Annotated in this window: 44 protein-coding genes, 1 tRNA gene and 1 pseudogene (1 of these 46 only partly in view); 10 read left to right on the plus strand and 36 right to left on the minus strand. The window is 42.3% G+C overall.

All coding sequences use genetic code 11. The features are described 5' to 3' along the window. Positions 1 to 66: 66 nt before the first annotated feature. The 9 genes from rpsT to DWZ47_RS16090 form a co-directional block, all read right to left on the minus strand. Positions 67 to 321, minus strand: a complete 255-nt coding sequence (gene rpsT, locus DWZ47_RS16040; protein WP_004298235.1) for a 30S ribosomal protein S20 — start codon at positions 319 to 321, stop codon at positions 67 to 69. Between the two features lie 42 nt (positions 322 to 363). Further along, positions 364 to 435 (minus strand) — tRNA-Glu (locus tag DWZ47_RS16045). Positions 436 to 963: 528 nt separating this feature from the next. Continuing rightward, entirely contained in the window at positions 964 to 1,938 is a 975-nt protein-coding gene (locus DWZ47_RS16055) for a FimB/Mfa2 family fimbrial subunit (protein WP_004298233.1), read from the minus strand. A gap of 31 nt (positions 1,939 to 1,969) precedes the next feature. Continuing rightward, on the minus strand, positions 1,970 to 3,463 hold the full coding sequence (locus DWZ47_RS16060; protein ID WP_004307388.1) for an Mfa1 family fimbria major subunit: 1,494 nt from the start codon (positions 3,461 to 3,463) through the stop codon (positions 1,970 to 1,972). Positions 3,464 to 3,487: 24 nt separating this feature from the next. Further along, positions 3,488 to 4,903 (minus strand): DUF3868 domain-containing protein, encoded by a 1,416-nt coding sequence (locus DWZ47_RS16065; RefSeq protein WP_117513790.1) that lies wholly within the window; start codon positions 4,901 to 4,903, stop codon positions 3,488 to 3,490. Positions 4,904 to 5,154: 251 nt separating this feature from the next. Further along, a complete protein-coding gene (locus DWZ47_RS16075) occupies positions 5,155 to 5,724 on the minus strand; it encodes a DUF3575 domain-containing protein (RefSeq protein ID WP_022200138.1) in 570 nt (189 codons plus the stop codon). A 12-nt stretch (positions 5,725 to 5,736) separates the two neighbouring features. After that, entirely contained in the window at positions 5,737 to 6,768 is a 1,032-nt protein-coding gene (locus tag DWZ47_RS16080; protein WP_117513763.1) for a DUF3868 domain-containing protein, read from the minus strand. A 25-nt stretch (positions 6,769 to 6,793) separates the two neighbouring features. Then, on the minus strand, positions 6,794 to 7,465 hold the full coding sequence (locus DWZ47_RS16085; protein ID WP_022200137.1) for a DUF3575 domain-containing protein: 672 nt from the start codon (positions 7,463 to 7,465) through the stop codon (positions 6,794 to 6,796). Positions 7,466 to 7,815: 350 nt separating this feature from the next. Further along, the gene (locus DWZ47_RS16090; protein WP_022200136.1) at positions 7,816 to 8,775 is read right to left on the minus strand and encodes a tyrosine-type DNA invertase cluster 3b; all 960 of its coding nucleotides are present in this window, start codon (positions 8,773 to 8,775) and stop codon (positions 7,816 to 7,818) included. A 141-nt stretch (positions 8,776 to 8,916) separates the two neighbouring features. On the opposite strand from DWZ47_RS16090, the gene recO reads away from it, so the two are divergent. The 3 genes from recO to DWZ47_RS16105 all read left to right on the plus strand — a co-directional run bounded on the left by recO (position 8,917) and on the right by DWZ47_RS16105 (position 12,102). Beyond that, a complete protein-coding gene (gene recO, locus DWZ47_RS16095) occupies positions 8,917 to 9,645 on the plus strand; it encodes a DNA repair protein RecO (RefSeq protein WP_022200135.1) in 729 nt (242 codons plus the stop codon). A gap of 269 nt (positions 9,646 to 9,914) precedes the next feature. Then, positions 9,915 to 10,868: a hypothetical protein gene (locus DWZ47_RS16100; protein ID WP_117513792.1), complete on the plus strand. Its 954-nt coding sequence runs from the start codon at positions 9,915 to 9,917 to the stop codon at positions 10,866 to 10,868. 7 nt (positions 10,869 to 10,875) lie between these two features. Next, entirely contained in the window at positions 10,876 to 12,102 is a 1,227-nt protein-coding gene (locus tag DWZ47_RS16105; protein ID WP_117513765.1) for an acyloxyacyl hydrolase, read from the plus strand. Between the two features lie 44 nt (positions 12,103 to 12,146). On the opposite strand, the gene DWZ47_RS16110 is transcribed toward DWZ47_RS16105, so the two are convergent. The 19 genes and pseudogenes from DWZ47_RS16110 to DWZ47_RS16200 all read right to left on the minus strand — a co-directional run bounded on the left by DWZ47_RS16110 (position 12,147) and on the right by DWZ47_RS16200 (position 34,590). Next, positions 12,147 to 12,902, minus strand: coding sequence for a hypothetical protein (locus tag DWZ47_RS16110; RefSeq protein WP_022200132.1), 756 nt, complete (start codon positions 12,900 to 12,902; stop codon positions 12,147 to 12,149). An 80-nt stretch (positions 12,903 to 12,982) separates the two neighbouring features. Next, positions 12,983 to 13,708: a DUF5036 family protein gene (locus tag DWZ47_RS16115; RefSeq protein ID WP_022200131.1), complete on the minus strand. Its 726-nt coding sequence runs from the start codon at positions 13,706 to 13,708 to the stop codon at positions 12,983 to 12,985. 30 nt (positions 13,709 to 13,738) lie between these two features. Beyond that, positions 13,739 to 14,326, minus strand: coding sequence for a hypothetical protein (locus DWZ47_RS16120; RefSeq protein ID WP_004307363.1), 588 nt, complete (start codon positions 14,324 to 14,326; stop codon positions 13,739 to 13,741). A gap of 376 nt (positions 14,327 to 14,702) precedes the next feature. Further along, positions 14,703 to 16,399: pseudogene (locus DWZ47_RS16125) on the minus strand (tetratricopeptide repeat protein). 750 nt (positions 16,400 to 17,149) lie between these two features. Beyond that, a complete protein-coding gene (locus tag DWZ47_RS16130; RefSeq protein WP_022200130.1) occupies positions 17,150 to 17,599 on the minus strand; it encodes a GatB/YqeY domain-containing protein in 450 nt (149 codons plus the stop codon). Positions 17,600 to 17,684: 85 nt separating this feature from the next. After that, positions 17,685 to 18,995 (minus strand): cell division protein FtsZ, encoded by a 1,311-nt coding sequence (gene ftsZ, locus DWZ47_RS16135; RefSeq protein WP_004307359.1) that lies wholly within the window; start codon positions 18,993 to 18,995, stop codon positions 17,685 to 17,687. 57 nt (positions 18,996 to 19,052) lie between these two features. Then, a complete protein-coding gene (ftsA, locus tag DWZ47_RS16140) occupies positions 19,053 to 20,504 on the minus strand; it encodes a cell division protein FtsA (RefSeq protein ID WP_004307356.1) in 1,452 nt (483 codons plus the stop codon). Positions 20,505 to 20,584: 80 nt separating this feature from the next. Continuing rightward, positions 20,585 to 21,322, minus strand: a complete 738-nt coding sequence (locus tag DWZ47_RS16145) for a cell division protein FtsQ/DivIB (protein WP_004309507.1) — start codon at positions 21,320 to 21,322, stop codon at positions 20,585 to 20,587. Positions 21,323 to 21,392: 70 nt separating this feature from the next. Continuing rightward, on the minus strand, positions 21,393 to 22,769 hold the full coding sequence (gene murC / locus DWZ47_RS16150; protein WP_004307350.1) for a UDP-N-acetylmuramate--L-alanine ligase: 1,377 nt from the start codon (positions 22,767 to 22,769) through the stop codon (positions 21,393 to 21,395). An 88-nt stretch (positions 22,770 to 22,857) separates the two neighbouring features. After that, positions 22,858 to 23,979, minus strand: a complete 1,122-nt coding sequence (gene murG, locus DWZ47_RS16155; RefSeq protein ID WP_004307349.1) for an undecaprenyldiphospho-muramoylpentapeptide beta-N-acetylglucosaminyltransferase — start codon at positions 23,977 to 23,979, stop codon at positions 22,858 to 22,860. Between the two features lie 31 nt (positions 23,980 to 24,010). Further along, positions 24,011 to 25,339, minus strand: coding sequence for an FtsW/RodA/SpoVE family cell cycle protein (locus DWZ47_RS16160; protein ID WP_004309510.1), 1,329 nt, complete (start codon positions 25,337 to 25,339; stop codon positions 24,011 to 24,013). 32 nt (positions 25,340 to 25,371) lie between these two features. Then, positions 25,372 to 26,706: a UDP-N-acetylmuramoyl-L-alanine--D-glutamate ligase gene (murD, locus tag DWZ47_RS16165; protein ID WP_004298208.1), complete on the minus strand. Its 1,335-nt coding sequence runs from the start codon at positions 26,704 to 26,706 to the stop codon at positions 25,372 to 25,374. 141 nt (positions 26,707 to 26,847) lie between these two features. Further along, the gene (locus DWZ47_RS16170; RefSeq protein WP_004298207.1) at positions 26,848 to 28,116 is read right to left on the minus strand and encodes a phospho-N-acetylmuramoyl-pentapeptide-transferase; all 1,269 of its coding nucleotides are present in this window, start codon (positions 28,114 to 28,116) and stop codon (positions 26,848 to 26,850) included. A gap of 90 nt (positions 28,117 to 28,206) precedes the next feature. Continuing rightward, a complete protein-coding gene (locus tag DWZ47_RS16175) occupies positions 28,207 to 29,655 on the minus strand; it encodes a UDP-N-acetylmuramoyl-L-alanyl-D-glutamate--2,6-diaminopimelate ligase (RefSeq protein ID WP_117513767.1) in 1,449 nt (482 codons plus the stop codon). A gap of 29 nt (positions 29,656 to 29,684) precedes the next feature. After that, positions 29,685 to 31,811 (minus strand): penicillin-binding protein, encoded by a 2,127-nt coding sequence (locus DWZ47_RS16180; protein WP_004307341.1) that lies wholly within the window; start codon positions 31,809 to 31,811, stop codon positions 29,685 to 29,687. A 76-nt stretch (positions 31,812 to 31,887) separates the two neighbouring features. After that, entirely contained in the window at positions 31,888 to 32,244 is a 357-nt protein-coding gene (locus DWZ47_RS16185; RefSeq protein ID WP_004298204.1) for an FtsL-like putative cell division protein, read from the minus strand. Positions 32,245 to 32,250: 6 nt separating this feature from the next. Then, the gene (gene rsmH, locus DWZ47_RS16190; protein WP_044919145.1) at positions 32,251 to 33,165 is read right to left on the minus strand and encodes a 16S rRNA (cytosine(1402)-N(4))-methyltransferase RsmH; all 915 of its coding nucleotides are present in this window, start codon (positions 33,163 to 33,165) and stop codon (positions 32,251 to 32,253) included. Next, entirely contained in the window at positions 33,152 to 33,622 is a 471-nt protein-coding gene (gene mraZ, locus DWZ47_RS16195; protein ID WP_004307337.1) for a division/cell wall cluster transcriptional repressor MraZ, read from the minus strand. The genes rsmH and mraZ overlap by 14 nt, the downstream gene beginning before the upstream one ends. Before the next feature lie 464 nt (positions 33,623 to 34,086). Beyond that, positions 34,087 to 34,590 (minus strand): RNA polymerase sigma factor, encoded by a 504-nt coding sequence (locus tag DWZ47_RS16200; RefSeq protein WP_004298201.1) that lies wholly within the window; start codon positions 34,588 to 34,590, stop codon positions 34,087 to 34,089. A 259-nt stretch (positions 34,591 to 34,849) separates the two neighbouring features. Here DWZ47_RS16200 and DWZ47_RS16205 point away from each other — a divergent pair, with 259 nt between their 5' ends. Then, positions 34,850 to 35,668, plus strand: a complete 819-nt coding sequence (locus tag DWZ47_RS16205) for a 1-acyl-sn-glycerol-3-phosphate acyltransferase (RefSeq protein ID WP_008998120.1) — start codon at positions 34,850 to 34,852, stop codon at positions 35,666 to 35,668. A gap of 26 nt (positions 35,669 to 35,694) precedes the next feature. Next, positions 35,695 to 36,711: a GNAT family N-acetyltransferase gene (locus DWZ47_RS16210; protein WP_004324397.1), complete on the plus strand. Its 1,017-nt coding sequence runs from the start codon at positions 35,695 to 35,697 to the stop codon at positions 36,709 to 36,711. Here the strand turns inward: DWZ47_RS16210 and DWZ47_RS16215 are convergent. Then, a complete protein-coding gene (locus tag DWZ47_RS16215; protein WP_004307333.1) occupies positions 36,683 to 38,029 on the minus strand; it encodes a deoxyguanosinetriphosphate triphosphohydrolase in 1,347 nt (448 codons plus the stop codon). The genes DWZ47_RS16210 and DWZ47_RS16215 overlap by 29 nt on opposite strands. A gap of 124 nt (positions 38,030 to 38,153) precedes the next feature. Between DWZ47_RS16215 and dut the strand changes: the two genes are divergently transcribed. Genes dut through DWZ47_RS16240 form a run of 5 tightly spaced genes read left to right on the plus strand, consistent with a single transcriptional unit; the run spans position 38,154 to position 46,292 of the window. Beyond that, on the plus strand, positions 38,154 to 38,585 hold the full coding sequence (gene dut / locus DWZ47_RS16220) for a dUTP diphosphatase (protein ID WP_004307331.1): 432 nt from the start codon (positions 38,154 to 38,156) through the stop codon (positions 38,583 to 38,585). 24 nt (positions 38,586 to 38,609) lie between these two features. Then, complete coding sequence (locus tag DWZ47_RS16225) at positions 38,610 to 40,382, plus strand: tetratricopeptide repeat protein (protein ID WP_117513769.1); 1,773 nt, start codon at positions 38,610 to 38,612, stop codon at positions 40,380 to 40,382. Next, positions 40,379 to 40,957, plus strand: a complete 579-nt coding sequence (locus DWZ47_RS16230; RefSeq protein ID WP_004298193.1) for a DUF4292 domain-containing protein — start codon at positions 40,379 to 40,381, stop codon at positions 40,955 to 40,957. The genes DWZ47_RS16225 and DWZ47_RS16230 overlap by 4 nt, the downstream gene beginning before the upstream one ends. Then, positions 40,954 to 42,255 carry a murein hydrolase activator EnvC family protein gene (locus tag DWZ47_RS16235; RefSeq protein WP_117513770.1) on the plus strand — a complete coding sequence of 434 codons (1,302 nt, stop codon included), beginning with the start codon at positions 40,954 to 40,956 and terminating at the stop codon, positions 42,253 to 42,255. The genes DWZ47_RS16230 and DWZ47_RS16235 overlap by 4 nt, the downstream gene beginning before the upstream one ends. Positions 42,256 to 42,275: 20 nt before the next feature. After that, positions 42,276 to 46,292 carry a two-component regulator propeller domain-containing protein gene (locus DWZ47_RS16240; protein WP_117513772.1) on the plus strand — a complete coding sequence of 1,339 codons (4,017 nt, stop codon included), beginning with the start codon at positions 42,276 to 42,278 and terminating at the stop codon, positions 46,290 to 46,292. 120 nt (positions 46,293 to 46,412) lie between these two features. On the opposite strand, the gene DWZ47_RS16245 is transcribed toward DWZ47_RS16240, so the two are convergent. From DWZ47_RS16245 to DWZ47_RS16275, 7 genes are all read right to left on the minus strand, one after another. Then, positions 46,413 to 48,098: an arylsulfatase gene (locus DWZ47_RS16245; RefSeq protein ID WP_117513774.1), complete on the minus strand. Its 1,686-nt coding sequence runs from the start codon at positions 48,096 to 48,098 to the stop codon at positions 46,413 to 46,415. Positions 48,099 to 48,135: 37 nt separating this feature from the next. Then, complete coding sequence (locus DWZ47_RS16250) at positions 48,136 to 49,488, minus strand: sulfatase-like hydrolase/transferase (RefSeq protein ID WP_117513776.1); 1,353 nt, start codon at positions 49,486 to 49,488, stop codon at positions 48,136 to 48,138. Positions 49,489 to 49,728: 240 nt separating this feature from the next. Next, positions 49,729 to 50,670: a hypothetical protein gene (locus tag DWZ47_RS16255; RefSeq protein WP_117513778.1), complete on the minus strand. Its 942-nt coding sequence runs from the start codon at positions 50,668 to 50,670 to the stop codon at positions 49,729 to 49,731. A gap of 34 nt (positions 50,671 to 50,704) precedes the next feature. Further along, the gene (locus DWZ47_RS16260; RefSeq protein WP_117513780.1) at positions 50,705 to 52,414 is read right to left on the minus strand and encodes a RagB/SusD family nutrient uptake outer membrane protein; all 1,710 of its coding nucleotides are present in this window, start codon (positions 52,412 to 52,414) and stop codon (positions 50,705 to 50,707) included. A gap of 19 nt (positions 52,415 to 52,433) precedes the next feature. After that, positions 52,434 to 55,550, minus strand: a complete 3,117-nt coding sequence (locus DWZ47_RS16265) for a SusC/RagA family TonB-linked outer membrane protein (RefSeq protein WP_117513782.1) — start codon at positions 55,548 to 55,550, stop codon at positions 52,434 to 52,436. 32 nt (positions 55,551 to 55,582) lie between these two features. Next, the gene (locus DWZ47_RS16270) at positions 55,583 to 57,337 is read right to left on the minus strand and encodes a RagB/SusD family nutrient uptake outer membrane protein (protein ID WP_117513784.1); all 1,755 of its coding nucleotides are present in this window, start codon (positions 57,335 to 57,337) and stop codon (positions 55,583 to 55,585) included. A 4-nt stretch (positions 57,338 to 57,341) separates the two neighbouring features. Further along, positions 57,342 to 57,671 carry the 3' end of a SusC/RagA family TonB-linked outer membrane protein gene (locus tag DWZ47_RS16275; protein WP_117513786.1) on the minus strand. It continues 2,478 nt past the right edge of the window, so 330 of the gene's 2,808 nt are visible here — the last part of the coding sequence; the start codon falls outside the window, past its right edge; it ends in the stop codon at positions 57,342 to 57,344.

Genomic DNA, 57,671 nt, shown 5'->3' on the forward strand with positions numbered 1-57,671 from the left:
TAAACAAGAAAGGCCGAACTTAAAAGTTCAGCCTGGATGCTATATAGAATTGTTAAATTCTTATTATTAAGCGAGCTTGTTGATGTAAAGAGCCAACTTAGATTTCAGATTGCTAGCTTTGTTTTTGTGAATGATGTTCACTTTAGCCAACTTATCCAACATCTTTGTAATGCCTGGGTACATTGCAACTGCTTCTGCTTTATCAGTAGTTGCACGAAGCTTTCTAACAGCATTTCTCATGGTTTTGCCATAATATCTGTTGTGAAGTCTTCTTGTCTCTTCTTGTCTGATTCTTTTCAGTGATGATTTATGATTTGCCATCTCGACTAATCTATTTTTTTAGTTCTTTATTCTTTTAACTTGTAGCCCGTGGGGGAATCGAACCCCCCTTTCAAGAATGAAAATCTTGCGTCCTAACCGATAGACGAACGGGCCATCCTTTGTTGCATTTCTGCATTTTGCTTTCTCGAATCTGTGTTTGTTTCTCGATTGCGGATGCAAAGGTAGGAACTTTTTTGAAACTGGCAAATGATTTATAGGAATTTTTTCATTGAATATGTGTTTTTTTTCAAAGTGACCATTCTTTTATGCTGATATTCAATAAAATAGACGGTTTCAGTTTTTATAAAAAAATCTTATCAGTGAAAAAAAACTGGAAGGTGTTCTCTTCCATATACCTTATTATATTATGGTGGAATAAAAAGGCTGCTTATTTTTGTGATTTCTCTTGTAACAAAAAAAGTGCATTCTCTCCTCGCTTGGACAGAATGCACTAAACACAAACAAAACAAACAATTTTAATAAAACGATATTTTCTTTGAAAAACCGTTCTATTAAGACGCTACATGTAGTGGGAAACATTACATGAGCAGAGGGCAAAAGAGCCCACTAGGGTACTTCGCAGTAGCCTTTGTAAATACATCTCACCTAAATATTGTTCACATACTATTTCGTCACACGTTTTTAAGACTCCAGTTCGGAGTTGTTCAGGCGTATAATCCATCCGTTAACTTGCATTCTTGGGCATATATGCGGAATTCCGGTATCTGATGGCTGGATAAAGAACAAAAGCGTATATGAGTCCTGACGGTCGAGATACTCCTGGTCACTCATTTCACCTATATCATTGTAGATTTTGGATAACAACAGATATTGAGTGAGTGGGAGACGAAGAATGTTCTGGCCGCTTGGTATATGTTTGATCGATAAGGTTGTCTGATCTCCTTTCATGATACGTAATGTATTTAATCTCGCATGGATGACCGGAGTTTGCTCGGACATTACAGCCACTTCCTTCTGGTATGGAAGATAGTAGACTGGAGTTGTACCGACCGGTGTGTTTGTGTAGTCTATTATTCCGTTGGCAGATTCCAGAGTAAAGGAAAAGTCCTCTTGGCTTAGAGGGGCATTTGCTTCATCTTGAAGAATGCATGAGAAATAATTAGTATCTTTCACTAAATTGGCGGTAATAACCTGATATTTTTGACTAATAGTAATATTTTCAAGGCTACTGTAAAAGAGTGCATTCAGTTTCTTGTTCGACTGATTCTTATTATCGCATGCCAATGATATATTCAGGGACCTTCGTTCCGTTTGTCCAGCTTTGAGATTAGGGAGCTGGTACATGTGGTTGGATGTCCCTCCCCATATAAGCAAACGATAAGTTCCTTCGGGAAACGGTACTCTTACCATACAGTAGCCTTGATGTAATGTAATGCTGTCTACGTCCACTCGATCCACATATTTATCATCCTTGTCGAAAGCAAGGATGGTAATGTCGCTTACTTGTGTGGAGGCAGCGTCCACATCTAGTATATTATAGGTATACGAGATTTTCAGCCAAGTCCCGGAAGGGCAGTCTGACAAGTCGTCGTTCACCCAGTTGCAGGATGAGAACAAGGCGATGGCACTGATAATATAGAGTAAAAATGGACGCATTTATAATAAATTTAGTTCGGGTGGCCAATACTTATTCAAGTTCTACATCTTGATTACGTACGGCCCACGGAAAAACATTGAAATTGATGTCTAGTTCGGCTTTATATTCATCCGGCTGATCCGGGTCGATGAAAGGTTCGCCGCTACCGAGTCCTGCAATTTTGTTGACTGACAATCTGTATATATTGTTGCGTACGATACCGAATTCCATAACACCCATTTCCGGAGAATTATTATCAAGGTGTTTGATCCAGTAATTGTAATAACAAGAGTAGTTTTCCGTTTTCTTGAAACGTTTGATACTATATCGAGCTAGCTCTTCTGTTGTCGAGTTGTCAGTGACATCGTCCGGCAAATTATTAAGGACTAGTTTACGGATTGCATCTACGCTGGTATAAAAGTTGTAATTGAAGTAGAACATATTAGTCGGCCAGTTGGACTGATTGCTAACTACATCGCCATTTTCATTGAAAACGCGGTCGGGGGCAATATCCATGTTGGCTTTGAACATAACTCCCGTGCTGTATGCATTCAGTTGGGCGTCAAGGAACATACAGTTTTCCAGGCAGTAGATATGTGACCAGCTGTTAGCTTGAGCCATGCCTGCCCAGTTGCCGTCGTTGATATCCAACTGTACTAGAGCTTGTGCAAAGAAACCGTCGGCGTTTGTAAAGTCCCCGGCGTTCTCCACTGTTTTCTTGAAGAAATAAGGATCGATAACATAACCATTGTTGTCGTTGATATCACCGAAGTTTTCATCAGTATATGAGTCTGGTTCCTGAAAACTGTTCAGTACTGCTGTATGGCGGAAAGTATAAAACTGGGTTGCCAAGTTCAACATTCTAAAATTGTTCAGTTTGATTGTACAGTAGGTCTTTCCGGATGGGTCTGTTAGTGGGAAAGTTTCTTGTGTTTGAGTCAGTTCAACTTTGGCAACCACGCGTTCAAGACCGATGGATACACTAGTCACTTTATCGGAGTCTGTAGGTTTTTTCACTTCAACGTTCAGATTGGCAGCTCCACGATTGGTCATAACGAAACCGTTTTCGGGTACGCTTGGAATTTTTCCTGCACTGTAAGTTACGGCATCAACAGCATTCAGAAAAGCCTCTTGTGTGCTGATATTTCCTGTGATTGCTTTTCCGTTAGCTATGGCAAAGATGTTATAAGTTCCCGGATTTACAGTGATTTTGTCGGCGGTGTACTGTATATTTTGACCGCTCGTAACTGTCCGGTTGATGTTCTTCAGTTCCTGCTGATCTTTGAGCGTTTTTGTGGTCGAGTCAAATAGATAAACAGTGAGACTCTTTACCGCATATTCTTCTTTAGAACCTTCGGTGGTAACGCCGGACGATTCGGCACTTCGACTGGTAGCAACGTTTGGAATCTCGAAGAACAAGGCGAGATTGCCATTTGACTCTGAATGAGTATCATCGGCGATGACAACATCTGCATCATTGATGCAACTGTACTGTGTGACTGCTGCGAATAAAAGCAGTGACATTAATTTACTGAATCTTTTCATTTTACATTTGGTTTTAATGAGTGTTTATTTTAGTGCACGGACTAATTGCAGATTATTATCCGCTTGTGATAGTCCTGCTTTTTGAGCTTGTCTGAATAAGTACTCTGCTTCTTCATAGTTGTTTTTAAGAAAGCATAGAACTCCTTTTGCTAATATTGTTTCCGGTACTTTCGGAGCTTTTTCCAAATAAGTGGCAGCTGTTTGGACGTCTCTTTGCATCAAGGCTATGCAGGCGGCATTCAGGTTGGCTGTGGGATTATCGGGAAATAGTTGTACGGCAGTCATGAAAATCTGATTATAAGTTTCGCTTCCAGGTGTACTGGCAAGTGCGAGACGAAACATTTCTTCAAGACTCAGATTTTTAGGGTTTGTAGTAAAGACTTTCCGGGATTCTGCAAGAGTAAACGGGCGTACACGATACTCAATAGTGTAGTCGGAATGTCTAAGTAGAGTAAACCAATGCTTCAGGACAAAATCGTAGAATGCAGGGAAGTGCTTTTTTAGCTTTCTCTCCTTGCTATCGGGGTGAATATCGCTTGTTATGGTTTTTATTATCGCTTCTTTCTCTTGAAAAGTCGTATCACAGAGAAGAGCTTCAAATCCTTCCCAATCTTCAGGAGTATAGTCTGTCTGGATATGCGCTCCGTCGAATGCATATAGCTGATTTACATACTCTTTCACAGATTGAGTACGTTCACGGGCCAACTTCTCATTGAGTCGGTAAGGTCCGTCGGGTGAAGCGTAGCCGTGAATGCTGATGTGTGTGATGGTAACGTTGGTGTCATTTTTAATGGTGTTGATTGTTTCAATAATTTTATTCAGTTCTACTGTATTGTTGCTGTACGTTTCGTATATAGCAGTCACATTGACAGGAAAATCAATAAACGCGCACCCTTTTTCTTCTCTGATTTTCGAGGTTTCCACTTGGGGAGTCAAGAATACGAGTTGTGGAATAGGGGTTGGCTGTGGGTGTAAACGGGCGATACAAGTGAGATTTTCTTCACCCGGAATCCCACAGCCACAGCTTTTCTCAACGAGTGAGAGAGTGGCATGATTCATCCAACTTTCGAAAGGTACAGATTGCAGATAATGCATTGTCTGCCGACTTCCGTTTTTTCTTTGCAATGCTTCGGCTTCTTTTTCCTTCTTGCCGGCTTCGCGCAAAAATATGATGTGTTGTTTTCGGCTGTTGATATAGATAGCTGGTAATTCCAACCGGTGTTCCAAACTGTCACTGACAACAGGTACCAATGTCATTGATTCATTGGGCAGGAAGTCACGGGTGATTTCTATTTCAATAGAAACCAGTAATTCTTTCCCGGCCTTGTGCAGGCTGGAGGAAGTGGCTCGAACAGTGCCATCATCTCCTGCTACAGGTGTCTGTGCCTGAAGAGAAAGAAATAAGACGGCTGCAATGATAAAAGTTCCTCCTGTTTTCATAATTTTATAACTAAATGACTTCTTATCTGTAACAAAAGCAATCATAACTCACCATGGATAAATTCGTGAGATGATTCCTTGCTGTTGCAATGCTTTCAATATCTTTATGTCCTTTATTGATCTGCTGATGCCTCCATGCCCTAGATAATATACTCTCCATGGGGTAGAATGGCATTGACGTGCTATTCGTATGTAGATACTTCTTCTTCTGGAGAACCAGACTTTCCATAAACTTTTCATCCTGTTTTATTTTAAAATAGATAAACTAAACTTATTGAAGCCTTACTAGGCCCTATGTAATGATAATCACCTTTGTCTCGTAATCCGGCGCATTCCTTGACGCAGTTGTACTGCTTGTAGCGGATAAAATCGTATCCTACTCCCAGACTTGTTTCTATATTCCAATGATTATCCAGCATCCAGTGATATCCGGCACTGATACCTCCACCTGCCAGCCATCCTTCATATCTGTATTTTTTCAACCCGGCGAATATACCGAAAGGCAGTTTTTTCCCTCCGATATTGAATTGTGCCCCATTGAGGTAAGCACCCCAGAAAAAGCCGTTAAACTTCTGGCAAGTCCAGTATTTATATTCTGGCTGTATCAGCCAATAGCGGTTCACATATTTCTCTTCCCGTTTCCATGGTCGCAGACTGCCGGTCAGTTCAACTGTACTTTTATTTCCTATGGCATAGGAGACTCCGGCTTCGAAAGCCCCATCTATTGCCGGAAGCGCATTCACGCTGACTGCTACTCTCTGTGAGCGACAGTGGAGCCAACCAACTGATAAGAATAGGAATAAGAGTAAGAAATATTTCATTGTGTCTGTTTGTTAAGGACGTTTATTATTTTCAAAAAATACATTCAGATTGTAAGAAGCTTCTTCGGAACCTTCTGTCTTAGCAGCCTTTAACATGCGAATACCTTCGTATGTGTTTCCAGTCATCAGCTCATATACACCCCGACAATTCTTGTAAGCAAGGCTGTCATGAGGAGCCATCGATAAAAACTTGCTTATTGATTGAGTGTCTCCTTGTTCGATGGCAGCAGCGGCAGCGTTTAGGTTGGCGATGGGGTGTACAGGATACAGTTTGACACTGATGTTAATAATTTGGTAAAACTTAGCTTTGTTATCTGCATACGACAGAGCTACGGTATAGAGTTCGCGGAGCGACAACATTTGTGGATTGACATCAGCCATAATCTTAGCTTCTTCAAGATTAAAATTCAACTCTTTCTGGTTTCGTATATCTACATCATCCGTAGCCGGGGAAACATACGAACCTTTATATTTCATTTTTGTGGTTGTCATATCAGCTGGAGACGTGTTTTCTGCTGTTGACGTAACCTCGTCCGGATTCTTTTGGGAGGATGGGAGTGCAGCAGGTTGAGATGTAATGAGTAAAGTATCTTTCAACGCTTGTTCACCTTCAGGACGGATGATTGTTCTCCGAAGGAGGAGAGTTGCGTGGTTCATCCAATCTTCTGCGGGCAACGAAGTTCGGTAAGCGATGGTGCGGGAATGACTTTCGTCGATACCGGCAACGAGGTAGGTTGCGTTCTCTTCCTTATGCTCGCTTTTTTTTCGTAATATCTGGTTACGCAGATATAATTTTTGTTTTTGTTTGCCGTTTAATAAGATGGAAGGTAGTAAGATTTTTCTTTCCTGTCCGGTTAAGACGGGCGTTAGTCTGACGGCATTTTTAGACTCCATATTTTCTATCTCTACCGATACATTCATGGAGAGAAGTAATGAATCTGCCCGCACTCCGAGAAAGTGTGGAGTAATATCCAGTTTAATGTTTTGTGCCGGGAGTAGATTGCATATCAATAAGCTGAAAAATATGAATGCTTTCGTTTTCATTTTATGTGGTTATTATTAGGTTGATTTATCGGATGAAATATATGATTGATATCCCTGCTTGTGTAGGTCCCCAGTAGTTGCAGCTTGATTTTTCCAATAGGGCTGCACCTTCAGACTGTCCGTAGCGTTTATAATTAAGGTGTGCATATCCGAGTGAGATTCCTGCTTCCAGATTCCATTGAGGGCTGATTATCCATTGATAACCGTAGGAAATGCCGAAACCCGCCAGATTGCCTTGATATCTGTTGTGAGCAATCTGCCTGTTCTCAATACCCAGCATTTTCCCATTGTTGAATCCCCAGGGGAGCATTCCTCCAAAATTGAACAAAGCATAGTGTAGCTGAAAGCCGATAAAACTTCCTGTGAATACTTCATTAAACCATTTACGGTATTCTGGCTGCAACAGGAAATGCTTCATCTTTTTGTTCCCTCCGAAGTTCCAGGGGTTGTAATTGAGGGAAAGGCTGATGGTATGCGTATCGTCACATCGCACTTCTCCTCCCATATTGAGAGTAGTGGTTAGATCGTAAAGCAGATTGCTTTTAATGGCTATATTTTGTCCGCAAAGGTTCGAAGCAGGCAGAATACATGCAACAAAGGCAATGATGGCTAGCCCATGTTTAATGTTTGCTGCATGTCTCCACCTGTTGCTGGCAGCAGACTTTTCATTTTTGCTGATATTGGGTTTGTGTGTCATAATTATTTGTTTATGTGTATCTGTTACTTCTTAGGTAACGGAACTCCTGTTTAATGACAGGAACACATGAGGGAAAAGTAAAAAAGACGGTGGTCTTTTATTGATATATGTCTCTGGAAGCTTTCGGACAGAAAAAAGTGGTCCGATGATTGGCAATAGATAGTTGGAACATGAACTAAAAGTGATTCGTGTTCTCATATCTTATTTTATTCTTCGAAAGAAGTTGAATAAAATAATGTATAATTAATTTGGAATGTAATACTCTTTTTATATATCTTTGTACAGTATTTATATCCGTTACCTAAGAAGTAATGGATAAGGCAGATTGCTGATAGATAGTTGTTTATGTGTTATTGATGACTTGCGTTGTAAGATTCTACGTAAAAACAATTCAATTGATTGGCTTCTGTTCTTTTCTTCAAACCAAAACCTTTCAGATAAGTTTGTGTGGTTTTTATAGATTTATGTCCTAGTGATTCACTGATCATTTCAATAGGGATTCCCTGGTATTTGGCATTTGTTGCCCAAGAATGCCGGATGGTATATGAACTGACAGGTGATTTTAGGTTTAGTTCTCTTGACAGGCTTTTTAATTGATTGTTGAATCGGCGGAGGGCTGACTGATATTCCTTATATATGCCTTCTTCTTTTCGTCTCTTATCTCCTCTCATTATATTAAATAGGTAGTCTGGGCAATCTTCTCTCGGTGGATTGCTGTTACGCAGCTTGTTTATCTCTTTCTTGGAGGTGTCCAGGATTTCAAGACTTATTGGTGTGCCTGTTTTTATACGATTGTATCTAAGGATTCCGTCTTCCAATGCCGATTTCTCTAAATGTGCGAAATCAGAGAACGGCATACCGCAGAATTGGAACATCAACCGTGCGATAGCTTGCGTACGGATTAAGTGTTGGGATTGAGGGGCTTTGTAGAGAAGTGTATGCAGTTCGCTGACCGGGAGCGCCTTTTTCTGTCGTACATCTACGCCAGTGTATACGTCACGAAACAGCCGGGGGATAAAGCGGGCTACCCCTGCTTCTACACCACGATTATAGATGCTGCGCAACATACGCATATAGGTTGAAACTGTGTTTGGCTTCAACCCATGTTCGTGTAGGTGCTGCCCGTATCGTCTCAAACTATCGCGAGTGATCTGCCCGAAAGTTATGCTGGGAGTACCACAGAACCTTGTGAATGACAGAATTGCATTCTTATACACATGTGCTGTCGAATAACGACCTTCTTCCTGTAAATTCCGGATGTATGCTTTGGCGCATCCTGTAAATCCGTTTTTATTACTTTTTCGTTTCATAAGCTTGTTTATCTTTACTTGTTATTCAGGGACTATAACAAAAGTAGTTATCTTTTTTGTTGTTAATGCCTTTAAAATCTCTCCGATTACCTTGTATTTTTTGTAGCTTTGCTTCGGATTTGGAAATGAGGTTATTCAGTTATGCTGCAGAAAACGAAAGGAATAGTTCTTCATACGTTGAAATACAATGATACTTCTATCATTGTAGATATGTATACGGAGTTGTCCGGCAGAGCTTCTTTCCTTGTAACAGTGCCTCGTTCGCGAAAAGCGGCTGTGAAATCCGTACTTTTCCAACCGTTATCTTTTATTGAGTTCGAGGCTGACTATCGGCCTAATGCAACACTTTATCGTGTGAAGGAAGCGAAATCTTTTTATCCATTTTCTTCCATACCTTATGATCCGTATAAGTCTTCGATGGCACTTTTCCTGTCGGAGTTTCTTTACAGGGCTATCCGGGAGGAGGCAGAGAACCGTCCGTTGTTTGCCTATCTGCAACATTCTATCATTTGGCTGGACGAGTGTGGAGAGGGATTTGCCAATTTTCATCTGGTTTTTCTGATGCGTCTTTCGCGTTTTCTGGGGCTTTACCCGAACCTGGAAGATTATCATACCGGCGATTACTTCGATTTATTGAATGCCTGTTTCACTTCCATTCGTCCCCAATTACATTCTTCTTATATCAATCCTGAAGAGGCCGTCCGTCTCCGTCAGTTGATGCGCATGAACTATGAGACCATGCATCTTTTTGGTATGAGCCGTGCGGAGCGTACTCGTTGCCTGACGATTATGAATGATTATTATCGTTTGCATCTGCCTGACTTCCCGGCATTGAAATCACTGGAGGTATTGAAAGAACTGTTTGATTAATTAGTAACTTTTCTCCATTCAACTGTTCTAGCTAGTTTTCATTCTTGAAACACGAGTGCGGTGCTTTTCAATTCTGTCGTTCCCTTGTCGTGTCGAGTCCATTTACTTGCCATATATTGTTTTAGCAGTGTTTTAGCGTCCGCCACTGTATGCGGCAATTAATCAGGTGATAATAACACTTCTTAATGCGGGTTTGTATGCTGTTCCTGAAAATATATGTTACTTTTGTCCGTAGAGAACAAAAGAGAATGAACAAGAGAGAAAACAATATGAAAAGATTCCTATACCTGACGGTCTGTCTTCTCATCCTGGGGGAGTTTTATGGTTGTAACGGAGACGTATTTGTCGACGACTTCCGTCCTTCCGATTCCGAACTGGCGCTGGACGGGAACGGGGATGTTGCCACTATTCAATTTGCAGCTGCCAATTGGGATTGGTTAGCAATGTATACAGCTTCTAGTCTTCCCGTTCAATATAAAGTATATGATGCGGACAATCGCTTGGTAACAAATGACCAAGGTCCATCGCTGAACGGATTGGGAAAGATTGTGTGCACCGGAGAGATGATTGATTTCACCATCGAACGTGTTCATCCCGAAGAAGTGAAGATAACGGTGGGCGAGAATGCCCTTTCCGCTCCTTTTCAATTCCTGCTCACGGCAAGCAACGAATATGAGTGGCAGGAGATACACGTCGAGATTTCTCCGGGAGACAGATATGTGATGGATAGTATCATTTATTCTTTGAATGCATATTCTTACGATCCGGAAAACAAGATAGAGAAAAAAGAAGGCGTCTCCTTTCATAACTTAACAGATGTTTCGTCTACATACACGTTTTTTCCTTTCGAGTCTTTTTACCATTTTATGAGGTTCAAAAGCGATGTGCCCGAAGCTTTTCAATTACTGGGCGAAGCCGGTCTGACAGTGGAAATACCAAGTATGAAAGACGGATATTTAGTGATGAACGGCAAACGGGCGCCATTCATTTCTGAGCAACAAATGTTGCCTTGCCCTAGTACGGAACAGAACAAAGACATAATTCCTCCTCGGACTTCTCGATACTACACCTTATCGATGATGTATGATTGGTTGGAAACGAGATATACCCTCTATGTTTCTCACTCCAAAACCAAGAAACAACGAATCGTAACCGGCACGTTGCATAGCGAAATGCCTGTAAAATATTATATAACACACAAGGATATACCTTTCAACAACTAGCATATCAATGATTAGAAATAGGAACGCCATACGGTTGCTGTGCCTCTTTTGCCTTCTGGTATATCCGGCAATCAACGCAAATCTGGAAGCCCAGACAATCATCGGACAACGGAACGACAGCGTCAGCCATTCCCTGATCCGCCATCAGCTTGGCTTTGACATTCGTCCGGGCTATATCGTCTCCACCCATAGTTTTCTGCAAGGAGACAATATGCAGCAAAAGAAAATCGACCAATCGCTTTCTTTCCATCTCAAGTACGCTTTCAGATTTAGCAAAGAATCCAATCTCGGCAGGCTCTTTCCTCATACCTATCAGGGCATTGGCGTTTCCTACCATACCTTCTTTAGTCCCGTTGAATTGGGAAATCCGGTGTCGGTATACGCTTTTCAAGGGTCACGTATCGCGCAACTGTCGCCCCGTCTGTCGCTCGATTACGAATGGAACTTTGGAGCTTCTTTTGGCTGGAAAAAATATGACGAACTATCCAATCCGCAAAACGTACTGATTGGCTCCAAGATCAATGCGTACATCAATCTCGGCTTTTTGCTGAACTGGCAAGTTCACAAGTACTGGAAATTGGCGGCAGGTGTAGATCTCACCCATTTTTCCAATGGAAACACGCATTATCCTAATGGCGGTCTTAATGTTATTGGAGGAAGAATCGGCATCGTACGCACTTTGGACGCGGATGAGGCGCCCGGTCCCATCACTCCTAGACGGCTCTTTATAAAGCCTCACGTTAGCTATGACCTGGTGATCTACGGAGCTACCCGCAAAAGGGGACTGGTTGGAGACGATGTGTCGAGTATGATTCCCGGTTTGTTCGGTGTGGCGGGCATCAATTTCGCCCCGATGTATAATTTCAACAACTATTTTCGGGCAGGGCTTTCTGCGGATGCGCAATATGATGAGAGTGCCAATCTTAAGGAGTATAGAGTGGGCAAGTTTTACTCGGGCGATTTGAAGTTTCATCGTCCTCCTTTCCGTAAGCAATTTGCCATGGGGTTATCTCTTCGGGCAGAACTGGTGATGCCTGTTTTCTCTATCAATGTCGGCGTCGGTCGGAACCTGATATACAGCGGTGGTGATATGAAAGGGTTCTACCAAATTCTGGCTCTCAAGACTTACGTCACACGCCATTTGTTTTTGCACGTGGGGTATCAGTTGAGCAAATTTAAAGACCCCAACAATCTAATGCTGGGGCTTGGATATAGATTTCATGATAAACGATGAAAGGGCAATCTTCGTTTGTTAATAACCTCCTTTTCTCAATTTAATTAAAATGTAAGTCCTCCTAATTGGATTATTCCATTATCTTTCCAAATATAATTAACTTTTACTTCTGTGATACCGGCGTCAGGATATCGTTGCTGATATTCTGCTGTTTTATCACTCTGTAGGATATATCCGTATCCCAATGATATTCCTGTAGCAAATTTAAAACCGAACTTCTCTGCTTTATCGTCATACATTAAGGTTAAAAAGGTAATATTCCATTCGTATGTGCCTTCTCTGAATATTCCCGAATCAGTTTTCATTGTAAACTTTTTGGTTTCCTGATTGAATGTATAAGTAGCACCAATGAATGGTTTATCTTTTTCTCGTAACTCAATTTCTATTTCTGGGGGGATTCTTAGATCCACTGCTTTTATTATTACTCCCGGATAATCAGGGTTACCTTTTAGCGGAATTCCCCAATTGACAATTTCCGGACTGTTGAAGTATTTGACATATACGGAGATTTCACATGCTATCTTATTATTGTCAGTATCGATAAGTCGTATCATGGTGCTTCCACTTTTGTAGGTAGTGATGCATACGCTCATTTCGTCAAGAATAGCAGTCGCAATTTCTTGATTTTCTGATTCTAACCTATAGTTGTACTCTGTTAAGTCTGTTTCTATAATGACATGCCATGTGTCTCCTGCCCATATAGAAACTGATTTCTTTTCAACTTCGTATGGTTCCTCTTCAGAGCAACCATACGAAGATGCCAGTAATAATACAATTAGCAAAAGTCTACTGATTCTCATACTTTTAAATGTTTTTTACAAATATATGGTAATATGGGAGATAATCCCTTTGTTTTACCGGATAATAAAGTCTTTATTGCTTATTCCACGTAGACTTCTACGACCGTAAAGATATTGTTTGAACGGATATAAAGGTCAAATGTTCCATAAGGTCCGTTGACTATGTCAGGTGCTTTAGTTAGGGTTATTCTTAATTTGTTATTGGCAGATGTTACATTTAATCCTTTTTTCCCTGCGCTATGTTCTTTCAAGAAAAACTCAATATTTTGGGGTAATGCTAATTCAACCGTTTCACCTATACGGTGAAGACTTCCAATACCATACCTATATGCAGGCAACCCATTATTGTTAGGGAAAACAGATATATATTTTACAATTGCACCGATAGTCATGTCACTATTTACTATTTTAGATACAACATAGGCTTGATAATAACTTGCTTCTACTTGAATAGCGTGATTGCCTGACGGGAAATCTATAAGTGTATTTTTATCAAAAATCTGATAAATATGTCCGGGCGTAACCGCTACTTCGTGTGTGAGGTTGGTTAATGAGGGTAGAATATCTGCTCCAACTCCTGCGCCATTTCCTACGTCAGAAATAAAATTAGAAGATGTGACGAAGTTATTAGCTTCATTGATATAAGTTTTTGATTCACCTAAATAGGTTTTTCCATTATGCTCATTAAGCATATTGAGTGTGATGGTATCTGCCGGATCATCTGGCGTGTCATCATCACTACAATTAACGAAACACATAGTACAAAGGGATAACAAGAAAATCCCAACTATTTTTTTTGTATTCATTTCTTTTTAATTTTTTGATTTATCAGGAACTTAGTTTGACTTGGTGCTTACAAATATTTTATCGATATAATAGTCAATACTCTTTGAAGCATTGCGGAATAATAGTTGAAGCTTGTATTTCCCTTTAGGATATTCTTCTTGAGAAGGTAAAAAGAATCTTATTTTGACGCTTTCATGAGGAGGTATTAAATATCCTAGATCATTTTTTACATAATTATCCGGATAAACTAAAGGAATCCATGAATTATTACTTTCTCTATAGCGCAAGAAAGTATTACTAATATAGGTAATTGTATCGTTTGTATTATTAGTAATTTCTGTTTTCAAGAATCCGTCTTTTGAGCAGGGGGCTTTTAATAAAAAGCACACTTTTATATGCTCATTTTCTCTTGTAATAAATTCTTTCCCTTGCATTTGTTTTTCTTCTACAATCGTTTCTCCTGGCTCGATGGAATTAATGAAATGTGATATATCCATTTTATATGAATTAAGAGAGTCGATACTATTCTCATAATCAAGGTTCACAGTATTTCTTGAATTACTTGTTTTATTATGACAACTGATTAACATGAATAAAACGATTCCATTGGTTATCAAAATAGATATTAATTTGAGCATAAGTTAAATATGAAATGGATTAGATAGGTTGCTTGTCCAATCCATTGGTAAATATTATTTAAAATTAGCATTTAGTCGTGAGGCTATATTATCAACCTTAACAAATATAGATGTAAAAGTTATACTTCCTTTAGATCTATACTCTGATAGATTGTAAGCTTTCATTGTCATGAATGAAATACTAATTAATAATAGTGTAATACTTAGTTTTCTCATATCTTTAATTGTTTTTTGCAAATTTACGGAGAGATGAGGGGGGAAGCAAGTAAAGTACGTTTTTGAACGTGGACAAACAGACTTTGATAATCAGTTGTTTATGGCTTTTTACGTGGACATTATCTTATGCTATAGATTGTTTCTACTGAAAACATGATTATTAATGTATATTTTCGATTAAGTATTCATATAATGTAGCATTATTATCCGGTAATGTGATATCTAGTTTTCTTCTAAGTCTAAGGCGTCTTTTTCTTACTGAATCAACTGTTATATTTAATAATTTTGCTTCAGTGTTAGTGTCGAACCCATACATGTAAAGACAGCAATATTGAAAGTCTTGTTCTGATAAATCCGGACATAGACTATATATGTATTTATAAAGACTTGGATAGATCTGTGTTATTTCATCTGTGATAAGTTTCCATTGTTTTTCTGTTATTAATGGCTTATCATTTCTTGGTTTATTTTTATTTGCCAGGTATGTTAGCTCCTTGAATAGTGGTGAGTTCTCTAGAGATTTATTTTGTAATTCCTTGTAATTGGCACTTAGAAGATTTATTTCTTCCTGCATTTTATTATAGTTCTCATTTTTCTCTTTGAGTGTGTTTGACAATCTTTTTTTCTTTTCCAATTCTAATGACACATAGAGCAAATTTTCTTTTATCTGGTTTAATTCATCCCGTTGTCTTTGAATTTTTTCTTTTGCTTTTTTGCGATATAATAGGTATCCTACCGTTATAAACAGTAACGTTACAATGCTGATAATTGAAATTATAATGTAGCTTTGTTGTTTAATCTTTAACCTGTCTACTTCTTTGCTGATTTTTAGGTGGTTATATTTAGACTCTATATTTAGTATTTTGGATTGGTTGTCCGCATATATGATAGAATCTAACATGTTAACATATTCTTCTAAATTAGCAAGAGCTTCTTTATAGTTTTTTCTGCGTTATAAATTTGATAATATAGATATTTAATGCTACATGTATATTGGGGGGTATCCTGTGGTATCTTGGATAATAACTCTTTAGCTTTATTAATGGAATTTGATGCCGTATATAAGTCAATCAATGCTACATAATCGGGCATTTTTTCTCTTCCCGTCAACAATGCTTTGAGGAGGTATTCTTCAGCTTTATCGTATTTGTTCTGCATAGAATAGATATTGCCTAAGGCGTTATTTATTGATGCAGTAACATTAATATTACTAGTATTGGCTGCTACAGAATCGGCTATAATTAGAATATTTAAAGCATGTGATAATGAATCCATTTGTGCATATTCACGTCCAATATCTCTTAATGCACAAGCATAACTATCTGTATTCTTTTCTTTTTTGAAGTATTCGGCAGCAATCTCATATCTTTTGATAGCCTCTGTTCGCATGAATTTTTCTCGATATAGATCGCCTATATAGTCATAGGTATATCCAATGAGGTTATTGAGCTTGTTTTTTCCTGCAATGTCCAGCGCATTAGTATAAATAGACATTGCTTTATCATAATCTCCATCAGCAAAATAGGAACGACCTAAATAAATCAAAATTTGCACTTGCTCGTCAGGGCTACCATGTGAGGAATACCAGTCATAAGCTCTTTCTAATTGGTAAGTTGGTAGGATGCTATTAAAAATTTCGTCTGTAATCTTACCTGATAACATACACCAGCGTGCAAAAGCTTTGTCGTCTAGTTTTTCAGGAGATGATATACTTTTTAGTAGGTTGGATGCGCTGTCAGGATTTATGGCAATGGCTTTTTCTACTTCATTTAGCAGTCTGTCAGATACGGATTGTTGTTTGTTGCATCCTGATAGCACTAATATAGATGTTATAATTATAGCAATACTCTTTCTCATTTGTCTGTCGTGGTTTAGTTTCGTTGTAAAAGTAATCTTTATTTTCTATATTATGCTCTTTTATAGGGAGATTATTTTAGTTCGGAAAATAATATTAGTACTGTCTATATCATACATCATATTAATTTCAAATGTGCTTTTATTTTATTAAGTTCATGTGATCTAATTTGATTATTTCCCAGCTATTAATAGACTCTTTCTTATTTATAGTGAGAAAAGTTCCTTTCTATTAATACCTAAATTACTTTACTATAATTCTAAACTTGTTTTTCATTAATCGTAATCTATAATTGCAAGTTGTAATTATATAAATGAAGCTTTTGATTTTATAAATGAAAGCTTTGTTTATAAAAACAAAAGCTTCATTTATAGATTACCTTTAATGTAAGTAATCTTTTCCATTAGTGAAAAGGAAGTTTGGCATTAATAGAGAATAAGTTTATATCTAATAGATTGGAATCAGTCTATTAATCAAAATTCGGCAGAAAGGTATAGTGAATCGGGTGAAACCTATGTGAAAGGTAGCTCTTCACCCGAAATCCCTTTATTCATCGATGTTTCAGAGTGGTGAAGGAGGTGAATGTTATGTTTAAAGAAAAGTTGCAGATGTGTGTAAGATAAAACATCTTGCACGCATCTGCAACGGTATCTTGCACAGGTTTATACTGCTATTAATCAAATAGATAAACTCTGGTTAGTGTAGGGTGCAAGATAAAATCGAAATAAAACTTCTGTGGAAGTCCCGGAGGATTATCCCAAAAGTTCTTTCACTTTTGCAGAAATGGCACGTCCTTCTGCAAGTCCTGCTAATTTCTTGGAGGCAACTCCCATTACTTTACCCATATCTTTACCGCTTGTAGCACCTGTTTCAGTGATAATTTCCTTCAATGCAGCTTCCAGTTCTTCGGCGGTCATTTGTTTCGGCAGGTATTTCTCCATAACGGCTACCTGGCCTAATTCTACGTCAGCCAAATCCTGACGACCCTGTCCGATATAGATTTCAGCAGAATCTTTTCCTTGTTTCACAAGTTTCTGGATAATCTTCAGAGCAGCATCATCTGTCAATATATCGTTAGCTCCCGGGGCAGTCTTAGCTTCCAGGAAGAACTTCTTTATATTTCTCAAAGTTTCAAGGGCTACTTTGTCTTTCGCCTTCATTGCGGTTTTAATGTCTTCGCTGACTTGATCGAATAAATCCATACTATTATAGTTAAAAATTAAAGATTAAAAATTAGATCTGAAGCCTGATTTTGCGAGTTTATAATTTTCGTTCTTAGTTCTTTGTTTAGAACGTAATCACGCCGTTGTCATCTGTAGCTTCTTCCGTGGCTACTTCCTCTTCCAGAGCGGCTTTCGTCCGGATTTTGGTAAGAGTAGTCTTATCACGCATATAAGTGGGAGAATCTTCTACCATGGCGATGATGTCGTCGTTGTCCAGATCTTCCGTATTGAAAAGATAGATGTGGCGGCGTTTGCGGAGGCTCTTGCTTCCGATATTGCTGGCGCTTTCGCCGTATGCCTTGCGGATACGTTCTTTGTTCTTCTCTTTCTCTTCTTCCAGTTGCAGTTGACGTTCTTCCTCTTCTTGGCTGCGTGCAGCATGCAAGCTGTCCATTCCGGGAACGTCTTCCACACCGAATCCGGTTGCCAATACGGTGATTTTTACTCTTGTTTCCAGTGAGTTGTCGATGGCAACACCCCAAATCACTTCCACCCCTTCGCGGAATTTGCTCATGAACTCGTGTATCTCGTTCATTTCCTCCATCATCAGTTCCGACGACGGGCAGAAAGATACGTTCAACATTACTTTCTTGGCATTGAAGATATCATTGTTGTTGAGCAACGGAGAATGCAGGGCATCGTCGATTGCTTTCGTCACACGATTTTCTCCTTCGCCGAATCCGGTACTCATGATTGCTACTCCACCATCTTTCAGGATGGTTTTCACATCGGCAAAGTCAAGATTGACTGTACCCCGCATGGTAATAATCTCGGCAATGCTCTTGGCAGCAATGGAAAGAGTATCATCGGCTTTGCCGAAGGCGTTCATAAAAGTAAGGTCGGCGTATATTTCGCGCAGGCGTTCGTTGTTGATAACCAGCAAGGCATCAACATGCTGGGCGATACGCTCTACGCCGTCCAGTGCCTGGATAATTTTCTTTTCTCCTTCGAAGATAAAGGGGATGGTGACGATACCGACAGTCAGAATATCCATTTCCTTCGCAATGCGGGCGATGACCGGTGCAGCTCCTGTTCCGGTTCCTCCTCCCATTCCGGCGGTGATGAATACCATCTTGGTGCCGTCGTTCAGCTGGTTTCTGATATCTTCTATACTTTCTTCGGCGGCGTCGCGTGCCCGTTCGGGACGGTTGCCGGCTCCAAGCCCTTGCGTGATGCTACGGCCCAGTTGCAGTTTCACCGGGACAGGTGATTCGGCTAATGCCTGGTTGTCCGTGTTACAAAGAACGAACGTTACATCATGGATGCCTTCCCGGTACATGTGGTTTACAGCGTTACCACCACCACCACCTACACCAATCACTTTGATGATCTTCGGTGAATCTGTCGGGAAATCGAATTGTACTATCTCGTCCATATCTTGATTGAATTATGAATTACGAATTATGAATATTGATTAACAAGCTGCTGAAGGTTACTTCATATCGTCGTCGGAAAAGATTTCTTTCGTCAACGAATCGATCTTGCGTTGAATCCAACTCGGACCTGCTTCTCTTTTCCGTCTTTCTTTCTCTTCCTTTTCCTTTTGCTTGCGAAGTTTTTCCGCTTCTTTGGCGGCTAGCTTGGCTTCCCGCTCTTCTTCTTCTTTCTTGAGACGGGCGATGCGGGCCTGTTCTTTCAGTTCCTGATCGTCCTCAAACATATCCACTGTCTTATGCACTTCCGGCTCCGGTTTGGAGACTGATGGTGCAGGAGCAGCTTGCGGAGCAGTTTCCGTCAGGCAGCAGTTCTGGTTACCTTCAAACAGGAGCCCGAACAAAGTGTTCTGCGAACCGTCTTTCTTCAGTATGTTGTTGGGCGCATGAACCGTATTGCGTGGGAGTTTCGCCATCCGTATCTTTTCTATCTTGCTGCGTTTGCGCAAGGTTTCGTCCAGATTCTTCAGGTTGGCGGCCCCTCCTGTCAAGATGATTCCTGCCAGCAATTTGTCCTCGTAGCTCGATAGTTGTATCTGGTTCCATACGTTGGCAACGATTTCCTCGGCACGGGCTTCGATGATATTGTTAAGATCCGCCACTTTGATGATACGGTTGTCATCATCCAGTTTGCAGGTTGCTTCTTCCTGTTCGGGGTCCTCTTCATAGAGGGCGTCACCGTAGGCTTTTTTCAGGCGTTCGGCTTCTTCCTCCTCCATTTGCAGGGTGGTGATGTCACGCGTGATGCTGTTGCCTCCCAAAGGCAATACAGTCAGGAAACGGAGAATGTTATTCTTATATACAGAGATGGTAGTTGTGTCTGCTCCGAAGTCGATCAGTGCACAACCCGAACGGCGTTCGCTTTCTGTCAGTACGGCATTTGCGGTTACTAACGGAGCGATCAGTTGGTCGGCAATATCAATTTTAGCCTGTTGGAAACAGTGCTCCAAGTTCTTACGTACGGAAGCACGGGCAACGATATTGAGGAAACGTCCTTCGATGTGGCTTCCTACCAGACCTACCGGATTGGCTTGCAGGTTATTACCTACCTTATATTCTTGTGGAGCTACGTCCAATATATCCATATCGACCACCGGGATGGCAATGTTCTCATCACCGATAGCGCTTACAAGCTCTTCGGATATGATAGCTTCTTCCTCCAGGTCGCGGCTTACTACATTGCGGACGGTGCGGAGTGATTGTCCGCCGATGCCTACATATACCTTGGCAATTGAGTTTTTCAACTCACCTTCCAGTCTGTTGATGATTGAAGTCAGGCTTTGCGCTGTCTTGTCCAGGTTAAAGATCACTCCTTTACGAATGAACGTAGAAGAGTCTTCCTGGGCATACGCTAATACCTGCATGCTTCCGTCACTGTTCTTTTTTCCGGCCACACCGGTTATCTTCGATGAACCAAGTTCAATAGCGGCGATAAATTCTGTTGTTGCCATAGGGTTATTTTATTTACTATTTTACTATTTACAATTTACTATATAGAGAGACTGTTTACTTATCATCTATCACTTATCAACTACTCTCGTTTTGTACAGATAATCTGGTTGCTGAATTCGAGATTGATACGTGAATATTTGTTCCAGCCTACCCGGTTGAGTCCTTTTTTGTAGAACTCCTTCAAACGTGCCAGTTTATCTTCAAAGTTCTCCAGTTTTCCGAGATAGACCAGATGGTCTCCCACACGCGGCACCAATTCGATGTTCTGGTCGGGCAACACATGGATCTGCTCTATCTGGGCGTCCCAGAATTTATTATTATGCAAAAATACACCAAACTTATATAAATCCTTCATTGCAAACGACTTTTCTACGTTTCCGGTGACAATTACCCGGTGAGCGACGCATTTTGCTTCCGGTGGCATGACGGTTCCTTTGTTGTCAAGGTAGTAGTTTTGGCCGTTGGCGCTCATGACCCGGAGGATAGGAATACGCTGTGTCACTTCCACGCACACTTTGCCGCTGGGTGTTTTGTAGCATTCGGCTTCGTCAATCAACGGATGTTTGCTTAGTTCCCGTTCCAGTGACTTGGTGGAGATGCGTTCCATTTTCTTCCCGATGGGGTAGATCCCTTTCTGCTGAAGGATACCTTTCAGCTCTTCTTTGGTGATGAAGCCGGCGTATGCGGTATCCTTGATAACCAATTCCATGTCACGGCAGGTCTGGTCGGTAGGCTTGCGGTTGAATGCGGTGATAGCTACGGTGAGGTAGGCTATAAGCACCAGCATGACGATGGATAGAAGGATTCTTTTAATCATAATCAAAAATTAAAGATTAAAAATTAAAAAGCTTGCACTGTTTCGGACAGGCTGCCGGATGATTATTCATTTATCTTTTTTCTAATAGTTCCTTTATTTCGGGGACATAGTTGTCGATGTCTCCGGCTCCCAAAGTAATTAATACTTCAATGTTTTTATCTTTCAGAATGTTCAGTATCTCTTCCTTTTTGCACATACTTTTTTCGATACCCGGACGGAGATTATCATAAATCAGTTTGCTGGTAACGCCCGGAATTGGTGCTTCACGTGCCGGGTAGATGTCTACCAGAATCACTTCGTCGAGTAGCGACAGGCTATCGGCAAAATCCTGATAGAAGTCGCGGGTGCGGGTATAGAGATGAGGCTGGAAGATGGCTGTGATCTTCTTGTCCTTGTAAAGTTCGCGCATAGACAACACGCTCTGTTTGATTTCAGAGGGGTGGTGTGCGTAGTCACTTAGAAAGACAATCCGGTCGTTCTTGAGTTTGAAGTCGAACCGGCGGTCTACTCCTCGGAAACTTGCCATACCTCTTTTAATTTCTTCATCGGTCACCCCGTTGAGGTGTGCCAATGCCATGGCGGCTACGCCGTTCTCTATGTTGATGCTTACCGGAATTCCCAGTTGGATGTCGTTGATACGGGTGTCCGGAGCAACAAAGTCGATGAATATCTCCCCGTTTCCGATACGGATGTTTTCTGCATGGAAGTCGCCTTCGTCACGTGAGTAAGTGTAGACACGAACGTCCGGCTGCACTTTGGGTTGCAGAGAGATGCCTTTACGGATAATCAGTGCGCCACCCGGTTGGATTAGCGTGGTGTAATGTTCGAAACTTTCCAGGTAGGCTTGCTCTGTTCCGTAGATGTCCAGATGATCGGGGTCGGTAGACGTGATTACGGTCATATAGGGTGACAGCCAGTGGAAAGAACGGTCGAATTCATCCGCTTCAATCACAGTGTAAGGGCTTGCTTGAGAGAGTAGCAGGTTGGTGCCGTAGTTCTTTGAGATTCCTCCGAGAAAAGCGGTACATTCCACGTGCGACTGGTGGAACAGATGAGCTGTCATCGTCGATGTGGTTGTTTTCCCGTGAGTACCTGCTACGCACAGACCTTTGCTCGAATGGGTAATCGTTCCCAATACTTGGGCGCGTTTCTGTATTTCGAATCCGTTGTTGCGGAAATAAACGAGTTCTTCGTGTTCCTGCGGAACGGCCGGAGTGTATATGACTAACGTACTTTCCTTGTCTTTGCAGGCTTCGGGAATCAGGTCGACGTTTTCTTCATAATGTATTTGTGCGCCTTCGGAGATTAGCGTTTCAGTCAATGGAGTAGGAGTACGGTCATATCCTGCCACTACCTTTCCTTTGAAAAGGAAGTAGCGTACAAGTGCGCTCATGCCGATGCCGCCGGCACCTACGAAATAGACTGATTTTATCGTTTCTATATTCATTTCTTCTGTCTTTTTATTTTAGTGCAGATTACGTTGTTTGATACGGGCATTGTGCCGTTACTTCAATCTGCGTAATCCGATCGTCCATTTATCTGTTCTTTGCTTCCGCCAGCTTAATGACCTCTTGTGCGATGATTCTCGCTGAATCGGGTAAAGCCAGTTTGGCGATATTCTCTGTTAGTTCTTTCAGTTTCTGCTCGTCGTTGACAGTGGACAGGGCTACGTCCATCAAAGTGGTTTCCGCTTCACTGTCTTTGACGTAGATAGCTGCCTGTTTGTTCACCAACGCTAAGGCGTTCTTCGTCTGGTGATCTTCTGCCACGTTGGGCGAGGGCACTAAGATAACAGGTTTGTGCAGCAGGCAGAATTCAGAAATGGAACCTGCTCCCGCACGGGAGATAACCAGATCGGCTGCTGCATAAGCGGCTGCCATATCTTTGATGAAATCCGTTACATATAAATTCGGAAGTGCTCCTGCCGCTTTTACGGCTTCTGTTACTTGCGGGTAATAGTATTTGCCCGTTTGCCAGATAAACTGCACGTCCGTGTTTTCCTTGATGGTTGTCAGACTGGCTGTCAGCGTGTTGTTGATGGTGCGTGCACCCAAGCTGCCACCTACAATCAGGATTGTCTTTTTGCCGGGCTGTAAGTGGAAAGAACCTAGCGCTTCTTCTTTTGACGGCATATCCTTTGTCAGGTTCTGGCGGACGGGATTACCCGTCATGATGATCTTGTCGGCGGGGAAGAACTTTTCCATTCCGTCATAAGCTACACAAATCTTACGAGCTTTCTGTGCCAGGAGTTTATTAGTTACTCCGGCATACGAGTTTTGCTCCTGGATTAATGTGGGGACTCCCATCATTCCGGCAGTCTTTAGTGTTGGCCCGCTTGCATATCCGCCTACACCTACCGCCACTTGCGGGCGGAAGTTTTTGATTACTTTGCGCGCTTTCCATTGGCTGCGCATCAGTTTAATCAATACGGATACATTTTTCCATAAATGTTTGCGGTCGAATCCGGCTATCGGAAGTCCGATAATCCGGTAGCCTGCATCGGGAACCCGTTGCATTTCCATACGTCCTTCAGCGCCTACAAAGAGAATTTCTGCGTCGGGGCGTAGCTCTATTATAGCGTTTGCGATAGAGACGGCAGGAAAGATATGTCCTCCTGTTCCTCCACCGCTGATGATAATTCTAAGTTCTTTTTCCATCATTCTGTTTTCTTCTGTCCTTTCTCAACATTTACCGTTCATTGTTTCTGCTATCATGCTCATCTTCAAATTTGGCGTCGCTGTTCAGAATCTGCGCTGTCGGTTCGGCTGCGGCCTGTGCTTCCGAATTGGCTGCGGCATCCGCCTCTATTTGCAGTTGGATCTGTGCATCGTGCGCTTTCTGTTCTTCCAGGTGAGCGGTATATCGGCTTACGCTTAATATCATTCCGATATAAGCGCAGTTGATTAACGTACTTGTACCTCCTTTGCTGACCAGAGGCAGGGGTTGTCCGGTGACGGGGAATAACCCGACGGCAACCATCATATTCAGTATTGCCTGTGATACCAACAACAGCGCAATACCCATGACGAGAAAGGCGGGGAAGGTTCGCTCGCACTTTTGGGCGATTCGTCCGGCTCGCATCAGCAACCATAAATAGAGGAACACCACAAATATTCCTCCTACCAGTCCCATTTCTTCAATCACAATCGCGAAGATAAAATCGGAGAATGCCTGGCTAAGGAAGTCGCGTTGTATCGAGTTTCCCGGACCTTTGCCTACTACATGGCTGGTAGCAATAGCGATTCGCGCGTGTGCAATCTGTGCGTCTTTGTCAATATCAAATTTGGCTGCCGGCACTTCTTCTTTCTCAAAGAAACCGGAAACACGATTCTGCCACGTTTCGAAACGGTGAAGTCCCGGAGTGTTGTGCAGTGTTTTGGCGGGAATAGCCATCAGTATGCCTACGGCAACACCGCCTACAAGCCCCAATATCCCCAACATCCCGAACAGTTTCTTGGAAGATATCCGTCCGATGAACATCATCATACATACCACTCCGAACAGCAGCATTGCTGTCGAAAGGTTTTCCGGTGCGATGAGCAGGAATACCAGTCCGGTGAGGATCATGATATATTTAAAGGCATTCGGATTGGCCCCATATTCGTCCTGCCTTTTGGACAGGATGAATGAGACGGCAATGATTACCGCCATCTTTGCCAATTCCGATGGCTGGAATTGCAATCCCATAAAAGTCATCCAACGGGCGGCCCCGTTGACACGGTCGCCTGTGATAATGCCCATCAGCGTGACAAATGCCAGTAGAACCAGAGATACCGGATATAGAAAGACCGGAAATACCTGGAACCATTTGTAGGGAACATTATGCAGAAATACGACTACCACAGCTCCCACCATCAGGATGATGGAGTGTTGCGTAATCGGCCCCCAATGGTCGCCACTTTTGTAAGTCAGCGTCGACGCTGCCGAAAACACCTCGATGATCGAGATGAGGCAGAGACAGAGGAAGATAATCCAGATTACCTTGTCACCTTTGAATATGTTCTTTAATAAATCCAATCTTGCAGAATTTAAAAATAAATAATTAGAAATTAAAGGGCACGGACACATTCTTTAAATTGGTCGCCACGGTCTTCGTAACTCTTGAAGAGGTCGAAAGAAGCGCAGCAAGGACTTAATAATACCGTTTCACCTTTCTTTGCCAGTTTATATGCTGCTTCTACGGCATCTTTCATGCCGGTTTGCACATCGGCTACCGGCAGACCGAAACGGTCGAAGAATTCGTGAAGCTTTTCGTTATGAAGTCCCAGATATACCAGTGCTGAACACTTTTCGCGTACCAGGTCTTCAATTTCAGTATAGTCGTTTCCTTTATCTTTACCACCGAGAATCAATACCGTTTTGGTAGTCATGCTTTGCAGGGCATACCAGCAGGAGTTGACATTCGTGGCTTTAGAGTCGTTAATAAAATCAATTCCGCGCACACGTGCCACCTTTTCCAACCGATGTTCCACTCCCTTGAAATCGGAGAGGGCTTTCCGGATGTTTTCTTTGGCGATGCCGGCAAGGTTTGCCGAGATACCGGCGGCTAAAGAGTTGTACAGGTTGTGTTGTCCTGTCAGGGCCAGTTCCTCTTGCTCCATGTTGAAGGCAATCGGTTCGGTGATTTTCACTTCGTGATCTTCTACGTATGCAATCGCTCCATCCTCTTTTACAGCGGCAAAAGGATACAAGTGAGCTTTCAGACCATGTTTTGCCAGTTCCTGTCTGATGATAGGGTCATCGTTCCAGAAGATGAAAGCATCGTCCGGTGTTTGGTTTTGGGTGATGCGGAATTTAGCGTCGATGTAATTCTGCATACAATGGTCGTAGCGATCAAGATGGTCCGGAGTGATGTTCATCAATACGGCGATGTTCGCACGGAAGTTATACATATTATCCAGCTGGAAAGAGCTAAGTTCGATAATATAGTAATCGTGGTAATCTTCGGCTACCTGCAAAGCAAGGCTTTTGCCGATGTTGCCTGCCAAACCTACGTTCAGACCTGCGCTTTTGAAAATATGGTAGATCAGGGAAGTCGTTGTGGTCTTCCCGTTAGAACCTGTAATACAGATCATTTTGGCATCAGTATAGCGTCCGGCAAACTCAATCTCGGAGATCACCGGTGTGCCTTGAGCTTTCAGTTTCAGGATGATCGGGGCATCATTCGGGATACCGGGGCTTTTGATTACCTCGTCGGCATTCAGAATGAGTTCTTCGGTATGGTGTCCTTCTTCCCAGGCAATCTGATGGCTGTCGAGAAGTTCCTTATACTTGTCCTTGATAGCGGACATGTCCGAAACAAACGTCTCAAATCCTTTGACTTTAGCGAGTACGGCTGCACCTGCGCCGCTTTCGCCAGCTCCTAAAATTACTATTCTTTTCATCTACAATAATGTGCCCTTATTTTCTAATTGATTGATTTATCTATTAGCTGTGCACATCTTTAAAAGTTAATAATCGGGTTAATACTCTCTATCTATAAAACTTGTTTCCCGTATGGAAACTTGGCTCCGGCACCTTGCCGGTTATCTTATTTTAAGCGTTATAATCGTTATTGCTGCCAATACAATCGTTACAATCCAGAACCGGACGGTAATCTTTGATTCATGAAACAGTTGGTCGGGTTTGGTGAATTTCACCGTGCATCCCGGTTCAATCAGGCTCATCGAAGTGCGGAAGTGATCGTGAATCGGTGTACGCTTGAACAATCGCTGTTTCACACCTTTTCGTTTTCCCGCCTTATAATAAGCCCGTTGCAGGATTACCGACAGGTTTTCTACCAGGAATACACCGCAAAGAATCGGTATCAGCAACTCTTTGTGGATGATGATGGCAAACACTGCGATAATACCGCCAATAGTAAGACTGCCTGTATCTCCCATAAATACTTGTGCCGGATAGGCGTTGTACCATAAGAAACCTATCAGTGCACCGATAAAGGCGCAGATATAGATTACGAGTTCTTCCGAGCCCGGAATATACATGATGTTCAGGTAGCCTGCAAATTCGATATGCGATGATACATAGGCCAGTACCCCCAACGTTGCACCGATAATTGCCGAGTTCCCGGCTGCCATTCCGTCCATACCGTCATTCAGATTGGCGCCGTTTGATACGGCGGTAACCACAATGATTGTGACAATGACGAACAATATCCATCCGGCTGTTTGCGCATGTTCTCCCATGAACGAAACCAGATCAGCATAATCAAGGTTGTTGCTCTTGAAAAAAGGAATCGTTGTCTGGGTAGATTTCAGGTCATTCGTTCCGTGTATCACTTCCATCTCCCGTCCCGGATTATGAACTTCGATATTCTCACGGATCACTACGTCCGGACTTAAATACAAGGTCATTCCGACAATTAAACCTAAACCGACCTGACCGATAATCTTGAACTTGCCATGCAAACCCTCTTTGTCTCTTTTGAAGATTTTGATATAGTCGTCTGCGAATCCGAGCGATCCCAACCATACGGTAGTGATCAGCATCAGTATCATGTATATGTTATGCAGTTTACCTAACAATAAACAAGGGATCAGGATGGCTACAATGATGATGACACCTCCCATGCTCGGCACGCCTACTTTATTGACGCCAAACGGGTCGGTTTTAGCATCACGCTGCGTTTCTGTGATTTGTTTCCTTTTGAGTAGGTTGATGAACTTATCTCCCCAGATACTTGAAATAAGTAATGCGAGGATAACCGCCATCAAAGCACGGAATGAAGTATATCCGAACATTCCCGCTCCTGGAAAATTGAGCTTATGTAGCCATTCAAATAGATAGTATAACATAAATAATTTGCCAATTTATTGATGTGTTGTTATGCCGGTTGCTGTCGGATAGATAACGAAGCCGGTCGGCATATTAGCACAGTCTATTCATTATTTAAAAATTTCTTTGAGTACTTCTTTGTCATCAAAATGATGTTTCACTCCTTTTATCTCCTGGTAATTCTCATGTCCTTTTCCGGCAACGAGAATTACATCTCCTTTCTCTGCCAGCATGCAAGCCGTGCGAATTGCTTCTTTACGGTCGGCAATGCTTAGTGTTTTCTTCATATCTTCCGCATCCAGTCCGGCAAGCATGTCATTGATGATGTCTTGCGGCTCTTCAAAGCGCGGATTGTCGGAAGTGATGATGACGCGGTCACTCGCTTTGGCAGCTTCCTTTGCCATGATGGGGCGTTTGCCCTTGTCGCGGTTACCGCCGGCGCCTACCACGGTAATCACTTTTCCTTTTCCTTCAAGCACTCCATGAATAGCGTTCAGTACATTAATGAGAGCATCCGGGGTATGTGCATAATCAACAATCGCCGTAATTCCCTGCGGTGAGCGGACCGCATCGAAGCGTCCGGCTACCGGATGAAGTGTGCTAAGAGCTACAAGCACCTCTTCCTCTTTCTTGCCTAACAGAACTGCCGCCCCGAATACCGCCAATAAATTGGAAGCATTGAACTTTCCGATAAACTGAACTGCCAGTTCATGATTGTTGAAGTCGAGCAGCATCCCTTCGAAATGAGACTCTAATACCCGTCCTTTAAAGTCGCTAAGACTTCTCAATGAATAAGTATAGACCTTCGAACGTGTGTTCTGCGTCATTACCAGTCCGTTTTTATCGTCCAGATTGGTCAGGCTGAATGCATTTTTCGGCAGATCGTCAAAGAATTTCTTCTTCGCTTTCAGATAGTTCTCTACTGTTTTATGATAGTCGAGATGGTCGCGGGTCAGATTGGTAAAGATCCCTCCTGCAAACTTTAGTCCACTGATACGTTTCTGTGCAATCGAGTGGGAGCTGACTTCCATGAAAACATATTTGCATCCTTCATCTGCCATCCGTCCCAACAAACAGTTCAACGTGATTGGATCAGGAGTAGTATGTTCTGTCGGAATCGATTCATCATCGATGTAATTGCAAACGGTAGAAATCAATCCCACCTTATAGCCGAAATAACGGAATGTATTATATAATAAGGTAGCGATCGTTGTTTTTCCGTTCGTCCCGGTAACGCCGACCAGTTCCAACTTGGAAGTCGGGTCTCCGTAGAAGGTAGTGGCAATCTTTCCTACCGCATCTTCGCTGTCTTTTACTCGTACATAGGTGATCCCCGCTACAGGTTCTTCCGGCATATCCTCGCAAAGGATGGCGATTGCTCCTTTTGCGATGGCAGCAGGTATATAAGCATGGCCGTCGGCTTGTGTGCCACGCATTGCCATGAATAGCTGTCCGGTTTCCACTAGACGGGAGTCTATGTTGACACCGGTGATTTCTATGTTTGAATCTCCGGCTACCTCTACCGGTTGGATTGCTTTCAGTAACTCATTTAATAACATCACTCTATTCAATTTTTAATCTTTAATTTTTAATTAAGCGTAAGCGTCACTGTCTGTCCCTTCTTAACAATCGTTCCGTTGGCTATCGACTGGCTTTTTACTTTGCCTACGCCGACCAGATTGACTTTCAATCCTTTGCTTTCCAACAAGTACACAGCGTCTTTCGCTCCCATACCTATCACACTCGGTACAAAATTCTGCATATTGCTCCGGCTCTCAAGAACCACAGCTTGTGGGGCAGAATGGGTATTTCCCCAAACCTCTTTGCCCGAATCAGCGATTTTGCCTTGTACGTTAATCTGCAGCTCTTCCAATACTCGTTGCGCTTCGCGCATCTCTCCGGCTTTTACATTCGGAATGACTACGGAATTAGTATCAATCGCATTGGTCAGCGGTAACCGCAAGTCTTTGGCATACACCCTTTCTGCAATCTTGCTGAACACACTACCTGCCATTAAACCTCCCGAAGCCGGTAATCCTGGTTTCTGGATAGAGACAATCATGCTATATTTAGGTGCTTCTGACGGGAAATACCCGCAGAAACTAACCAGATAATTTGTTCTTCCCGTTTTGTATCCGGCTGCTCCCTGTGAAATCTGCGCCGTTCCTGTTTTTCCTGAAACGTGGAACTGCTTGCTTCCCGCAGGTTTGGCAAGTCCTTCACCAACCACTTTCCGGAGAATCTCACGGATCTGTGCCAAAGTCTTATCCGAACAAATCTTGGGATTGATTACCTCTGTCGGATATTCTTTCACTACTTCCCCGTCCTTCATGGCAGCTTTGACAAACTTCGGACGCACGGTGACTCCGTTGTTGGCTATCCCATTATAGAATGTGAGAATATTGATCGGTGGAACCTGTGTCTCGTAGCCGATACTCATCCACGGCAATGTTGTCTTTGCAAAATAACGTTCTTTCGGGCCGCGTATATTCGGTTTTCCTTCTCCCGCAATCTGCAGGTGTAACGGCTGGTCGATGCTCATCCGTTTCAACCCGTCTACAAATTTCTGCGGGTTGCTGCCGTAGAAATGGTCTATAATATAAGAGGTACCCACATTGGACGAAACCCCTAGAATTTCCGTAACAGTCAGCTTTCCATATCCTCCGCGATGCCAGTTATGGTCTTTCATGACACGTCCATACATCGGCATCTGGCCGTTGCCGGTATCTACCACATAGTCCGGCGTGATCTTTCCGTCTTCAAGAGCTACCATGATAGAGGCCGTTTTGAAAGTAGACCCCGGCTCGAGCATATCACTAATAGCATTGTTGCGCATTTCGTAGTACTCACCGTCTTTGCCTTGCATCATGTTGACGATGGCTTTCACTTCTCCGGTACTTACCTCCATCAATACCACCACACCCACGCTCGCATTCAGCTCTTTCAGCTTATCCACCAACGCCTTCTCGCAAATATCCTGCATACCTACATCGATAGTACTAATCAGATCGCAACCATCAACTGGTGGCACATCGACAATGTTCAGGTATTTGTTCATCACCTTCTGACGGTGTGTCAATCCGTCCCGCCCTTTCAGGATGGTGTCGAAAGCAAGTTCGATACCATTTCTCGCTCCTTTGGCTGTGTCTGCATACACATCTCCCAGTGTACGGGCAGCCAGTGAACCGAACGGTTTCTTACGCTGATTGTAAGCTTGTTCCTTGAATCCGCCTTTATACCGGTTCAAGCAGAATACAGGCAGTCTCTTTACCTCTTTATATTGTATATAGGAGATACGTTTCGGATAAATCAGATAATTGCGGCTTTTTGCCTGGCGTCCTTTCTTGAGGTGTGCCTTGAATTGAGCCGCACTCTTGTCCGGGAATATCTTGTGAAGTCCGATACAGATTGAATCCATATTGGCATTGAGGATGGAATCCCGGCGTGCCTGATCTTTCTGCCTGCGTTTTTCATCCTTTTCACCGGACATAAAGTCCATATATATTCTGTACTCGGGCAGAGAGCTGGCCATCAGTTTACCGTCAGAAGAAATAATGTTTCCACGATTAGGTTTTACCGTCACATTCTCTTTTACGAAACGGTCAGCCACATCCTGCCAGTATTGTCGTTCGGCAAACATGGTGATGCCTGCTTTTACAACAATAGCTACTCCTATCAACGCCATCAATAGGATGACGAAGAAGTAACGGGTCATTATGTTCTTTTTATTAACTGCCACAGTATTTGTCTTTTAAACGCTTAACTATCATTTATCAACTATCCACTATCATCTATTTAATAAGGTAAGGAGGATTGGTTGATGTTTGCAAATCGCTTTCCTTACTCGATATATAATCTTCAATGCGTGACTGGCGGCTCTTTTCCATCAGCTCTGAGCTGCGAGTCAGTGCATCGTATTTAATGTCTGTCAATTCCTTTTTCAGCCGGTCTATTTCGATCTGTTGCTGTTGACTGGCATAACGATTGTGAATGTAGAAGATGATGAATACCATGATAAGTACCAGCAACTTCGTTTGACGGCGGAAAAAATCGGTAGCCAGAATGTCTCCACCCAGAATACTCTTCAGAGAGGTGCGTTTTTTCTTCTTGTCCTCTTCTGCTTTCTTGTTTACTACTTCTTCTTCCATATCTTTTTATTTCTTTTCTGCAATTCGTAATTTGGCGCTTCTCGACCGCGGGTTTCGTTCTATTTCTGCCTCGTCGGGAACGATTACCTTATTGTTGACAAGGCGGAAAGGCGTTTGCAGATTGCCGAAGAAGTCGGTTTCCGCTTTTCCTTCTACATTGCCTGTCTTCATGATGTTTTTCACCATTCGGTCTTCCAGCGAATGATAGGTGATAACTACCAGTCTGCCGCCCGGCTTTAATGCCTCCGTAGCAGCCAGCAACATCTCCTTCAACGCCTCCATCTCTTGGTTTACTTCAATTCGTAGTGCCTGGAACACCTTTGCCAGCTCTTTCTTTTCGCGTTCACGACCGAAAAGCGGTTTGATGACTTCCAAAAACTCACCGATGGTCCGGATATTCTGTCCGCTTCTGGCTTTAACGATGACAGAAGCCAGTTTGCGGCTATTCTTTAGTTCCCCGTACAGGTAGAGGATGTTTGCAAGACGTTCTTCATCATAAGTATTCACGATATCTGCTGCTGTCATACCGGCACGCTTGTTCATACGCATATCCAGTGCCCCGTCAAAACGGAAGGAGAAGCCACGTTCGCTATCATCGAAATGATGAGAAGATACGCCGAGGTCGGCCAGGATCGCGTCTACCTGTTCGATGTTGTGATAACGCAGGAAGTTGTGCAGATAGCGGAAGTTACTGCGCACGAAGATGAAATGAGTATCGTTGACAATGTTCCGTTCAGCATCCTCGTCCTGGTCGAATCCCAGCAGACGTCCGCCTTCTCCGAGCCGTGAAAGGATCTCGCGCGAATGTCCCGCTCCTCCGAATGTAACGTCTACATACGTTCCATCCGGTTGGATATTCATACCGTCAACGCTTTCTTTCAGCAATACAGGTACGTGATATGTCAATTCATCTTTCTCCATCTTGTCTATTATCATCGTTCATAATTTCTTCTAATGCTGCACCGAACTCTTCGGGTGACATGAAAGGCTGTTCTGCCCGTTCTTTCGCCCAGATCTCTATCTTGTTATCGATGCCGATAAAGCGAATATCCCCATGGATACTGCAAATCTGTAAATACCGTTTCGGAATTAATATGCGCCCGTTGCTATCAGGTGTCACTATTTCAACGTCGCTCACGAATTGCCTGAAAATAAGTTGGTGTTTGCTATTCCATTTGTTAAGTCTACTACGTAGCTCGTTCAACTCCTCGTTCCACACGCTCTCGGGGTACAGGGTTAAACAGTCCTGAAATACGTCTTTACGCATAATAAGCCTCTCTTCGGAAGCGGCTTGTAATTGCTTCCTGAAGGTGGCGGGTATGAACACCCTTCCTTTGGCGTCCGCCCTGGCTTCAATATTTCCTAAAAAACGTATCATTACCTTATTATAATAAGCGACCGTAAAAGTATGAAATTCCCCACAATTCCCCACAACTTTCCATAAAAAACTTTCAGAGAAGTTTTCAACAGAATGTTAAATGTCTATTTGCTTGAAAATGATGTGCCTTCGAGAATGCTTTACTGGTGGGGAGCCCGTGGGCGTAGAACGGAAAAAATGTCTGTATAGGTAAAATTTAAATAATGTGGTGGGAGAGATTCTTTTTCATGCAATAGAGGTTTATCTGACACCCGGGTCTCAGTGCACCCGACACCCGGGTGTCAGATAGGTTGAGACCCGGGTGTTGTATGTGCTGACACCCGGGTGTCGGACAACTAATCTTCGCAATAAAAGAAAAGGCAGAATATACCGGAGTATTTCTGCCTTTTAATCATTATCAAAACTAAAAATCTGCATTAAAGAAATATGTGATTCAAAATCACTAAGTTTTATATAGTTAAGGTTTAGCGGAAGTCTTTCAACTCTTCCTGTAATTTCTGGCGCGTGAAGAAAATACGGCTTTTCACTGTACCCAACGGGAGGTTCAGTTTTTCCGCAATTTCACGGTATTTGAATCCTGAAACGTGCATCGCAAACGGAACTCTGTATTCTTTGGGGAGTTTGTTAACTACACGGTGCATCTCTTTCAGGTCGTATGCTCTTTCTGTATTTTCAGAACTTCCATCCTGTGGCAAATTCAGATGATAAAGATTATCAGTCTGGTCGATGAATGTCTGGTCGCGGACTACCTTGCGGTAGTTGTTTATGAATATATTGCGCATGATGGTATACATCCATCCTTTGAAATTTGTATCAGGGGTATATTTATCTTCATTATCTAATGCTTTTAATGATGTCTCCTGCAACAAATCGTTTGCTTCTTCACGGTCAGTTGTCAGTTTATAAGCGAAGCGTAGTAATTCATCTTGTACTCCTACTAAGTCTTTTCTGAAGCTTAAACTTTTCATAATGTGTTGCTTTTTAAAGGTGAATATTCGTTTGTTATTTTCGATGTTGCAAGTTTACATGAATTTTTGAAACCCGGTAGGGGAAAAACTGACGTTTTTTTACCCGAAAACTATCCGCGGATAGTTTTTAGGTCATTTTTGATAGTTTTTGGGTGGTGTTTTTTTATGTTCTGAACTTAAATCCTGCATTTTCTACCAAATTATTGCGATTAATAAAAAAGAACCGTTAATTTTGTGCCATCATTTTTATTTGAAAAGAATGACTGATGACTCTTTATTTTTGATCGATGTCGATAAGATACTTCGGACGAAGGCTCCGAAGCATTACAAGTACATCCCTAAGTTCGTGATTTCTTATCTGAAGAAAATTGTTCATCAGGATGAAATTAATGTATTCCTGAATGAGTCGAAGGATAAACTGGGAGTGGACTTTCTGGAGGCATGTATGGGCTTTTTGGATGCGAAAGTGGACGTAAAAGGCATTGAAAATTTGCCAAAGGATGGTCTGTACACTTTTGTTTCCAATCATCCGTTGGGCGGACAGGATGGTGTTGCGCTTGGTTATGTGTTAGGTAAGCACTATGAGGGGAAGGTGAAATACCTGGTGAATGATTTATTGATGAATCTACGCGGGTTGGCTCCCCTTTGCATACCTATTAATAAAACCGGCAAGCAGGCAAAGGACTTCCCGAAGATGGTGGAAGCCGGATTCCAGTCCGACGATCAGCTGATTATGTTTCCTGCCGGACTGTGCTCGCGCCGTCAGAATGGAGTGATTCGCGACCTGGAATGGAAAAAGACATTTGTAGTAAAGAGCATACAAGCAAAACGTGATGTAATACCCGTGCATTTTGGGGGCAGGAATTCTGACTTCTTTTACAATCTGGCAAATGTTTGCAAGGCACTGGGCATTAAGTTTAACATTGCTATGTTGTATCTTGCGGATGAAATGTTTAAGAATCGCCACAAAACTTTTACTGTCACTTTTGGCAAACCTATACCCTGGCAGACTTTTGATAAATCGAAAACTCCTGCGCAGTGGGCTGAATACGTAAAGGATATTGTTTATAAACTGTAACTGATAGAACAACTATAACAAGGAATATGGAAGAGATTATTAAACCGGTAAGCAAAGAACTGCTAAAGGCAGAATTGACGGAAGACAGACGCTTACGAATGACGAATAAGAGTAATAATCAGATTTATATTATTACTCATCAGAATGCTCCTAATGTGATGAGAGAGATTGGTCGTTTGCGTGAAATAGCTTTCCGTGCTGCTGGTGGAGGTACAGGTCTGTCAATGGATATTGATGAATACGACACGATGGAGCACCCCTACAAGCAGTTGATCGTATGGAATCCGGAAGCGGAAGAAATTCTGGGTGGTTACCGGTATCTGCTTGGTACGGACGTGCGTTTTGATGAAAAAGGTGCTCCGATCCTGGCTACTTCCCATATGTTTCATTTCTCCGATGCTTTTATTAAAGAATATTTGCCACAGACAATTGAGTTGGGACGTTCGTTCGTTACGCTTGAATATCAGTCTACCCGTGCCGGAAGTAAAGGATTGTTCGCTTTAGATAATCTGTGGGATGGATTGGGAGCGTTGACTGTTGTTATGCCGAATGTGAAATATTTCTTTGGCAAAGTGACCATGTATCCAAGCTATCACCGTCGTGGCCGTGATATGATTCTTCATTTCCTTAAGAAACATTTTTATGACAAAGAGAAACTTGTCACTCCGATCGAGCCTCTGAAACTTGAGACTTCCGAAGACGAGCTGAGTGCTTTGTTTTGCAAGCATTCCTTCAAGGAAGACTATAAAATATTGAATTGTGAAATTCGTAAACTGGGATATAATATTCCTCCGTTGGTAAATGCATATATGAGCCTAAGCCCTACTATGCGTATGTTCGGAACAGCTATCAATTATGAATTCGGTGATGTGGAAGAAACCGGTATTCTGATTGCTGTAGACGAAATTCTCGAAGATAAGCGGATTCGACACATCCAGACGTTTATTGAAAGCCATCCGGATGCGTTGAGATTGTCTTCTTGTGAAGGGGAAGAGGTGTTTACTCCTAAAGTGGTTACACCGCAGGCAAACTGTTCCCGTTAATTTTACGATAAAGATCAAGAGCAAAGACGTCGGTCATTCCCGATATATAGTCAAGTACCGCCTGTATTCTTTCATAGAGTACGGGCGCTTTTATATTGTATTGGCTGGAAACCCGGTCGATCAGGAGTTTGGAATAAGTCTTTTCGGGTGAGGTTACGGCATCTATCATCAATTCGAGCAGGGTGCTGATGATGCGGAATCCCGCCAGTTCAACATCCAGTACGTCCCGTGAACGGTAGATTTTATTGATAGATACTTCGACGCTGTGTTTATAGGCTGCTGCCGGACGCTCGGCTATGCGCTTGATTAGTGATCCTTCGAACGTGCCGGACAGGATTTCTTGTTCATGATCTAAAAAGACACGGGTACACTCCCGGATCAATAAACCGATGACGGAAGAGCGCAGGTAAGCGATTTGCTCGTTGACATCGTTAACAATCAGGAATGTTTTTCGGAGATGTTCCTGCCGCTCTTCGCTGAAATAGGCCATTAATAGCTCTTTAGTCTCTTCTGTGGTGAGAATCTTCAGTTTATATGCATCCTCAATATCCATCATCTGATAGCAAATGTCGTCTGCCGCTTCAACCAAATAAACTAACGGGTGGCGTGCATACTTTAAAGGATGTTCGTTGAGCAATATCAGTCCTAATTCTGTTGCAATTTTGCGGAAGCTTTCTTCTTCGCTGACGAAAAAGCCAAACTTGGATTTTGTTCCTGCAAGGCTCGATGAAAAGGGGTATTTTACGATAGAAGCCAGAGTGGTGTATGTTAGAACGAATCCGCCTTTGCGACGTCCCTCAAACTGATGTGTAAGTATTCGGAAGGCATTTGCATTTCCTTCAAAATGTATTAAATCTTCCCATTCCATCGGAGAAAGTTGCTCTCCGTTGGGCTGTTTCTCTTTCAGGCGAACTCCTTTCCCTTCAGAGAAAAAAGTGGAAATGGCCTTTTCGCCTGAATGACCGAAAGGCGGATTACCCAAATCGTGTGCCAGGCAAGCAGCCGAAACGATAGAACCGATCTCCGGCAGGAAAGAATCCTGAAGTTCCGGATGACGTTCCAGAAGTGCTTTGGCAACATCGTCCCCGAGTGAACGGCCAACACTGGCGACTTCGAGACTGTGCGTAAGTCGGTTGTGTACAAAAACGCTGCCCGGTAGAGGGAATACTTGCGTTTTGTTCTGTAATCTGCGGAAAGGAGCCGAAAAAATAAGACGGTCATAGTCCCGTTGGAATTCGGATCGGTTTTCCTGTCGTTCCTCATGGAATTCTTCCATTCCGAAACGTTTCGCTGATATTAATTGGTTCCAATTCATCATTTTATCTATAATTTTAGTGTTTACCATTCGCAAATTGGCTACAGGTACATTATTTAACTGCAAACTTAACTATTTTTCAGTTCAAAATGTGTATTTTCGCCCGTTAAATAGTAAACATGCATTTATGAATATTCAAGTTATCAATAAATCGAAGCATCCGCTTCCGGCTTATGCCACTGAATTGTCCGCAGGAATGGATATCCGTGCTAATCTTTCTGAACCTATCACACTGGAACCGTTGCAACGTTGTCTGGTGCCGACAGGACTATATATTGCCTTGCCGAAGGGATTTGAGGCACAAGTTCGTCCACGTAGCGGACTGGCGATCAAGAAAGGAATTACGGTGCTCAATTCTCCGGGTACGATTGATGCGGATTATCGTGGGGAAGTTTGTATCATTTTAGTCAATCTCTCCTCTGAAACGTTTGTGATTGAAGACGGTGAACGTATCGCGCAGATGGTGATAGCGAAGCACGAACAGCCTGCATGGCAGGAAGTAGAGGTGCTGGATGAAACAGAACGGGGAGCCGGTGGTTTCGGACATACCGGAGTATGATGAATGCTTAATGGAGAAAATAGAATGAAGATAAAAATAGGATGGCTGTTCGTGACGGTATTGATGCTCACTTCATGTGGGGGAATCCGGTCTGTGCGTACAGCAAAAACAACAGCGAAAGCAGATGGAGCTTCTTTAATGAAGGAAACATTGCTTTCTGCTGAACAACAGCGTAAATATGACTACTTCTTCTTGGAAGCCATGCGGATGAAAGGAAAGAATGAGTATGATGCGGCATTTGGATTGCTACAGCATTGTCTGGATATCAACCCCACTGCTTCTTCTGCGCTTTATGAAATATCGCAATATTATATGTTCCTTCGCCAGGTGCCGCAAGGTCAGGTTGCTTTGGAGCAGGCAGTGGCTTTTGCGCCTGATAACTATTGGTATAGTCAGGGATTGGTCAGTTTGTACCAGCAACAAAATGAATTGGATAAGGCTGCGGCTTTGCTTGAGAAGATGGTGACCCGTTTCCCGTCGAAACAGGACCCTTTGTTCAGCCTTCTTGATATTTACAGTCGCCAGGAGAAGTATAATGATGTCATTTCTACATTGAATCGTTTAGAGAAACGTTTGGGTAAGAATGAGCAGCTGTCTATGGAGAAATTCCGGATTTATCTTCAGATGAAAGATGATAAGAAGGCATTTCAGGAAATAGAAAGTCTGGTACAGGAATATCCGATGGATATGCGTTATCAGGTGATACTGGGAGATGTATATCTTCAGAACGGGAAAAAGCAGGAAGCTTATGATGCATACCAGAAGGTACTGGCTGTAGAGCCTGATAATCCGATGGCTCTCTTCTCGATGGCTTCTTACTATGAACAGACCGGGCAGAAAGAATTGTATCAACAGCAACTGGATACGTTGTTATTGAACAAAAAGGTGACTTCTGATACTAAAATCAGTGTCATGAGACAGGTGATTGCGGAAAATGAACAGTCGTCCGCTAAAGATAGCACTCAGGTGATTGCCTTGTTTGACCGGATGATGAAGCAGGATATGGATGATCCGCAGATACCGATGCTTTATTCTCAATACCTGTTGTCGAAGAATATGGAACAGGGGGCTGTGCCGGTATTGGAGCAGGTGGTTGATCTGGATCCTACCAATAAGGCTGCCCGTCTGATGCTGGTTAGCGCGGCGGTGAAAAAGGAAGATTACAAGCAAATTATCAAAGTCTGTGAACCGGGTATTGAAGCCACTCCCGATGCATTGGAACTTTATTATTATCTGGCTATTGCTTATCATCAGGCAGAACAGACGGATAGTGTATTGAGTGTTTGCAGCAGAGCATTGGAACATGTAACTGCCGATACCAGAAAAGAAGTCATTTCGGATTTCTATTCAATCATGGGAGACATTTATCATACTAAGAAACAGATGGCGGAGGCATACGCTGCTTACGATTCGTCTTTGGTGTACAATCCTTCCAATATTGGCGCATTGAACAATTATGCTTATTATCTGTCTGTGGAACGTCGTGACTTGGACAAGGCGGAGGAGATGAGTTATAAAACGGTGAAAGCCGAACCTAATAATTCGACCTATCTCGATACTTATGCATGGATTCTTTTTGAAAAGGGAAATTATGCCGAAGCCCGTATCTATATTGATAATGCAATGAAGAACGACGGCGAGAAGAGTGATGTGATTGTGGAGCATTGCGGAGATATTTATTTTATGACTGGCGATGTGGAAGGTGCGTTGAAATATTGGAAGAAGGCACTGGAAATGGGTAGCGAGTCGAAAACGTTGAAACAGAAAATAGAGAAGAAGAAATATATTGCGGAATGAAAAGAATCATTTATCTACTGTTGTTGGTGGTAGTGGTGTTGGCCGGCTGTAAGAGTTCGAAACACTTGGCAACTTCGGAAACTAAGACTTCGACAAAGGCTCCGACATCCAGTTACCTGGCTTCCAAGCTTCAGTTGACTATTCCCGGCAAGAAGGGAAGCATGTCTGTAGGGGGAACCATGAAGATGAAAACTCATGAGCGGGTACAAATCTCCTTATTGATGCCTATTCTGCGTACAGAAGTGGCACGTATAGAAGTTACTCCCGACGAAGTTTTATTGGTAGACAGGATGAATAAACGCTTTGTTCGTGCCACTAAAGCTGAATTGAAAAATGTATTGTCGAAGAATGTGGAGTTTTCCCGTTTGGAAAAGATATTGATGGATGCCTCTCTTCCTGGTGGAAAGACAGAGCTGACAGGAAAAGATATAGGAATTCCTTCATTAGAAAAGGCAAAAGTCCAACTTTATGAGTTCTCCACACAAGAGTTTTCGATAACTCCGACGGAACTGACGTCCAAATACAACCAGATTCCCTTGGAAGAATTAGTAAAAATGCTGGTAGCTTTATTATGATGAAACGTTTCTTTGTTATTCTAATCAGTTGCCTGTGGTTGGCAGTTCCTCTTTTCGCTCAATCGAACAAGTTGATTCGTGAGCTGGAAAGTAAACGCGGTGCGCTGCAAAAACAGATTGCCGAATCGGAATCTATATTGAAGGATACAAAGAAAGATGTGGGAAGCCAGTTGAATAGTCTGGCTGTGTTGACCGGACAGATTGAAGAGCGGAAACGCTATATCATGGCTATCAACAATGATGTGGAGGCTATCCAGCGTGAGTTGGCTTCATTGGAGCGCCAGTTGCACGGGCTGGAGAAAGATTTGAAAGATAAAAAGAAGAAATATGAAGCTTCTATCCAGTACTTGTATAAGAATAAGTCGATAGAGGAGAAGCTCATGTTTATTTTTTCGGCAAAGAATCTGGGGCAGACTTATCGGCGTATGCGATATGTTCGTGAATATGCCACTTATCAACGTCTGCAAGGGGAAGAAATCCTAAAGAAACAGGAGCAGATACGCAAGAAGAAAGCGGAACGTCAGCAAGTGAAAGCCGCCAAAGAGAACCTGCTGCAAGAACGTGAGAGCGAAAAGGTGAAGTTGGAAGAGCAGGAAAAAGAGAAACGCACGCTAGTGACTAATCTGCAAAAGAAGCAGAAAGGATTGCAGAATGAGATAAATAAAAAACGCAGGGAAGCCAATCAGCTGAATGCCCGCATCGATAAATTAATTGCAGAAGAAATAGAGCGTGCCCGCAAGCGTGCGCAGGAAGAAGCTCGTCGTGAAGCGGCTGCCCGTAAGAAAGAGGAAAGCAAGGAGGGAAAATCCGCCGCAACGGAAACGGCCGCCAAATCGAAACCTCTTGAGGCTTATACCATGAGTAAGGCGGATCGGGAATTATCAGGTAACTTTGCCGCGAATCGCGGGAAATTGCCAATGCCTATATCCGGTGCTTATATTATCACCAGCCGTTATGGACAATATGCCGTAGCGGGGTTGCGCAACGTGAAACTGGATAACAAGGGTATTGATATTCAGGGAAAACCGGGTGCACAGGCGCGTGCCATTTTTGATGGGAAGGTGGCGGCTGTATTCCAATTGAACGGATTATTTAATGTCCTCATTCGTCATGGCAATTATATTTCTGTTTATTGCAATCTTTCTTCTGCATCCGTCAAAGCCGGTGACACGGTGAAGACGAAGCAATCCATCGGTCAGGTCTTTTCTGACGGTACGGATAATGGACGGACGGTATTGCACTTCCAGTTGCGTAGGGAGAAAGAAAAGTTGAATCCTGAACCTTGGCTGAACCGATAATTGAATAAAAAACACGTAGAATGAAGTTAACTAAAATACTAATATGCTTGCTGATCTTCTGGACCGGAACACTATCCGCGTCTCCTTATTTTTCGTTCAAGAAATATCAGGTAGAAGATGGATTGTCTCATAATACCGTGTGGTGCGCCCTTCAAGATAGTTATGGCTTTATCTGGTTGGGTACCAGTGATGGACTGAACCGTTATGACGGGCGGGGCAATAAAGTGTATCGGAATGTTCTCAACGAAAAGTTCTCATTAGAAAACAATTTTGTAGAAGCCTTGATAGAGGTGGACAAGAATCTCTGGGTTGGAACAAACTCCGGACTTTATATTTATGACCGAGATACCGATCGTTTCTCTTACTTTGATAAAACGACGCAGTATAATGTGTATATTAGCAGTGAGATTAAAAAGATTATCAAGACGGAAAACGGTCTTATCTGGATTGCGACTTTGGGACAGGGATTTTTTATTTATGATCCGAAAACAGAGGTGCTGACTCAAAATAGTGTTCAGACGTCTTTTGTATGGGACCTCTGTCAGAGCGCTGATCGGAAGAGAGTCTATATATCTTCCTTGCAGGAAGGACTTTTGTGCTTTGACGAAAACGGCAAGTTTCTTCGGACGTATGAAATCTCATTAGATATAAATGCTTCCGATAGTTATAAAGTGAACTGTATTCAGAATATCGATGGAGATATTTGGATTGGTGCGGGAAGTAATCTGTTGAGCCGTTTGGATGAACGAACCGAAGCTATAGACAATTATAGTGGTTCGGCGTTTAATTTCGGAGCTGTTCATTGTTTGCTGAAGTATACGGATAAAGAGCTGTTGGTAGGAACGGATAACGGGCTTTATCTATTCGATCAAAATACAAACACATTTCAGCGGGCGGATAATCCGGCCGATCCGAGAAGTTTGAGCGACCAGACTATCAATGGAATGATGTGGGATGCCGAAGGGGCTCTTTGGGTGTTGACCAATTTGGGTGGGATCAACTATATGTCCAAGCAGACTAAACGTTTTGATTATTATTCGCCTGCCTATCTGTCCGGAGTGCCGGGAGCGGGGGAGGTCGTTGCTCCTTTCTGTGAGAATAAAGATGGGAATATCTGGATTGGAACTCAAAGCGGTTTGTATTTCTTCAATGTTGCCACCCGGGAACTTTCTCCTTATGCAATAGGAGGAGCTAAAAATCAAAAGTATGACATCCGTTCTTTAATGCTGGATGGCGACTATTTATGGATCGGTACTTATGCCGGAGGAATACGGGTTATCAATTTACGCACAGGGGCAGTGAAAGCCTATACTCATTCTCGTGGAATCCCCAATACGATTTGTAGCGACGATGTGTTGTGTATTTATAAAGGACGAAAAGGAGAAATTTATGTAGGAACGAGTTGGGGATTGTGTCGTTATGACGCTGCTCGAGATAACTTTATGACCATCACAAGTGTCGGTTCAATGGTTTCTGTTGTCGATATCTATGAGGATATGTACAATCATCTCTGGATTGCGACTTCCAATAGTGGTGTGTTTTCTTACAATACAATGAATGCCCATTGGAAACATTATCAGCATGAACGGGAAGATTCGACTACGATCACCAGTAATTCGGTCATTACTTTGTTTGAGGATGCGAAAGGAACCATGTGGTTTGGAACGAATGGGGGAGGACTGTGTTCTTTTGATGCTAAAGAGAAAAGATTCATTGAGTTTGATCCGCATAATACTTTATTACCTAACAAGGTTATTTATGCGATTGAGCAAGATCAGGGAGGTGATTTCTGGGTATCCAGCAATGCCGGAATTTTTAAGATTAATCCTGTTACCAAAGATCATTTCCGCCAGTTCACGATTAATGACGGCTTGCAAGGGAATCAGTTTATAGCTCGATCTTCATTGAAATCATCCGAAGGAAAATTGTATTTTGGTGGGATCAATGGCTTTAATGTATTTCAGCCGGAACAATTTGTGGACAACAAATATATTCCTCCGGTTTATGTGACTGACATCCGGTTGCCTTATCAGACTGACGAACTGGAAGTAAAGAAACTGCTTCAGTTGGATAAACCGCTTTATATGGCTGATAAGGTGACTTTATCTTACGAAAACAATAGTTTCTCCATCCGTTTTGTCGCTCTTAGTTTTGAAGATCCGGGGAAGAACCGGTATTCTTATATACTTCGGGGAGTGGACAAGGAGTGGATTCTGAATACCGAGAACAATGTGGCTTCTTACACAAATTTGCCTCCCGGTGAATATCTGTTTGAAATCAGAGGCTCTAATAATGATCGTCAGTGGAATGAGAAGACTACCACTTTAAAGGTGGTGATTACTCCTCCCTGGTGGCGTAGTACTTTGGCTTATGTTGTTTATGTTCTTATGCTATTGGGATGGATCGGCTGGATGGCCTGGCGATGGAATCTCCGCGTTAAACGCAAATATAAACGGCGGATGGAAAAATATCAGACTGCCAAGGAACAGGAAGTTTATAAGTCGAAGATTAGTTTCTTCATCAACTTGGTGCATGAGATACGTACTCCGCTTAGTTTGATACGTCTTCCTTTGGAAAAACTGTTGGAGAAGGAGCGTGAAGGGAAAGATCTCAAGTATTTGTCTGTGATAGATAAGAATGTAAATTATCTGTTGGGAATTACTAATGAGTTGCTTGACTTCCAGAAAATGGAGAGCGGTACGCTGCATTTGAATTTGAAGAAGAGTGATATAAAGGAGCTTGTCAGTGATGTTTATAATCAATTTACAAGTCCTGCCGAATTGAAGGGGATTGATTTGCAATTGACTGTTCCTGAACAAGAGTTGGTGTCTACGGTGGATAGGGAGAAATTAAGTAAGATTCTTGTTAATTTGATGGGAAATGCCATCAAATATGCTCATGCGCATATTGACCTGAAACTAGTTGTCACTGATAAGGGGTATGAGATACAAGTGAACGATGATGGTCCCGGAATACCGGATGAACAGAAACAAAAGATATTTGAAGCTTTCTATCAACTGCCTGATGATAAGGTGGCCACGGCTGTAGGTACCGGTATAGGATTGGCTTTTGCAAAGTCTTTGGCAGAGGCTCACCAAGGGGATTTGTACTTGGAAGATAATGTTGGTGGTGGTTCTTCATTTGTATTGTCTCTTCCGGTCAAAGAGTGGGAGACGGAGAAAACAGCTGATATTGTAGAAATGCATCCGGAACATGTGGATGCTTCTGATGCTGTATCTTCGGAGTATTCAGGGAAGAAGTTTACGGTTCTGCTGGTTGAGGATAATGTTGATTTACTGAATCTGACTCGTGAGTCGTTGGCTGAATGGTTCCGTGTGTTGAGGGCTTCCAATGGTCGTGAAGCACTTGAGGTGCTTGCGCAGGAAAACGTAGATGTCATAGTAAGCGACGTTATGATGCCGGAGATGGATGGTCTGGAACTTTGTTGCAAAGTGAAGTCTGAAATCTCTTATTCCCATATTCCGGTCATTTTATTGACGGCAAAAACCACTTTGGAGTCTAAAGTCGAAGGACTTACATGTGGAGCAGATGTATATGTGGAGAAACCATTCTCTATCAAACAGCTTCATATGCAGATTGAGAATTTGCTGAAGTTGAGGCAGTCTTTCCATAAATTGATGGTGAGCCTGGCTGGGGATACGGTGGCTGTTTCGACAACGGACTTTGCGATGTCGCAGAAAGACTGTGAATTTATTGCGAAGATACAAGGGGTGATAGCCGAACAGCTGGCAGATGAGAACTTTTCGATAGATACCCTGTCTGAACAGATGAATATGAGCCGCTCCAATTTCTATCGGAAGATCAAGGCTTTGTCCGGAATGTCACCTAATGATTATTTGAAGACACTTCGCATGAATAGAGCTGCTGAACTGATTGTGAGCGGTACCCGGATTTCTGAAGTGGCAGCGCAGGTAGGATTTACTTCTTCTTCTTATTTTGCGAAATGTTTTAAAGCGCAATATGGTGTACTGCCTAAGGAATATACAGGTCAGCCTCCGATTTCAGGTGAGGCTTGATAAAGAAGGGATAAAAGCATATAAAAAAACTCCTGTCGTGCAATATCATTGGATATTTTCCGACAGGAGTCAAATATAAAATAATTAATCGAGTACTCTTTCTTATTAATTGAGTAGGCTTTATTTCTTTTTTTGTCCCGGGTAAGGCTCTACCATGCAACGTTTAGCCCATGCTTCATAAGCCTTTGTCATTTCAGCTACTTTTTCAGGGTATTGTGCTGCCAGATTATGCATTTCGCTCCGGTCTTCATTCAGGTTGTATAATTCCCATTTAGCGTTTTCTCCCGGACGAACCAGTTTCCAACCGTCATAAGAGAGGAATGCACGTTCATTGTAATGTTCGAATCCAAGGTAGTCATGTCCTTCACGATGTCCGGTCTTGAAGATAGGAACCAGACTCTTACCCTCCAATGGGATGATGTCATTTCCTTTATATTTGGTAGGATAAGTGGCGCCTGCCATATCGATACAAGTAGCCATGATGTCCATCACATGTCCGATTTCGGGAGTCGTTTTGCCGACATTCTTCTTGATACCTTTTGGCCAGTGGGCAATCATTGGAGTACAGATGCCTCCTTCATAAGATTTGGCTTTCCAGAAACGGAACGGTGTGTTGGCTACGTTTGCCCAGCGTGCTCCCAGTGAAGCATAAGTTGTTTCCGGGCCAGGCAGCACTTCTTTGTTATGAGGATAAACCATTTTCTCCCCTTTACGTGTCATATCAGGACGGTCATTTTCTCCGGGAGAGTAGTTCTGACAATCTTCATTGCTGCATCCATTGTCGGAAAGGAATAAAATCAGTGTATTTTCAAGTTGTCCTGTCTTTTCCAGAGCATCGATTACTTGTCCTATTCCCTGGTCCATACGGTCGATCATGGCAGCATGAACAGCCATGGCACGAGCATCCCATTCAGCATGTGGGTTATCTTCCCATTTATCTTTGAACTGTCTATCAGACAGGAAATTATCCATTCCCGGGAAAATACCCAGTTGCTTTTGGCGTTCATAACGGGCGTTACGGATAGCTTCCCAACCTACTTTATAGGTATCTTCGTATTTTTTTATGTCTTCTGGGAGTGCCTGTAGTGGCCAATGCGGTGCTGTATAGGCCAGGTACATAAAGAATGGTTTATCCTCCTTTGCATACTCTTCCACTTCTTTTGCTGCACGATCCGAAAGTGCCTGTGTAATATAATATCCTTCCGGTACTTCTTTTACGGGTACTTCTCCTTCTACCAGACTGAATGGATCAAAATAATCTACCACTCCGTAAATGATTCCATAGTGAGAATCAAATCCGCGATTAACAGGATAGTGACATAAGTCGGAGAATGTGTCATGAAAAACATGATGTGCCAGCCATTCGCGTTGATCCTTGCGTAGGGGAGTTTCAGCGACGTGCCATTTACCTACCATGCTGGTAGCATATCCCGATTCTTTCAATACTTCAGCGATGGTAACAGCATTGCGTGAAAGCGTACCACGATACCCCGGAAGGTGATCATCAAAGGTCATGCGTCCGATTCCTGCTTGATGTTGATAAAGTCCTGTCAATAAGGAAGCACGCGTCGGACAACTACGGCTGGTGTTATAGAAATGATTGAAGCGTACTCCTTGTTTTGCCAGTTTGTCCAGATTAGGTGTGTGAATTTCACTACCGTAGCATCCCAGGTCAGAATAGCCTAGGTCATCTGCAAGAATTACCAGGATATTGGGTCTTTGATCGGACTTTTTTCCTTTGGCCTCTGCTGCAGAATGTCCAGCAACCATCAAAGCGGTTGGTAATAGTAAAAATTTAGAATTCATAAGTTTAATGTTGGTTTATAATTTGTTTTTCACTGTATTACTCTTTTCCTTTGTCTTTGTTTTCCTCAAACCATTTACATACTTTCTTGCTCAACTTTGCAACCAAATCAGGATGCTCATTTGCGATATTATTCTTTTCGAACTTATCCTTTTCCATATCATATAGTTGCGCATCGCTTCCGTCACCGTTCACTAATAATTTCCACTTTCCACTGCGTATAGCTAAATGGGGGCTTCTGTCATAAGGGTTTCCTGGAAAGCCAAAATGTTTGTTTCGTCCGAAATCCCACATTAAATCGGTCTTGCGTTTGGCTTCCGATTTACCGAGAAGAACTTTTGAGTAGTTCTGCCCATCGCCTTTGTAACCTTTTTCTGTTTTGATTCCGGCTATAGAACACAAAGTCGGATATAAATCTACTGCGCATAATACAGACTCGTTATTTACCTGTCCGGCTTTAATTTTCTTTGGATATCTAACGATGAACGGCATACGGATTCCCCCTTCATAAAGACTATTTTTAGTACCTCTCAAATAAGCGGAACGTACAGATTTAAAGCTGGGTGCAGGACCATTGTCGCTAGTGAAAATAATGATTGTATTTTCTCCCACTCCCAACTCATCCAGGGTTTTGATGAAACGTCCGAGTTGTTTGTCCATTTCTGCAAGTACAGGAGCAAATGCTTCTTGTGTTTCCCAGCTTTTTCTTTCCTTTTGTTTGAATTCCGGTACCCAAGGGGTATGCATATCATCCGGCCATAGGTTTAGGAAGAAAGGTTCGCCTTTGTGCTTTTTTACAAACTCAATACTTTTATCTACAAAGTATTCGGTACGTCTCCAACGTTTTACACTGTCTTTATCCGACCATATCCACTTGGTTGCAGTGATTGTTGGTTCCGGATCTGGACTTTCGTAGGTTGATATGTATTCGTCAAAACCGTAATTTTTAATAGAAGGAGCATTGTGCACGTCACGTCCGCCTCCCATGTGCCATTTTCCGATGTGTCCTGTTGAGTAACCTGCATTTTGGAAGGCACGCGCCATGGAAGGCAACTTATCATCCAGGAAATTACGTTGTTCGCATCTCTTATTAGCAGCTTTGTCGTTCAGGAAAGTGTTGATTCCCACTTCAAGAGGAAAGAGACCTGTGGTTAATCCACAGCGGGATGGAGAGCTAACCGGCGCAGAAGAGTAATATTGGTTGAATAATAGTCCGTCCTGTGCCAACTTGTCAATATTGGGAGTAGGAACGAATTTACCTCCATAACAACCTATGTCACCGATACCCATATCATCGATATAGATAATTACTACATTAGGTTTTGTTTCTGCTTGTGTGTTAGCAATGGGGAGTAGGGCTCCCAGCCAGGGTAAATGTTTTTTCAGATTCATAATTATTGTGATTTAATTAACTTCAGTTTTTCATGATGACTTTTCGCAAAAGTAGGGAAGATATCAGAGAAGGAAGGAAAAATACTAATCAATAAAGGAAAAAAAATGGTAGAATGATAGATTTCTTCTTTCTTCTATTGGGAAAACAGGAATAGAGAAGCTCGTAGAAACCGAAAACTTCTCTATTCTTCTAATTATTCTATGATACGATCATTAGAGAAAGTATCTTGAATGGGAGCTTTACTTCGCCACGGTTTTAGTCAGTAATTGTACCCATGAGTATTTAGTGTTTTCTACCCAATTATCCGGTGAGACTTCGATAGTACCAGTTTTTGCTGTTATTTTTTGTATGCAAATCAATCCTTTCTTTCCATTGGCAGTTTTGAACAGGTAAACTTTATCTGCCTGAATAGCTAAGACTTCGGAGGTTGGATCTGCCAGATTTTCTATCGGAGTTGCATCTACTTGGGAGATTGCATTAAATTCTGATTGTGATAAAGAGGTTTCAGCAAATAATGTGTGTTGTAAACCATTAATTGTCATCAAGCCATAATCACTTCTTTTAGCAGGTGAAACAAGAGCTGGTACAGCTTCGCTTCCTGAAGGCAAGATAATATCTCCGAGTGAGAAATCGACTTCGTTTGTATATTTCATGGCATCAGCAGCCATATAGGTGCGTCCAAGAAGCCATGTTGCATAATAACAACCATAATAAGCTGAAGCTGTCTCTACTATTTCTCCATCTTTTCCGTAATCCGGATCGGAGAATAAAACAGAAGGAGTAATCTCTACCAATAAGTTACGTTGGTACGTATGGCCGTCGGTACCTAGAACGACTACTGTAATACAGGCATTCTCTTTTAAAGAAGTAAACTTGTAAGTTGTTTCGTAATTAGTCGTTCCGTCTGCAAATGACTGGGCAGTTTCTTCTATCAGACTTCCCTGCATTCCGGTTTTGGAGTCTGCCTGATAAATTTCAAAACTCATGATTTCTCCCTGTACTTTGACGGTTGCCGTGTATTCAGCAATCCCTTTCGTTAATGATACTCTATTATTCTGATCGACACCCGCAAATTCGATTTTGACAGGTGCTTCATAATCAACTTCATATTTATCTGCACAACCGAATAAGCCAAATAAACTGATTGACAGAATTAATGCAATTATACTATTTGTTTTCATGACTTTATTTTTTTAAGTAAACATTCTATTTAGATTAGTATCCTGGATTCTGGTAGATATTCGGGCAGTTATTAACTTCATCCTGTGGTATTGGAGCCAAGTTCATGCGCTCGTTATAGTTTCGTGTATCTAAAGTTACCCGTTGATATTCACCGTTAATTTTCTTTATTCCGACAGCCGGTAATCTCATTACATCTTTTGCTATCAGCCATCTTCTTATATCAAAGAATCGATGATCTTCGAAACAAAGTTCTACACGGCGTTCTTTGCGTATGCGTTCCCGAAGGGTTGCCTGATTATAATCTGCGGCCAGTAAGTCTGTCGTGATACCGGCACGGCGACGTATCCTGTTAAGCTGGGCTATTGCTTTTTCTCTGGCTGTATTCGTATCTTCAGCCTCATTCTCGGCTTCTGCATAATCGAGCAGGATTTCTGCATATCTCATCATTGGAAAGTCCATGTAAGTGGTACCGTTTTTTCGATGATCGATGCGGTCATCCAGGAACTTTGTCAGGAAGTATCCGCTTCCCCATCTATATGATTTTGACAGGTCTATTGTAGCTGGCTTACCGTTGACTAAAGGCCAGGTAGCACCATCACATAGAATACTCTGTGCCAAACGGGGATCCCTGTTAGCATAAGGAGAATTTTCATTGTAACCGGAGTTCGGGTTAATAATAGCTTTCGTATTTGATTCGTAACCGAGAATGGGCTGTGAGCCGTCGAGCATATCATAACAGTCTACCAGCCATTGGTTCGGACAAGTCAGTAGTTCTTTATTTACGTTCCAGGGGTCAAAGGCAGGCATCATTCCGTAAAGGTCATTTGCCGGTGCACGGAGAAATCCCATGATTACCTCACCATTGGCACGGGTATTGAATAATCGTGTGTAGCTCTTTTCGGGAGTGGTCGGATCTTCATATAAACGATAGAAATCTCCATTGTCAGCATATTCAATCATATCGTAGGCAGCATCAGCCGCTTCTCTCCAAGTTACTCCGGACGCATTGTGTAAGGGACTTGCTGCATAAAGTAATGTGCGTGCCAGATAGCCTAGGGCTGCTCCCCGGGTAGCTCTTCCGTAATCTGCTGCATCGTATTTGTCGGGCAATACTCCCGGCTCTGCAAGTTCTTTGAATTCATTAGCAATCCAACGGACTGTGGTTTCTAACGATTCACGTTTGATTTCGTCATAAAGTAACGGATCGAGTTCTTTGTCTCCGATTACTAATGCTCCGTAGAAACGAAACAGTTCGTGGTGATACAATGCACGCAGAAAGCGTACTTGGTTTTTCAGGGAAATCTTCTCTGCATCCTCCAATGGTGAACGGTCTACGTTGTTCAGGAATGTGTTTGCAGAACGGATGGCTTTATAGTAAAATGTCCATGGATGGTCACCGCCAATCAAACCTTTGGAAGCATCAATTCCCCCTTTGATAAATTTCTCGAGTTCGGGAATAACTGCCCCTCCGGCACGGGTTGTATTTCCGGCTCCATCGTCTGTTGCGTTGTCAAGCATACAAGGTGAACCACCAATGTTTGCCAAAAAACCAAAACTGCCAAGGCGGTCTCTCCCCATGCGCATACGTGCATACAAGTCGTATGCAACTTTGCGGGTCAATGTAATGTCCGAATAAACTTTCTCTGTATCCGTAAGATCCAGTTCGGTTTCTTTCATCAGGCTATCTGCACTACAACTGGCAAGCAGGACAGCCGTTACAAGGGATATAAATAGTTTTCTCATAAATTATTCATTTCAAACATTAGAAATTCAGGTTGATACCAAAATTTATTACTTTTTGTTGTGGATAGAATTGTCCATTACTATTGTTCGATGATTCAGGATCTACCTTCTTTACGTTATCCCATGTAAAGAGATTGTAGGCATTCGCATATACTCTAAGTGAACGTACTCCGAATTTTTTCAATAGTTTGCGAGGTATAGTGTAACCTAACTGAATGTTTTTCAGACGCAAGTATTTGGAGTCTTTCAACCAATAGTCAGATTTATAATAATTAGGATGCGCGGCAGTAGCTGCCTTAGTGAAACGTGGGTACGTTGCTGTTGCTGCTGTTTCCGGTGTCCATCTTCCGATATGCTCTTCGTAATAATTACCCCAGAAATTATCCCATGCAATATCCTGTTGCAGATAGATGGATGAACGGGCAGCTCCCTGAAGCAATATACTAAAATCAATTCCTTTCCAGTTCAAACCGGCAGCAAGAGAGAAAGTCATTTCAGGGACCGGATTATAGCCGATAGGAGCTTGGTCGTTAGAATCGATCACTCCATCATGATTCAAGTCTTTATATTTAATATCTCCAGGTCGGCTTACTTGTCCGAATTGAACGGGAGAACTTGCTACATCTTCATAAGAGCTAAAGAAACCGTCGGAAATATAGCCGATAAACTGTCCGATAGGATTTCCCGTTTGTGACATATAAGCATAGGGCTTTACAGATTCACTTTTCTCTACAATTTCATTGTGTGCATATCCATAAATCCCTTTTATGGAATATCCGAAATCTCCTTTTTGATCTTGATAGCCTATTTCCAGATCGTATCCCTGATTTGTTACGACACCATAGTTTATGGGAGCCAATCCGTTTGAACCGGCTGCTTGAGAATATCTTTCCGGTTCACATAGGATATTACTACGACGTTCTTTAAAAAAGTCGATACTGGCAGATATTTTATCTTTCAACCATTTGGTCTCAAGTCCTAAGTTATATTTCCGTGCAACTTCCCATGTGATATTCTCATTGGCACTTTTTCCTTGAATCAGACCTTTAATCGCAGGATTATGCGTCTCTCCAAAAGTGTAGCCTAGTCCTTCATCGTATCCTGAACGATAATAGTAAGAGAAACCTCCCAGCTTGTCATTACCAACTTCACCATAAGAGAAGCGTAGTTTAGTAAAACTTAAGATAGGGTTTTCTTTAAAGAAAGGTTCGTTAGTCAGTACCCATCCCACTGATGCTGCAGGAAAGAGCTGATAACGGTGTCCTTCCGCAAAACGGTTTGAGCCGTTATAGCCTGCGTTAACTTCGAATAGATAGCGATTCTCATAATCATAGTTAACACGTCCTACTAAAGCCTGATAGATATGAGGTACATAAGAATAGCGTCCACCGGGAGTGGAAGTGTAACTCATATTATAAAGTACCAATCCAGATATATTATGTCCGGAGAAAGATTGTTTATAACGAACTGCCGCTTCAGCATACTTCCGATGTGTAGCTGCCGTTTTATTGGTGGCTTTTGTTGGCAACACCATTTCAAGTCCTTGTTTATAAGTCCCGTTTACAGGATTATATTGATAGATATTGGGACGCTGCTGTATGCTTCGGTTATTGCTCCAGCCTGCATCGTAAGAGAATTTTCCGTCTATACTTAATCCTTTTAACAGTTTCCTTAGGTTATATTTAAAAGCAAAATCTGTCTCAAGTTTGTTATTGAAATTAAGAAAAAATCCTGAATAGCATAATGTCACGAGTGGATTCTGCCTCCATATACCATCGGCGGCGGCATAAGTTCCATTCGCATTTAAGATTGGGAATGCTTGAGGAGAATTGCGGTAGAACATGCCGAACAGACGCAGTGCTTCCTGTCCGTCAGCATCATAGCCATAGGGGCGGTTCTGACTTCCGAAACGATAAGCAAGATTCACGGATACCTTGAAATCTTCAGTTAGGTTGATATCAATATTCGAACGAGTGGTGAGCCTACTGTATTTATATTCCGAATTATAACCTTCTTTGTATAAGCCTTTTGCTACATCGGGTGAGGCTGCTAAAAGAGCTTGTATTGTCTCATGTTCTTTAATTTTGTCTACGTCTGTCTCAAACATACCGGTTTGAGTGAAGTATCCCACAGAGACGAAGTAACGTACTGTTTTATTTCCGCCCGATAGGTTTACATTGTATTTCTGTTGGAGACCATTTTTCGTAAACATATCTACAAAGTCATTGTCCGGGTGTGTAAACGGACTTTTCTGGGTACGATATAGATAGTTGTCATATTCTGACAGGAAAAGGCCGCGAGTATTACCGGTATCGGAAGGGTCAAAACCATCATTGATAGCACCTTCACGCATGAATCTTGAAACGGATTCTGCACTTAGGGTTTGAGATATACGATTGAAGGAAGTAACACCGAATTCAGACGAGAAAGAAATTTGAGTTTCTCCTTCACGACCTCTCCGGGTAGTTACCAATATTACACCATTGGCTCCTCGTACACCGTATACGGCTGTTGCAGAAGCATCCTTTAACACGGAGATAGTTTCAATATCATCAGGGTCGATTTGCGCCATAGGTCGTTCTACCCCGTCAATCAGTACTAAGGGGCTAGAGTCGTTCAATGAAGCACGACCACGAACAAACATCGTAGCCTGATCACCGCCGGGACGTCCGCTCTCTTGTCGGGTTACTAGTCCCGGGATGCGGCCACCTAAAGCGTTTGTGACACTTGATACAGGCATGCTTTTCAAGTCTTCAGTTCCGACATTAGAAATTGAACCGGTCAGAGATACTTTTTTCTGTGTTCCATATCCCACCACAACAACTTCATCTAATTGTGCAATGTCTTCTTCCAAAGTGACATTGATAAAAGGATGATTCTTTTTTATGGCAATAGATTGTTCTATAAAGCCGATCATTGAGATAAGAAGTGTTTGCTCTGCTTCGTTGGACAATGTAAGAGTAAATTTGCCATCCAAACCAGTCACTATTCCATTATTAGTCCCTTTCTGAAGGACAGTAGCGCCAATCATCTCCATTCCTTGGGCATCTTTAACAATTCCGCTAACTTTGGTTTGTGCACAGACATGCCAGATGGAGCTGGTTAAGCATATGAATAATATTATTATCTTTTTCATGTTTTCTATCTATTAAATAGTTTTGATGCCCGTTACCAACCTGGATTCTGTTGGATGGAAGGGCTTTCCTTGATTACTTTCAGAGGAATAGGATGATAATACATGTAATCTTTAAAATTGCGCGCTTCATCTACTGTAATGCGTGTATAATGAAGCCCGGAAGCATTTTCTTCTACTTTCATTCCGATAATAGGTTCTCTAAGTTGATTGCCATCCATCCAACGTCGCAAATCGAAGTAACGATGTTCTTCAAAACAGAGTTCGATACGGCGTTCTTGCTTCACTTTTTCCATAAAGTTGTTATCTGTCACCCCATTAAGAAATTTATCATTTGTTTCGAATCCGGCTCTGGTACGTATTTTTTGTACGGCTTCTATTGCTGTCAAACCATAGCCTTCTGGATCCACACTCATGCCATAAGCGTGATGCATGGCTTCTGCGTAGGAAAGTAGGATGTCAGATAAGCGAATCATCGGGAATAAGTGGAAAACGGTACCCACATTGGCCTGTCCGAAGTTCAGTGTTTTGTCCAGAAATTTAGCTAAATAATATCCCGTATTGGTCGAACGGTTCTTCACTTGGTTGAGTCCGTCTATGGTTGTGTTATCACTAATTCGCGTATAAATGGTATTCTTTCCATAAACCGAACCGTCATATCCGATAATTGCTGCCAAACGCGGGTCTCTGTTAGTATACATGCTTGCACCGTCAGAAGAATGGGTATAATCGCTTCCATCTTTCATGGTAAATGCATCGATCAATTGCTGTGAAGGTACTGTACCTCCTCCCTGATCTTTTGAGATTGTAGGGGGATAATGTCTGTTTTCCAGAGCATTGTCCTTAGCAGCCGTATAGAATAGGATATATTCCGGATTAGGATTGGCATTGATAAAGATCTTGTCGTACGTTTTAGTAGCAGTAAGAGCTATCAGACTATATTTTTTACTTCCATTCGGAGATATTGTTCCGTCTGCATTTAGATTGATTACATCTGCACAAGCTTTGGCTGCAAGTTTCCAACGTTCCGTCACATCCGAGCCGTCAGTATAGCCTAGTAGTGGATCGTTATTATCTGTTCTGTTGTAGAGTGGGCTTGCGGCATAGAGTAATGTTTTGGCTTTAATAGCAAGTGCCATTCCTTTAGTCATACGGCCATAAGAACCATTCCCACCTTCCGGATCAACTTTTAATACAGCGGCAGCACTCTCACATAACTGTACGATGTGATTGACGCAGTCTTTGAAAGAGTCTCTTGCCTTTGTCTGCAGTTCAGGATCGTCGACTTCGTAAATACGATCGACAATAGGAAAGCCTCCGTAGTGTCTTAACAGGTTAAACTCGAATAAGGCTTGTAAACATTCAGTTTCCGCACAATAGGTATCTTTAAATGTCTGGATGTCTTCTTCTGTCTTATTTTGTAACACCAAGTCAGCCTCACGCAAATATTTGCGGGCAAAAATGGCCTGTTGAATTCCCTTGTATGACTTATTCCAACATTCTTCAATCGGATTTGAAGAAGTGACATACCCACGAGACAACTTATGAATATCCGAATCTATGATTGTACTTATTCCATCATTGGTGGCTGCATCTAAAAAGGCATTTCCTACGTGGTTGAAGCCTTCGGGAATATATGCATACACCTGATTAATCGGTTTCAGATAGTTCTGTTCATTCGTAAAAATATCATCAGGCTGGGCCCAGTCATAGGGCATGTCATCCAGATAATCACAACCGGAAAATGTTAGTGTTGCGCTTATTGCCAAATAAATTATCGATTTTTTCATGCTATCAGAATTTTAAGGAACAACCTATACTCATGTTTCTCGTCAAAGGAGCTGCCAGTGAAGGAGCTTCAGGATCAACCCATTTATATTTTGTCCAGGTAATCAGATTCGTTCCGCTAAGGAAAAGTCTCAATCCCTTAAGATGGATTTTCTGTATCATTTTTGTAGGAAAGTCATAGGCAACTTCCAGTGTTTTTAATCTTAAGAAATCAGCATCTTTCACATTTAATGTACTTATCTGCCTGTTATTAAGATTGGCATTGTCCAGTGTTGTTAAACGTGGGAATGTTGCATTCTGGTGTTCGGGTGTCCAGTAATCAAGTTGATGCTCAAA

This window comes from Bacteroides sp. AF32-8BH (assembly GCF_003435205.1).
GTDB classification, from domain to species: Bacteria; Bacteroidota; Bacteroidia; order Bacteroidales; family Bacteroidaceae; genus Bacteroides; species Bacteroides ovatus.

What these genes read in the sequence shown, in the direction of transcription:
- rpsT (WP_004298235.1), bottom strand. Translation starts at nt 321, where the DNA reads ATGGCAAATCATAAATCATCACTGAAAAGAATCAGACAAGAAGAGACA.
- DWZ47_RS16055 (WP_004298233.1), bottom strand. Translation starts at nt 1,938, where the DNA reads ATGCGTCCATTTTTACTCTATATTATCAGTGCCATCGCCTTGTTCTCA.
- DWZ47_RS16060 (WP_004307388.1), bottom strand. Translation starts at nt 3,463, where the DNA reads ATGAAAAGATTCAGTAAATTAATGTCACTGCTTTTATTCGCAGCAGTC.
- DWZ47_RS16065 (WP_117513790.1), bottom strand. Translation starts at nt 4,903, where the DNA reads ATGAAAACAGGAGGAACTTTTATCATTGCAGCCGTCTTATTTCTTTCT.
- DWZ47_RS16075 (WP_022200138.1), bottom strand. Translation starts at nt 5,724, where the DNA reads ATGAAATATTTCTTACTCTTATTCCTATTCTTATCAGTTGGTTGGCTC.
- DWZ47_RS16080 (WP_117513763.1), bottom strand. Translation starts at nt 6,768, where the DNA reads ATGAAAACGAAAGCATTCATATTTTTCAGCTTATTGATATGCAATCTA.
- DWZ47_RS16085 (WP_022200137.1), bottom strand. Translation starts at nt 7,465, where the DNA reads ATGACACACAAACCCAATATCAGCAAAAATGAAAAGTCTGCTGCCAGC.
- DWZ47_RS16090 (WP_022200136.1), bottom strand. Translation starts at nt 8,775, where the DNA reads ATGAAACGAAAAAGTAATAAAAACGGATTTACAGGATGCGCCAAAGCA.
- recO (WP_022200135.1), top strand. Translation starts at nt 8,917, where the DNA reads ATGCTGCAGAAAACGAAAGGAATAGTTCTTCATACGTTGAAATACAAT.
- DWZ47_RS16100 (WP_117513792.1), top strand. Translation starts at nt 9,915, where the DNA reads ATGAAAAGATTCCTATACCTGACGGTCTGTCTTCTCATCCTGGGGGAG.
- DWZ47_RS16105 (WP_117513765.1), top strand. Translation starts at nt 10,876, where the DNA reads ATGATTAGAAATAGGAACGCCATACGGTTGCTGTGCCTCTTTTGCCTT.
- DWZ47_RS16110 (WP_022200132.1), bottom strand. Translation starts at nt 12,902, where the DNA reads ATGAGAATCAGTAGACTTTTGCTAATTGTATTATTACTGGCATCTTCG.
- DWZ47_RS16115 (WP_022200131.1), bottom strand. Translation starts at nt 13,708, where the DNA reads ATGAATACAAAAAAAATAGTTGGGATTTTCTTGTTATCCCTTTGTACT.
- DWZ47_RS16120 (WP_004307363.1), bottom strand. Translation starts at nt 14,326, where the DNA reads ATGCTCAAATTAATATCTATTTTGATAACCAATGGAATCGTTTTATTC.
- DWZ47_RS16130 (WP_022200130.1), bottom strand. Translation starts at nt 17,599, where the DNA reads ATGGATTTATTCGATCAAGTCAGCGAAGACATTAAAACCGCAATGAAG.
- ftsZ (WP_004307359.1), bottom strand. Translation starts at nt 18,995, where the DNA reads ATGGACGAGATAGTACAATTCGATTTCCCGACAGATTCACCGAAGATC.
- ftsA (WP_004307356.1), bottom strand. Translation starts at nt 20,504, where the DNA reads ATGGCAACAACAGAATTTATCGCCGCTATTGAACTTGGTTCATCGAAG.
- DWZ47_RS16145 (WP_004309507.1), bottom strand. Translation starts at nt 21,322, where the DNA reads ATGATTAAAAGAATCCTTCTATCCATCGTCATGCTGGTGCTTATAGCC.
- murC (WP_004307350.1), bottom strand. Translation starts at nt 22,769, where the DNA reads ATGAATATAGAAACGATAAAATCAGTCTATTTCGTAGGTGCCGGCGGC.
- murG (WP_004307349.1), bottom strand. Translation starts at nt 23,979, where the DNA reads ATGGAAAAAGAACTTAGAATTATCATCAGCGGTGGAGGAACAGGAGGA.
- murD (WP_004298208.1), bottom strand. Translation starts at nt 26,706, where the DNA reads ATGAAAAGAATAGTAATTTTAGGAGCTGGCGAAAGCGGCGCAGGTGCA.
- DWZ47_RS16170 (WP_004298207.1), bottom strand. Translation starts at nt 28,116, where the DNA reads ATGTTATACTATCTATTTGAATGGCTACATAAGCTCAATTTTCCAGGA.
- DWZ47_RS16175 (WP_117513767.1), bottom strand. Translation starts at nt 29,655, where the DNA reads ATGTTATTAAATGAGTTACTGAAAGCAATCCAACCGGTAGAGGTAGCC.
- DWZ47_RS16180 (WP_004307341.1), bottom strand. Translation starts at nt 31,811, where the DNA reads ATGACCCGTTACTTCTTCGTCATCCTATTGATGGCGTTGATAGGAGTA.
- DWZ47_RS16185 (WP_004298204.1), bottom strand. Translation starts at nt 32,244, where the DNA reads ATGGAAGAAGAAGTAGTAAACAAGAAAGCAGAAGAGGACAAGAAGAAA.
- rsmH (WP_044919145.1), bottom strand. Translation starts at nt 33,165, where the DNA reads ATGGAGAAAGATGAATTGACATATCACGTACCTGTATTGCTGAAAGAA.
- mraZ (WP_004307337.1), bottom strand. Translation starts at nt 33,622, where the DNA reads ATGATACGTTTTTTAGGAAATATTGAAGCCAGGGCGGACGCCAAAGGA.
- DWZ47_RS16200 (WP_004298201.1), bottom strand. Translation starts at nt 34,590, where the DNA reads ATGAAAAGTTTAAGCTTCAGAAAAGACTTAGTAGGAGTACAAGATGAA.
- DWZ47_RS16205 (WP_008998120.1), top strand. Translation starts at nt 34,850, where the DNA reads ATGACTGATGACTCTTTATTTTTGATCGATGTCGATAAGATACTTCGG.
- DWZ47_RS16210 (WP_004324397.1), top strand. Translation starts at nt 35,695, where the DNA reads ATGGAAGAGATTATTAAACCGGTAAGCAAAGAACTGCTAAAGGCAGAA.
- DWZ47_RS16215 (WP_004307333.1), bottom strand. Translation starts at nt 38,029, where the DNA reads ATGATGAATTGGAACCAATTAATATCAGCGAAACGTTTCGGAATGGAA.
- dut (WP_004307331.1), top strand. Translation starts at nt 38,154, where the DNA reads ATGAATATTCAAGTTATCAATAAATCGAAGCATCCGCTTCCGGCTTAT.
- DWZ47_RS16225 (WP_117513769.1), top strand. Translation starts at nt 38,610, where the DNA reads ATGAAGATAAAAATAGGATGGCTGTTCGTGACGGTATTGATGCTCACT.
- DWZ47_RS16230 (WP_004298193.1), top strand. Translation starts at nt 40,379, where the DNA reads ATGAAAAGAATCATTTATCTACTGTTGTTGGTGGTAGTGGTGTTGGCC.
- DWZ47_RS16235 (WP_117513770.1), top strand. Translation starts at nt 40,954, where the DNA reads ATGATGAAACGTTTCTTTGTTATTCTAATCAGTTGCCTGTGGTTGGCA.
- DWZ47_RS16240 (WP_117513772.1), top strand. Translation starts at nt 42,276, where the DNA reads ATGAAGTTAACTAAAATACTAATATGCTTGCTGATCTTCTGGACCGGA.
- DWZ47_RS16245 (WP_117513774.1), bottom strand. Translation starts at nt 48,098, where the DNA reads ATGAATTCTAAATTTTTACTATTACCAACCGCTTTGATGGTTGCTGGA.
- DWZ47_RS16250 (WP_117513776.1), bottom strand. Translation starts at nt 49,488, where the DNA reads ATGAATCTGAAAAAACATTTACCCTGGCTGGGAGCCCTACTCCCCATT.
- DWZ47_RS16255 (WP_117513778.1), bottom strand. Translation starts at nt 50,670, where the DNA reads ATGAAAACAAATAGTATAATTGCATTAATTCTGTCAATCAGTTTATTT.
- DWZ47_RS16260 (WP_117513780.1), bottom strand. Translation starts at nt 52,414, where the DNA reads ATGAGAAAACTATTTATATCCCTTGTAACGGCTGTCCTGCTTGCCAGT.
- DWZ47_RS16265 (WP_117513782.1), bottom strand. Translation starts at nt 55,550, where the DNA reads ATGAAAAAGATAATAATATTATTCATATGCTTAACCAGCTCCATCTGG.
- DWZ47_RS16270 (WP_117513784.1), bottom strand. Translation starts at nt 57,337, where the DNA reads ATGAAAAAATCGATAATTTATTTGGCAATAAGCGCAACACTAACATTT.